The organism is Corynebacterium sp. MSK006, assembly GCF_030232385.1.
In the GTDB taxonomy this organism is placed as follows: domain Bacteria; phylum Actinomycetota; class Actinomycetes; order Mycobacteriales; family Mycobacteriaceae; genus Corynebacterium; species Corynebacterium frankenforstense_A.
Genome location: NZ_JASPJZ010000007.1, coordinates 1 through 57,671, shown reverse-complemented (window position 1 = coordinate 57,671; position 57,671 = coordinate 1). Strand labels below are relative to the sequence as shown.

Here is a 57,671-nt window from a genome sequence, read left to right as displayed (position 1 = left end):
TTCACACCGATGAGTGCCAGACAGTGGGTGAGGTTGGCCAACACTCGACCGACCGTGCCGTCGCGGGCGCCTGCTGGCCGATGAACAGACGTGAGTGTCGTCCCCGACAAATCTTTAAAGGAGTAGCAACCACATGGCAAAGATCATCTCCTTCAACGAGGAAGCGCGCCGCGGCCTGGAGAAGGGCCTGAACACGCTCGCCGACGCCGTGAAGGTCACCCTGGGGCCCAAGGGCCGCAACGTCGTGCTCGAGAAGTCCTGGGGTGCGCCGACCATTACCAACGACGGCGTCTCCATCGCCCGTGAGATCGACCTTGAGGACCCCTACGAGAAGATCGGAGCCGAGCTGGTCAAGGAGGTCGCCAAGAAGACCGACGACGTCGCCGGCGACGGCACCACCACCGCCACCGTGCTTGCCCAGGCGCTCGTGCGCGAGGGCCTGCGCAACGTCGCGGCCGGTTCCTCCCCGATGGGCATCAAGCGCGGCATCGAGGCCGCCGTCGAGGCCGTGACCAAGAAGCTCTTCGAGCAGGCCAAGGAGGTCGAGACCGAGGAGCAGATCGCCGCGACCGCCGGCATCTCCGCCGCCGACCCCGAGATCGGCAAGCAGATCGCCCGTGCCATGTACGCCGTGGGCAACGGCGAGGTCAACAAGGACTCCGTCATCACCGTCGAGGAGTCCAACACCTTCGGTGTGGACCTCGAGGTCACCGAGGGCATGCGCTTCGACAAGGGCTTCATCTCCGGTTACTTCGCCACCGACATGGAGCGTCAGGAGGCCGTGCTCGAGGACCCCTACATCCTCCTGGTCTCCGCGAAGGTCTCCAATGTCAAGGACCTGCTGCCGCTGCTCGAGAAGGTCATGCAGTCCGGCAAGCCGCTGCTGATCATCGCCGAGGACGTCGAGGGCGAGGCCCTGTCCACCCTAGTGGTCAACAAGATCCGCGGCACCTTCAAGTCCGTCGCCGTCAAGGCCCCGGGCTTCGGTGACCGCCGCAAGGCTCAGCTGCAGGACATGGCCATCCTCACCGGCGGCCAGGTCATCTCCGAGGAGGTCGGCCTTTCGCTCGAGACCGCCGACCTGCCGATGCTGGGCACCGCCCGCAAGGTCGTCGTCAACAAGGACGAGACCACCATCGTCCAGGGCGCCGGCTCCCTGGAGCAGATCGAGGGCCGCATCAAGCAGATCCGCGCCGAGATCGAGAACTCCGACTCCGACTACGACCGCGAGAAGCTGCAGGAGCGCCTGGCCAAGCTGGCCGGCGGCGTGGCCGTGCTCAAGGTCGGCGCCGCCACCGAGGTGGAGCTCAAGGAGCGCAAGCACCGCATCGAGGACGCCGTGCGCAACGCCAAGGCCGCGGTCGAGGAGGGCCTGGTCGCCGGTGGCGGCGTCGCCCTGTTGCAGGCCTCCCACGTCCTGGAGGACGACCTGGGCCTGAAGGGCGACGAGGCCACGGGCGTGAAGATCGTCCGCGAGTCCCTGTCCGCCCCGCTGAAGCAGATCGCGCACAACGCGGGCCTGGAGCCCGGCGTGGTCACCGCCAAGGTCGAGTCCCTGCCTGCCGGTGAGGGCCTGAACGCCGCCACGGGCGAGTACATCGACCTGATGGCCGCCGGTGTCTCCGACCCGGTCAAGGTCACCCGTTCCGCGCTGCAGAACGCGGCCTCCATCGCCGCGCTCTTCCTGACCACCGAGGCCGTCGTCGCCGACAAGCCGGAGCCCGCGGGCGCCGGTGCCGACGCCGACGCCGCGGCCGCGATGGGCGGCATGGGCGGCTTCTGATCCGCCCCTAGGCCACGTGGCCGCCGCCGCTGAGCGGTTCTGAACGGGCCGCTGACGGCGAGAGCCGCCCCCGAATGAGGGGGCGGCTCTCTTTCTGTGAGGGGGCTGAAAAGTTTAATTCCAGGTGAATCACATGCCGGTAAAGTGAGGAATATTCCCCACTTATGTGGGCAGGTCCGAGTGTTACAAATTCATTCATAATCCATTTCCCCAGGTCAGAGCCATCTTTCTATTCCATAGGGGAAATAATGTGGCGTGTCGGACTTCCTTACCGGAACCTGGGAGGGGTAGAGCTCACATTTTTTCAGTTGACGTGAGGATCCTGTGTGGCATCATAGAGGGCTGTAAGCACGGCGCCTGCGCGTGTGTAGGGGTAACCTACGGGCATCGCAGCGGCCGAGCTTCGCGTCATGTACATACACGGTCGCAGATTGCGGTCCGCACGACAAGGAGCAGAGCATGGACTTCTCCGTCCTTTCCCAGATCTGGTCGCAGCAGTTCGACGAGCTGGCCACCTTCGCTGAGAACATCAAGGTCTTCTTCCAGGGCGTCCCGGAGTTCTTCTTCAACCTTGGTAAGGCCTTCTCCCCCGAGAATCGCGGCAACACCGACGACTTCTTCGAGGGTCTTCGCCCCGAGGGCGAGTAGTCCCTACCGCCGGGAACTAATCCTCAACCTGAACTAACCGGTGGATGACAGCATCCACTGGCCATCATTCTTCGAGAAAGGGATCTCATGGATCAGATCGAATACGACAAGTCCTACGACACCGACGCCTGGACCAACCTGCAGAACTGGGGCTTCCTGTCCTCCGGTTGGGAGACCGGCAAGGGCGACGACGCTGTGCACCACGACACCGTCATCTCCGCTCTGCTGAACACCTTCGGTGGCGTCTTCGCTGACGTTGCCGAGGCCCTCTCCAAGCTGTTCGGTCTGTACCGCTAAGGTACGCCCGGCATTGAGTCTCTGAGAGACTCCGGAGCCTCGAGCGCCCCGCACCTTCGGGTGACGGGGCGCTTTCGCATGCCGGGGTTCTCTTGGCTTCAGAGGGTCGTTGCAGCTTTCCCCTATGGAAGGCTGCCAACGACCATGCCGACAACCAGGGCCGTCGCTAACTGGGGGCTGGTTGCCGCGATCTCCGGGCGCGCCACGCACGCCTCGGGAATGTGGCCTCCGGGGGTGTGATGCAACGCCTGATAACCCCTGACGGGAGTCGCCGACGTCACCTCTCGGGTTTGCTGTCAGGCAGCACCACCGCATGCGGGTAGAATGATTCACATGGCTGAGCACAGTGACGACGATCTGCCGATCATCGACCTCACGAAGACCGAAGGTTACGTGGTCGATGACTCGGACGAGGACGATCCGGCCCTCATCCGCCCGGACGGCACCCCGGTGCAGACCTGGCGCGAGAACTACCCGTACGACGAGCGCATGTCCCGTGACGAGTACGAGCACGTCAAGCGCGCCCTGCAGATCGAGCTGCTGAAGTGGCAGAACTGGACCAAGGACACCGGCCAGAAGCACATCATCCTCTTCGAGGGGCGCGACGCCGCCGGCAAGGGCGGCACCATCAAGCGCTTCAACGAGCACCTCAACCCCCGAGGCGCCCGCACCGTCGCCCTGGAGAAGCCCAGCCCGCGCGAGTCGACCTCCTGGTACTTCCAGCGCTACATCGAGCACTTCCCCTCGGCCGGCGAGATCGTCTTCTTCGACCGCTCCTGGTACAACCGCTCCGGCGTCGAGCGAGTGATGGGCTTCTGCACCGAGTCCCAGCACGCCGAGTTCCTCCGCGAGGTCCCGATGCTGGAGAACATGATCCTCGGCTCGGGTATTTCGCTGACCAAGTTCTGGTTCTCCGTGACCCAGAAGGAGCAGCGCACCCGCTTCGCCATCCGTCAGGTCGACCCGGTGCGCCAGTGGAAGCTCTCGCCGATGGACCTCGCCAGCCTGGACAAGTGGGACGACTACACCCGGGCCAAGGAGGAGCAGTTTCGCTACACGGACACCGACGAGTCGCCCTGGATCACGATCAAGTCCAACGACAAGAAGCGTGCCCGCATCAACGCGATGCGCTACATCCTCAGCAAGTTCGAGTACTCGGACAAGGACCACGAGCTCGTCGGCGAGCCCGACCCGAAGATCGTGATGCGCGGCCGCGACCAGATCGGCGACTGATCCGGTAGTACCGGACGGCACCGGGCACCCGCGCCGCGGGTGCGACGCGCACCGTCGCTAAGCAGCCGAAAGCCGGGCGCGGACCTCGAGAGGTCCGCGCCCGACTTCTTCTCTGCCTCTGCTGCCGCCTACGCCTGCTGTGCGGGGGTGTCCTCGACGATGATCGCGCGGGCCAGCTTGCGCAGGTGCTTGAGCTGCTTGGAGGTCGACTCGTCGAGCGCAGCGTCCTCGCCCTCGGCGATCAGCTCGGCGAGCCGGCCGTGGGCCTTGCGGCCCTTCTTCGTGGCCGTGACCAGCTGACGGCGCCGGTCCTGCGGGTCGCGGGTGCGGCCGGCCCAGCTCTTCTCCTCGAGCCGGTCGATGATGCGCACCACGTCCGAGGGGTCGATGAGCAGCGTGGCGGCCAGCCGCGACTGGTTCTCGCCGTCGCCGCCGACCTCGACCAGGCAGGCGAGCACCCAGAACTCGCGCAGCGTGGTGTCCTCCGCGGCCAGGCGGGACTCCACCTCGTCGCGGGTGCGGCGTCGCAGGCGTTCGAGCTGGAAGGACGGGGAGCTCAGGAGCTCCGCGGGCGGGGGCAGCGGATCGGCGGCGCGCTTTTCGGACATACCCCGAATCTACCGTGTTTTCGTCGCTGACATGGGAGAACCCGCCGTCGGCGACGAGATTGTGGTCACGTCACCCACGGCGGGTCGGGTCAGAGGCCCCGTTCCGGGCCGGAGTGCCTTACTTCTTGGCGCGCTCCACGGCCTCGGCCAGGATCTTCTCGGCCTCGGCCTTGTCGCCCCAGCCGGAACCCTGGACCTCCTTGTTGGGCTCCAGGTCCTTGTAGTGGACGAAGAAGTGCTCGATCTCGTCCTTGACGTTCTGCGCGACGTCGTCGATGTCCTGGTAGCCCTCGTAGCGGACGTCGTCGATGACGCAGAGCAGCTTGTCGTCGCCGCCGGCCTCGTCGGTCATCTTGAACACGCCGACCGGGCGGGCCTCGACCACGACGCCGGGAAAGACGGGCTCGGGCAGGATCACGAGGGCGTCCAGCGGATCGCCGTCCTCGCCGAGGGTGCCGTCGATGAAGCCGTAGTCGGCCGGGTACGCCATCGGGGTGAACAGGTAGCGGTCCAGGTAGACCTTGCCGCTCTCGTGGTCGACCTCGTACTTGTTGCGCGAACCCTTCGGGATCTCGACGGTGACTTCGACGCTCATGCCAGTTGGTCCTTTCTCGGTTGACTTTCCCGTCATCCTACCCGCCCGCCGCGCCACGTCGGGCGCGCGCCGGGCGGGCCCGGGAAGCCACACCCGGGGCCGCCGCCGGAGCCACGCCCGGGGTCGCGGGCGGTGGCGGACACATGCGGGCGGTACGGTGAACCGCGTGAAGTCACAGAAGGCATGGTGGATCACGGCGGCCGCGGTCACCGCCGTCCTCGTCGGTGGCGTGGCCGCGGCGGGCGTGGCCTACGACCGCTCCTACGGCGACCTCGAGCACGGACCGGCCTTCGAGCTGGCCGATCCGGCAGACCTCATGGAGCCCGTCGACCCGGTCGCCCTCGACCAGGCGGCCCGCGACCGGCTCGCCGCTGGCCTGCAGGGCGTGGCCGACGGCGCCGAGCTCGGCCACTTCGGCGCGATCGTCACCGACGCCGCCAGCGGCGAGACCGTGTGGCAGGTCGATCCGGACACCGCGCTGCGCCCGGCCTCCTCGACGAAGGTGCTCACCGCCGCGGCGGCCGTCGCCGAGCTCGGCGCCGAGGACCGCATCACCACCGCCGTCTACCGCGGCGAGAACCCCGGACAGATCGTGCTGAAGGCCACCGGCGACGTCTGGCTGAACTCTGACTCGCTTGACGAGCTGGCCGCCGCCGTGCGCGCGTCCGGCACCCCGGTCGAGGAGGTCGCCGTGGACGTCAGTGCCTGGTCCGGCGAGCGCATCCTGGCCGGCTGGGACCCCGTCGACGTCGACGCCGGCTTCGTGGCGCCCCTGGACCCGGTGATGATCAACGGCGCGCGCATCGACGCCACCGAGGGCGACGTGCCGCGCAGCCACACCCCGGCCGCCGACGTCGCCGCCGCCCTGGCTGGCCGCCTGGACGCCGATCCCACCGCCGAGCCGACCGCCGCGGAGGTCCCCGAGGGCGCCGAGAAGATCGCCGAGGTCGACTCGCCGACGCTCACCGAGCGCATCGACGCGATGATGCTCGACTCCGACAACGTCATGGCCGAGGCCATCGGCCGCGAGGTCGCGCTAGCCCGCGGCGAGACCGGCGACGCCGCCGGCGCGACCAAGGCGACCCTCGACGTGCTCACCGAGCGCGGCTTCGACACCACAGGCACCGAGATCCACGACAACTCCGGGCTCTCGGTGGACAACCGCATCACCCCGCGGCTTCTCGACCAGGTCCTGCACTACGCCGCCACCGACAGCGAGCTGCGCCCCCTGCTGACGGCCCTGCCCGTCGGCGGCGCCTCCGGCACGCTGGCCGAGCGCTACGGCGACCTGCCCGGGCGCGGCTGGGTGCGCGCCAAGACCGGCACCCTGGATAAGACCTCGGCCCTGGCCGGCGTGGTGACCAGCGAGAACGGCCACCAGTTCACCTTCGCCTTCATCTCCAACGACGCCGACGTGCTCGCCGCCCGCGCGGGCGCGGACCGCCTGGCGTCCCTGTTGCGCGAGGCCTGAGCCCGTGCCCCGCGCCCTCGGCGAGGTGCCCCTGCCGCACGACCCGCCCGCCTTCGGCCGCCTGCGCGTGGCCGTGCGCAGGCATCTGCGCGCCCACCCGATTGACGACGTCGCGCGTGAGACGTCCCGGTCCCGTTCCGGGTCGCGGGCTGAGCCTGCGAAGCCCGCGGCGCCGGCGAAGCCCGCGACGTGCGGCGTTTCGGGCGGCCCCGACTCCACCGCGCTGCTCGCCGCCCTGCTGGCCGAGGGGCTGGCCGTGGAGGCCATCGTCGTCGACCACGGCCTGCAGGCCGGCTCCGCCGAGGTCGCCGAGCGCGCCGCCGCCACCGCCCGCCGCCTGGGCGCGAGCGCCCGCGTGGTACGCGTCGACGCGCGTGCTGGCGCCGGGCCCGGGGGAGCGGGCACCGAGGCCGCCGCCCGCGACGCCCGCTACCGGGCGCTGGCCGAGGCCTCGGCCGGGCGGGTCTGCTTCATCGCCCACACCCGCGAGGACCAGGCCGAGACCTACCTGCTCGGCGCCCTGCGCGGAAACCCCGCCGGCATGCCCGAGTGCGGGCCCGACCCCGCCGACCCGGCCCACGAGCTGCGCCGCCCGCTCCTGGGCGTCGCGCGCGCCGACACCGCCGCCGCCTGCGCGGAGCTCGGCCTGGAACCCTGGACCGACCCGCAGAACAGCGACCCCGCCTTCCGCCGGGTGCGCGTGCGCACCGAGGTCCTGCCGCTGCTCGACGGCCTGGTCGGCGGGACGGCCGCCGGCCCCCTGGCCGTCGCGGCCGCGCGCGTGGCCGCGGACTCCGCCGCTCTCGAGGACTGGGCGCGCGGCATTGACGCCACGGACGTCGCCGCCCTGGCGGCGGTGCCGGCGGCCGTGCGCACACGCGCACTCGCACACCTGGTACGGAACCGGGGAGGGCGGGTCACCGCGGCGTCGTTAAGCGACCTGGCCCGCCTGGTCACCGACTGGCACGGTCAGGGCCCCGTCGACTGCGGCGGCGGGTTGCGCCTGGCACGGCGCGCCGGGCGCATCACGGAGGTCTGAGCCCCGGGGGTGGCACCACCCGGTCATTGTGGCCGCCCGCGCGGGCATGGCAGACTGTGCGGTGCACGGACCCGGGAAGCGCCGGTGCCGGCCCGCCGCAGGCGGGAGACCAGGGCGCGGCGCCCCGGGCCACCCGCACACCGCGAACCCCCAGGCCGAAAGCGAGCGACATGCACGACAAGAAAGACTACGACGTCCCCGAGAACCCCTACGGAGACGACGTCGAGGCCGTCCTCGTCCACGAGGACGAGCTCGCCGCGCGCGTCCAGGAGATGGCCGACGCCGTCTCCGAGCGCTACCGCGACAGCGAGCAGGACCTCCTGCTGGTCGGCGTGCTCAAGGGCGCGGTGTTCTTCATGACCGACTTCGCCCGCGCGCTGAGCATCCCCTGCGAGATGGAGTTCATGGCCGTCAGCTCCTACGGCTCCTCGACCACCTCCTCGGGCGTGGTGCGCATCCTCAAGGACCTCGACCGCGACATCGCCGGGCGCGACGTCCTCATCGTCGAGGACATCATCGACTCCGGCCTGACGCTGTCCTGGCTGATCCGCAACCTGCGCCACCGCAACCCCAACTCCCTGAACGTCATCAGCCTCTTCCGCAAGCCCGAGGCCCAGACCGCCGAGGTCGACCTGCTCGACGTCGGCTTCGACCTGCCCAACGAGTTCGTCGTCGGCTACGGCCTCGACTACGCCGAGCACTACCGCGACCTGCCCTGGCTGGGCACCCTGAGCCGCAGCGTCTACGAGGACTGACGCCACCGCAGACGCGTCCGGTGCGCGAGCGGGTATCGTTGCTCTGTCCGAGGCCGTGGACGCGACAACCGCGGCCTTCCACCCCGTCGCCGGCCCGCGGGCGGACTCCGCACGGCCGCGACCCCCTGCGACCCCGCGAAGAATGACCACATGAAAAACAAGCGCATCCTGCAGATCGGCGTCATCGCTGCCGTCGTCCTCGTGCTCTTCTACGTCTTCTCCCTGCTCACAGACGACACCAGGGGATTCCAGAAGGTCGAGACCTCGGTCGCGATGAAGCAGCTCGCCGACAACAACGTCGCCGAGGCCCAGATCGACGACCGCGAACAGCGCCTGCGGCTCAAGCTCAAGGAGCCGGTCAACGTCGAGGAACGCGAGGGCGTCGAGGAGATGCTCACGCAGTACCCCGCGCGCACCAGCCCCGAGATCTTCAAGGCCGTCGAGGCCTCCGAGACCGAGAAGTTCGACACCGAGGTCAGCCAGGACAGCTTCCTGGTCAGCATGCTGCAGTTCCTGCTGCCGATGCTGCTGCTCTTCGGCCTGCTCATGTTCTTCCTGGTGCGCATGCAGTCCGGCGGCATGTTCGGCTTCGGCTCCAACAAGGCCAAGCAGCTGACCAAGGACATGCCGACCAACACCTTCGCCGACGTCGCCGGCGCCGACGACGCCCTCGACGAGCTGCAGGAGATCAAGGACTTCCTGCAGGACCCGACGGTCTACGAGAACCTCGGCGCGAAGATCCCCCGCGGCGTGCTGCTCTACGGCCCGCCCGGCACCGGCAAGACGCTCATGGCGCGTGCCGTCGCCGGCGAGGCCGGGGTGCCCTTCTACTCCATCTCCGGCTCCGACTTCGTCGAGATGTTCGTCGGCGTGGGCGCCTCGCGCGTGCGCGACCTGTTCAAGCAGGCCCGCGAGAACAGCCCCTGCATCATCTTCATCGACGAGATCGACGCGGTGGGCCGCCAACGTGGCGCCGGCATGGGCGGCGGCCACGACGAGCGCGAGCAGACCCTCAACCAGCTGCTCGTCGAGATGGACGGCTTCGGCGACCGCGAGGGTGTCATCCTCATGGCCGCCACCAACCGCCCCGACATCCTCGACCCGGCGTTGTTGCGCCCGGGCCGCTTTGACCGCCAGATCCCGGTGACCAACCCGGACCTGGCCGGTCGCGCCCAGATTCTCAAGGTCCACGCCGAGGGCAAGCCCTTCGCCCCCGACGCCGACCTCGACGCGCTGGCCAAGCGCACCGCCGGCATGTCCGGCGCCGACCTGGCCAACGTGCTCAACGAGGCCGCGCTTCTGACCGCCCGCATCGGCGGCAACGTCATCACCGCCGACGCCCTGGAGGAGGCCACCGACCGAGTGATCGGCGGGCCCCGGCGCAGCTCCAAGGTCATCTCCGAGAAGGAGAAGAAGGTCACCGCCTACCACGAGGGCGGCCACACCCTGTCCGCCTGGGCGCTCAAGGACATCGAGCGCGTCTACAAGGTGACCATCCTCGCCCGCGGCAACACCGGCGGCCACGCCATGACCGCCGCCGAGGACGACAAGGGCATGTACAACCGCGACGAGCTCTTCGCCCGCCTCGTCTTCGCCATGGGCGGCCGCTCCGCCGAGGAGCTCGTCTTCGGCGAGCCGACCACCGGTGCCTCGGCCGACATCGAGCAGGCCACCAAGATCGCGCGTGCGATGGTCACCGAGTACGGCATGTCGCCTTCGCTCGGCACGGTCAAGTACGGCGAGGAGCAGGGCGACCCGTTCGTCGGCCGCGGCGGCGGCAGCCAGCTCGACTACTCGCCGGAGGTGGCCGCCCGCATCGACGAGGAGGTCCACGGGCTGATCGACCGCGCCCACGAGGCCAGCTACGCCATCCTCGCCGAGCACCGCGACTACCTCGACCGCCTGGCGGAGAAGCTCCTGGAGAAGGAGACCCTGCGCCGGCCCGACCTGGAGAACATCTTCGCCGGCATCGAGCCGCGCGCCGCCGAGGACGTCTTCCCCGGCGAGGACCTGCGCTTCCCGCGCCAGGCCGGCCGCGAGCCCGTCAAGACCCCGGTGGAGCTGGCCCACGAGCGCGGCGAGGAGCCGCCGAAGCGCTTCAGCATCCTCGAGGCCTCCCGTGCCGCGCGTGCCCGCCGCGAGGCCGAGCGCGCCCGCCGCGAGCAGCAGCCCGCCCCGCACGGCGGCCACGGCCCGCAGCCCGGCCAGCCCGGCCGGCCCGGCGACCAGGCCCCGGCCCCGCTGCCCGGTCAGCCAGGTCAGGGTGGCGGCTGGAGCTCCGACGCCGCCGGTGAGGGCCCGCGCTACGCGGGCACCCCGCCGCCAGCCGACTGGCACGCCCCGGGCTGGCCCCCGCGCGGCCAGGGCAACCAGGGCGCACCGGGCAACCGGCCCGCGCCCGCACCGCGGGGCGGCGACGCCTGGGGCGCCCCGGCTGGCACCGACGGTGCCGGAACCGACGGCGGCGATCGGCGGGACGTCGTCAAGCACGACGAGCAGAACAGCGCGGGTGCGCACCCGGTCGCGCACCCCGGCTCCCCGGAGGAGCACCCCGGTGTGAAGTACTACGGCGACGGCGACGACGCCCTGATCGGCTTCCGCCTGCCCGAGCGCGAGCGCCCGGACACCCCCTCCGAGAAGCTCACCGACGACTGGGGCCCCCGCTCCGCGCGCCCGGACGGCGACGCGGGCGGCCGACACGCCAAACCTGAGGCCCCCGGAGACCCCGAGGGCACCGCCGACAGCAGCGCCGGCACCGACGGGAAGGACCAGTAAGTGACAGACATCGACGGCACCGCGAACGGCGGGCGCCACTTCGACCAGGAGCGCGCCGAGGCCGCGGTGCGCGAGCTGCTCATCGCGGTGGGCGAGGACCCCGACCGCGAGGGGCTGCGCGAGACGCCCGCCCGCGTGGCGCGCGCCTACAAGGAGACCCTCGCCGGGCTCTTCTGCGACCCGGCCGACGTGCTCGAGAAGGTCTTCAACGAGGGCCACCAGGAGCTCGTGCTCGTGCGCGACATCCCCGTCTACTCCACCTGCGAGCACCACCTGCTGCCCTTTCTGGGCAAGGCGCACGTGGGCTACATCCCCTCGGTCGACGGCAAGGTCACGGGCCTGAGCAAACTGGCCCGCCTGGTCGACATGTACGCCAAGCGCCCGCAGGTCCAGGAGCGGCTGACCTCCCAGGTCGCCGACGCCCTGGTCGAGCGGCTGCACGCGCAGTCGGTCATCGTGGTCATCGAGTGCGAGCACCTGTGCATGGCCATGCGCGGCATCCGCAAGCCGGGGGCGGTGACCACCACCTCCGCCGTGCGCGGCGGCTTCCAGCGCAACCCCGCCTCGCGCGCCGAGGCGCTCAGCCTCATCCGCGGCTAGGCCCGAGACGCCTGGCCCGCGCGGGGTCGGGGCGAAGCCCCGGCCCGGCCCCGCCGCCCGGACCGGCGCGCCCGGCGGCCTAGGCTCGGGGGCGAAGACGTCCGGCCCTCTGCGAAAGGAACCCCCAGCCCCCATGGTCCGTGTCTCCGACCTCACCGTCCCCGACCGCTGCGTCGTGATGGGCATCGTCAACGTCACCGAGGACTCGTTCTCCGACGGCGGGCGCTACCTCGACCCGCAGGCCGCCCTCGACCAGGCCCACCGCCTGGTCGCCGAGGGCGCCGACATGATCGACGTCGGCGGCGAGTCCACCCGCCCCGGCGCCCACCGTGTGCCCGCCGAGGTCGAGCGCGACCGCGTGGCCCCGGTGATCAAGGCGCTCTCGGAGGAGGGCATCCGCACCTCCGTGGACACCATGCGCGCCTCGACCGCGCGGGCCGCGGCCGAGGCCGGCGTTGACATGATCAACGACGTCTCCGGCGGCCTGGCCGACCCGGAGATGTTTAAGGTCATGGCCGAGACCGACCTGCCGGTGTGCCTGATGCACTGGAAGACCGTGCAGTTCGGCGACGCCGCCGGCCAGGCCGACCACGGCGGCGACGTGGTCGCCGACGTGCACGCCACGCTGGAGCGCCTGGTGGACAAGGCGCTGGCCGCCGGAGTGGACCACGACAACATCGTGCTCGACCCGGGCCTCGGCTTCGCCAAGTCCGCCGAGGACAACTGGGCGCTGCTCGGCGCGCTGCCTGAGTTCATCGGCGGCGAGTTCCCGGTGCTCGTCGGCGCCAGCCGCAAGCGCTTCCTCACCGGTGTGCGCGCCGACCGCGGCCTGGCCCACACCCCGCTCGACGCCGACCCGGCCACCGCCGCCGTCACCGCGATCTCCGCGCAGCTGGGTGCGTGGGGCGTGCGCGTCCACGACGTCGTCGTCTCGCGCGACGCCGTCGACGTCGCCGCCAACTGGCACGCCCGCCGCCCCGTCGCCGGTGGCCTGACGCTTCCCGACGCCCGCGCCTGAAAGGACCCCGCAATGGCCGACCGCATCGAACTGACCGGGCTGCGCGTGCGCGGCCGCCACGGCGTGCTGCCCGAGGAGCGCCGCCTGGGCCAGGACTTCATCGTCGACCTCGTCTGCTGGCTGGACCTCACGGCCGCCGCCGACAGCGATGACCTGAACGACACGGTCAACTACGCCGAGCTCGCCCAGATCGCCCACGACGTCGTCGCCGGCGAGCCGCTCAACCTCATCGAGGCCGTCGCCGGGCGCATCGCCTCGGCGGCCATGGAGCACTTCGCCGAGCTGCACGCCGTCGAGGTGACCATTCACAAGCCCGCCGCGCCCATTCCACTGACGTTTGACGACGTTGCGGTGGTCGCCCGCCGCTCCCGCAAGGCCCACGACGCCGCGCTGCGCGCGGCGCCGGCGCACGGGACGCAGGAAAGCGCGACGTCGGAAAGCAACACCTCGGAGGGGGCGGGCCGATGATCCGCGCGGTGCTCTCCATCGGCTCGAACATGGACGACCGCCTGGCGCTGCTGCGCACGGTGCCCGCCGCGATCCGCGCGCGCGGGGACATCGGGCTGCTCGCGGCCTCCTCGATCTACTCCACCGCGCCGTGGGGCGTGGAGGACCAGGACGAGTTCCTCAACGCCACGCTGATCGTCGAGACCACGCGCAGCCCTAAGGAGCTGCTCGCCTTCGGCCAGGGCCTCGAGGCCGACGCCGAGCGGGTGCGGGTGTGCCGCTGGGGCCCACGCACCCTGGACGTCGACGTCGTGCAGGTCATCCGCGACGGCGCCGAGGTCCGCTCCGACGACCCGGTGCTCACCCTGCCGCACCCGCACGCCTACCACCGCGCCTTCGTGCTGGTGCCCTGGCTCGAGATCGAGCCCGACGCGCAGCTGGCCGGCCGCGCGGTGCGCGAGTGGGTCGGCGAGCTGGAGGCCGCCGAGATCGACGGGGTGCACCGGCGCGGGGCGCTGGAGGAGAACGGGGCCGCCGGCCCGGACGGCGGTGGGCGCCCGTGAAACGCACCTCGATCCCCGCGTTGATCGCCGTCGGCGGCTTCATCGCCGCGCTGACCTTGATCGCCACCTGGCGCTTCTACGGCTCGATGGCCTCGGTCCCCTTGGCCGTCTCCGTCACGCTGTGGGTGATGGCCGTGGTCTGCCTGGTCATCGCGGCCAAGGTGCGCGCCCGGCGCAAGGACGGGCGTATCGGTCAGGACCGCTCGCAGCTCAACCCGATCACCGCGGCGCAGTTCCTGGTCATCGGCAAGGCCTCGGCGTGGACCGGCGCGGTCATCGGCGGGCTCTACACCGGTATGGCCGCCTGGGTCATCCCGCGCGCCGGGGACCTGGTGGCCGCCGCCTCCGACATCCCGGGCGTGGTCGCCAGCGCGCTGGGCGGGGTGGTGCTCTGCGGTACCGGGGTCTTCCTCGAGCGCTCCTGCGCGGTACCCCCGCCCGCCGACGGCGAGCCCGCCTAGCGCCGCCGCGGGGCGCGTCGCCCCGGGAAGCCACCGGGGCATTCGGTAGGTTGGGATGCATGACCCGCCCGAACGCCCACGAAGACACGGAGTACGCGCCCGCCGGATCGGCCGAGCGATGGGGCACCCCGGGGCCGGACACCGGCTCCGCTGCCACCCACGGACCCGCCGCCGCGGACACCGCGCGCATCAACCGGGTGCCTGACGACGCCGTGTCCGACGCCGCCCGCGGTCCCCGCCGGCGTGGCGCGGCGGACCCCGCAGGCGAGCGCGCGTATCAGGCGGGCGCGCAGGCGCCCGCCGACACCGGTGCGGGCTCCGGCGAGGGGGCCGACTCCGGCGAGGGCTCGGCGGAGGGTCGTGCGGGCAACTGGCTGCTCATCGCCCTGGTCGCCCTGGCGCTCATCGCCAGCGTCGTGATGCTGTTGACCGACAGCAGCGTCGCGCTGCGCCTGGCGCTGCTGGCCGCCCTGTGGGCCGCCGTGATCGGCTTCTTCCTGGTGGTGCGCTACCGCCGTGCGGCCGAGACCGCCCGCAAGGAGCTCGAGTACACCCAGAACCTGCGCGAGGCCGAGAAGGCCCGCAGCGCCGCCGAGGCCGACGCCGTGCGCGCCCGCGGCGGGGCGCCCGCGCCGGCCAAGGAGGTCAACCTCCGCGAGGAGGACATGCAGCTGCTCGCGGAGATCCGCGACAGCCTCGCCGAGCTGCGCTACCAGATCGAGGACCTGCGCGGCCAGGCCTTCGAGTACGAGCCCGCCGCCCTGCGCGCCCAGGCGTGGCGCCTGCAGGAGCTGGAGACCCGCGCCCAGGACTCCGGCCTGGGCCCCTGGGGCTCGGCCGCCTCGGCCCAGTCCGCCGAGACCCAGCACCGCGAGAAGGCCGGGCACGTCTCCGGCGCCCCGTCGGTCGACGCCGTGGCCGGGCACCTCGGCACCGAGGACGGCCAGTCGTCCGGCGCGCCGACGATCTCCCCGGAGCTCGCCGAGCTGCTGCGCGAGGAGAACGACTCTCTCGCCGCCAACCGCGCGACCGTGCGCCAGGCGCAGATGGGGCCGGCCGCCGCGCAGCAGAGCGCCGCGCAGCAGGCACAGGCCAAGTCGGAGCGGAAGCAGGCGCCGAAGCCCGCGCAGAAGCCGGAGCCGCAGCAGACTGACGCCGCCACCTCGACCACGTCGACCTCGACCCGCGCCGCGAAGCCGGCGCAGGCCGCGCAGCAGCCCAAGCCGGATCAGGCCGCGACGCAGCAGTCCAAGCCCGCCCAGTCCGCCCAGCCGACGCAGCAGCCGACGCAGCAGGCCGACAAGCCCGCCGCCACGGCCACCACCGCGCCGACGGTGCACACCGAGCCTGCCGCCGAGGCCCCGAAGACCCGCCGCGGCCAGCACCGCGCCCCCGAGGCCGACACCGCCGCGACCGAGGCCACGACCCAGGCCCAGTCCCAGTCCGCCCGGAAGGACGGCAAGGACGTCGCCGACGCCTGGCGCACCGAGACCCAGTCCGAGGAGACCGCCCGCGGCCACCACGAGGCGCCCGCCGAGCCGCGCGGCCGCCGCCGCGCCGACGAGCGCTCCGGGGCCCTGACCGTCGCCGAGCTGCTGGCCCGGAGGAACAAGTAGTGCCCGGACCCCGCATCCGCATCGGGGTCTACCTCGGGCGCCCGCACCGCGCCTACCACGGCACCTTCGACCGCCTGGCGCGCGCCGGGCACGCCGTGGTCGAGTACACCGACCCCGCGGAGACCGAGGGTTTCGCCGCCGTGATCATCGTCGCCGGCGACCACCACCTCGCCGACGCCGTCAACGACCTCGCCCTGCACGTCCACCGCGGCCAGATCGTGCTGCACACCGCCCTGGCCCACGACGCCACCGCCCTCGACGCCCTGGAGATCGAGGGTGCCGTCGTCGGCGCCCTGCACCCCTTCGGAATCTCCGAGTGGGTGGTCGACTACGTCGACGAGGCCGGCGAGGCCGTCGTCCAGCTGCTCGTCGCCGAACTCGGCGGCAACCCCGTGCGCCTGTCGCTTGCCGCACGCGCGGACCTGGCCCCGGCGCTGACCTGGGCGACCGCCACCGGGGTGGTGCGCGGGGAGGCCCGCGCCCTGCTCGACGAGGCCCTCGGCGCCAACGCCGACCGGGTCACCGAGAAGCTGTTCACCGATCCCGCCCCGGACGACTCCCTGCCGCTGCCGGACGAACTGGACGACCAGCTGGCCCGCCAGCTCGCCGACGGCGGCGGGCGGCCCCGGGCCCGCGCCTTCGTCGACCTGGTGCGCCGGGCCGCCGAGCTGCGCGGCGACCACGACGTCGAGCTGTGGGCGCTGCTGCACCCCGGCAACGCCGGCGACATCGGCGACACAGAAGACACCGACGACAAGAACGACTAGGAGGACCAGATGCCTTTCGAGTTCGGCACCGCCGCCGAGGCGGACGCCACGCTGCTCGCCCGGCTCAGCCACGCGATGCGGCGCACCGGCCGCCCCGTGGTGCTCGTGCCCCTGGGGCCCGACGTCCACGGCGGCCACCTCGCCCTGACCGAGGCCGCCCACCGCCTGCGCGGCGCCGTCACCGTCGTCGCAGTCGACGGCGAGGCGGCGCTCGACGCCGAGCCCGGGACGTCGGAAATTGAATCGCAGACGCCGGACCTGCGCGCACGCCTGGCCGCCTGCGGGGCCGACGCCGTCTTCCACCTGCCCGCCGACGACCCGGCGCTTACCGGGCGCACCCGCGTGCTGCCCGTCGACCGGGGGCTCGAGCCGGTCGGGGAGCGCGCCCGTCAGCTGACCCGCATCCTCGCGCTGCTGGGTGCCAGCCAGGCCACCGACGTCTTCCTCGGCGAGAAGGACTATGAGCTGCTCGTCGACGTCCAGCACGCCGTGACCGATCTGCACCTGCCCGTGCACGTGCACGGGTTCCCGACGGTGCGCATGCCCGACGGCCTGGCGCTCTCCCTGCGCAACGCGCAGGTCCCGCCGGAAATGCGCGAGCGCGCCATCGCCCTGTCGGCCGCGCTGACCGCCGGTGCGCACGTCGCCGAGGACGGCGCCGAGGCCGTGCTCGAGACGGCCGGGGCGGTCCTTGAGGCCGCCGGGGTGGCCCCGGAGTACCTCGAGCTGCGCTCCCACCTGCTCGGCGAGCCGCCGGCCGAGGGCGACGCGCGCCTGCTGGTCGCCGCGCGCTTCGGCGAGGTGCGCCTGACCGACAACGTCGGCGTGCCGCTCGGCGTGGGCTTCCGCGGCCTGGCCGAGCAGTCCGGCTAGCCGCCGTCGCGGGCCCCACGGCGCCGGCACCCGCGGCGTCCCACCGGCCCCCCACCGGCGCGCGCGAGAGTCCGGCTGCGAGTCCGGCGGGGCGGTCCACTACGCTGTGGAGACGTGACTGACGCAAAGGACCCCAAGAACGTCGCCGCCGAGGGCGGCTCTGACCTGCCCGAGCAGCAGCGAGTCCGCCGGGAGAAGCGCGCCCGCCTGCTGGCCGAGGGGACCGAGGCCTACCCGGTGGAGGTCGCCCGCACCGGCAGCATCCGCGAGGTGCGCGAGCGCTACCGCGTGCTGGGGGCCGACGAGGAGAAGACCGGCGCCGAGGGTGTCGTCGAACTCGCCCCCGGCGAGGAGACCGACGAGGTCGTCTCCCTGGTCGGGCGCCTGATGTTTATGCGCAACACCGGCAAGCTGTGCTTCGCCACCCTCCAGGAGGGCGACGGCACCCAGATCCAGGCCATGCTCTCGCTGGCCGAGGTGGGCAAGGACGCCCTCGACGCCTGGAAGGCCGACGCGGACCTCGGCGACTTCATCTCCGTGACCGGGCGTGTGGTCGCCTCCCGCCGCGGCGAGCTGTCCGTGATGGCCACCGCCTGGCAGATGGCCTCCAAGGCGCTGCGCCCGCTGCCGGTCTCCTTCGCCGAGATGGCCGAGGATACCCGCGTGCGCCACCGCTACACCGACCTGATCATGCGCGAGGCCGCCCGCAAGAACGCCCTGACCCGCATCAAGGTCATGCGCGCGCTGCGCGACTACCTCGAGGGCGAGGGCTTCCTCGAGGTCGAGACCCCGATGCTGCAGACCCTGCACGGCGGCGCGGCCGCCCGCCCCTTCGTCACCCACTCCAACGCGCTGGACATCGACCTCTACCTGCGCATCGCCCCGGAGCTCTACCTCAAGCGCTGCGTGGTCGGCGGCATCGAGCGCGTCTTCGAGGTCAACCGCAACTTCCGCAACGAGGGCGTGGACTCCTCGCACTCCCCGGAGTTCGCCATGCTGGAGACCTATCAGGCCTACGGCACCTACGAGACCGGGGCGAAGCTGATCAAGGGCCTGATCCAGTCCGTGGCCCGTGCCGTCTTCGGCACCGAGAAGGTCACGCTCGCCGACGGCACCGAGTACGACTTCGGCGGCGAGTGGAAGGTCCTCGAGATGTACCCCTCGCTCAACGAGGCGCTGGCCCGCAAGTTCCCCGGCCAGCCTGAGGTCACGATCGACTCCACCGTCGGGGAGCTGCGCGCGATCGCCGACGCGATCGGCCTGGAGTGGCCGGAGAACGGCGGCTGGGGCCACGGCAAGTTCGTCGAGGAGATCTGGGAGCACCTGTGCTCCGACCAGCTCTACGAGCCGACCTTCGTCAAGGACTTCCCGGTCGAGACCTCCCCGCTGACCCGCGACCACCGCTCCAAGCCGCGTGTGACCGAGAAGTGGGACCTCTACGTCCGCGGCTTCGAGCTGGCCACCGGCTACTCCGAGCTGGTCGACCCGGTCATCCAGCGCGAGCGCTTCGAGGACCAGGCCCGCCTGGCCGCCGCCGGCGACGACGAGGCGATGCGCCTCGACGAGGACTTCCTGGCCGCCATGGAGCAGGGCATGCCGCCGACCTCCGGCAACGGCATGGGCATCGACCGCCTGCTGATGGCCCTGACCGGCCTGGGCATCCGCGAGACCGTGCTCTTCCCGCTGGTCAAGCCGGAGGCTTAAGTTCCGGTCCCGCGGGCGCCGTCCGATTGACGACGTCCCGTCGGTCCCCCTCGGCGCGCCACCTCCGGGTGGCGCGCTTCTGCGTGCGCGGGGACGGGTGGCGGCGGAAATTTTTTCGCCTCGGGGGTGGCGCGGCGGGGGAACGGGCACCCGCGCCGTTGTGACTGGTGAGGCGCATGTTGCGAACGGCGGTTAGCGGGGCGGCGGCCGACGGCCAGCGTGCGGCCGGGAAAATATGTTTCCCAAACACATGACATGAGTTATTAGGTATGCGACGATGTGGCCCACGACATATAGGTGTCGTCCGGGTCGCCTCCCGGGCGCCACCGGACTTCACCTCGGCGCCGCCGCGAGGGCGGTGCCCTGAACCGGAGGACATCCATGCCGAGCTCAGAAGCGACAGCGACCCGTGGTCCGCGCCGCGGCCTCTTCTCCGCACTCGACTGGCGCCCGAAGACCATGCTGGCGCGCACCCTCATCGTCTTCCTCCTGGTGACCCCGCTGATCGGCGCGATCACCTTCATGTGGGCGATGTGGGACCCCTCCCAGTACCTGCACTCGACCAAGCTGGCCGTGGTCAACGAGGACAACGGCGCCGAGCGCGACGGCGAGTCGAACAACTACGGCGACCAGGTCGTTGAGGGGCTCTCCGCCGCGGACTACCTCGCCTTCGAGGAGGTCAGCCGCGAGGACGCCGACCAGGGCCTGGTCACCGGCGAGTACCTGTTCGTGATGAACATCCCCGAGGACTTCTCCACCAACGTCCTTTCCGTGATGGGCGAGGAACCCGTCCAGCCGACGGTGACCATCGCCTACAACGACTACAACGGCTCCAACCAGGCTCTGCTGACCTCGGGCCTGGTCCCGCAGATCCAGGCGCAGGTCGCCAGTTCCATCGCCGAGGGCTACAGCCAGGAGATCATCGGCGGCATCAACCAGCTCGGCGACGGCCTGCGCGCCGCCGCCGACGGCGCCGGCCAGCTCGACGAGGGTGCGACCCAGCTCAAGGACGGCACCACCCAGGCCAAGGACGGCGTGGGCCAGCTCGACGACGGCGCGACCCAGCTGCACGACGGCACCACGCGCCTGACCGACGGCACCGCCCGCCTCAAGGACGGCACCACCCAGCTGACCGACGGCATCGGCCAGCTGCAGGGCGGCACCAAGCAGCTCGGCGACGGCGCGGCACAGATCGACGACGGCGTGGGCCAGCTGACCGGCATGCTCATCCCGCTGTTCCAGCAGGTCCAGGCCGCGGCACCCGCCCTGCAGCCGGCCATCGACCTGCTGCACGGCGTCGGCCAGCACGAGCAGGCCGCCAAGCTCGAGGGCATCGTCGGCCGCTTCAACGCCAACAACCCCGAGAACATGGTCGCCCAGCTGACCAAGCTGAAGAACGGCACCGCCGAGATGCGCTACAACCTCAACGATCCCTCGGCGCCCTACCTCAACGGCATGAACCGCCTGGCCGACGGCATCAACCAGCTCGACTCGGGTGCGACCGAGCTCTCCGACGGCGCTACCCAGCTGCACGACGGCACCACCCGGCTCAAGGACGGCACGACCCGCCTGAAGGACGGCTCGCAGAAGCTCGACGACGGCACCACGCGGCTCAAGGACGGCACCGGCGAGCTGAGCACGAAGCTCAAGGACGGCGCCGGCCGAGCGCCGACCTTCGAGAACGTCGACGGCTCGGCCAAGCAGGCCAGCGCCCCGGTCGCCTTCGACGAGACGAACCTGCACCCGGTGACCACCAACATCGACGTCAACGACCCGACGGCCAAGGAGGTCACCAGCGGTATCTCGCTGATCCTGGTCGTGGTCATCGGCTTTTTGATCATGGCGCTGACCGCCATGCTGGTGCCGCACGTGACCGGCCGCTGGTCGCGCTCGCGCTCGGTCGGCCCGGTGCTCAAGGCCTTCGCCGCGCTGAGCCTGATCAACTTCGTCACCGTCTGCGCGATGGGCCTGATCTCCAGCTTCATGGGCTGGTCGCCGGCCAGCTGGCTGGCCGCCGGCGCGGTCTTCGCCCTGATCGCGATGGCCGGTGCCGCCAGCTACCAGTTCTTCCGTGCCCTGTTCGGCCGCGTGATCGGCGGCATCTTCTCGCTGGGCATGTACGGCTACGGCGTGCTCGTCTTCGGCGGCGTGTGGCCGCAGCCGATCATCCCGCCGCTGTTCCGTGTCTTCCACCCGACGAGCCCGATGACCTACGCCCGCTACGCCTTCATCCGCGCCACCGACGGCCGCTGGGACGCGACCTTCTGGGCCGGCATCGCCGGACTGCTCTTCTTCATCCTGGTGCCGCTGGCGCTGACGATCATCATCCGCGTCGCCCGCATCAACGGCTTCGCCCGCGAGCAGGACGAGCTGATGCTGCGCGAGGAGGACGACTTCTACGCCGAGCAGGTCGACTCCCACGAGCGCGAGCGCGTCTCCGTCGGCGCCGGGATTGACGACGCCCCGCGTGACGACGTCGCCGGTACCGTCGGCGCGAGCGCCGCAGGCTTCGGCGACGCCGCAGACACCGCAGACGCCGGGACGACGGGCCGGCTGGACCCGGTCGACGCCCCGGAGGAGGGCGGCGGCGGAAAGCGTCGCAAGCCCGAGCGCGACCGCCTCGGCAGGCTCCTGCGCCGCCGTAAGTGACAGAGATCACCGACCCTGACAAACCCGCAGGAGACTAACGCAAACGGGTTCAATCCAAAGGTTTCGATTCGCGGCCGCCGTGTCCCACGGCGGCCGCGACGCCGTTGGCGGCGACCGAAGAAAAGCTGGAGGGCCGGCGCGTCTTCGCGCTGCTGGCCGTCCTCGTCATCTCCGCGATGATGATCCTCAACGAGACGACCGTCTCGGTCGCCCTGCCCGCCGTCATGGCGGACTTCGGCGTGCCGGCCGACGTGGTCCAGTGGCTGCTCACCGGCTTCCTGCTGACCATGGCCGTGGTCATCCCCACCACCGGCTTCCTCATCCAGCGCTTCTCCGTCGCCCCGGCACTCGGGCCGGCCATCGCCGGCGCGATTCTGCAGAACTTCACCTGGCACCACATCTTCTGGATCATGGTGCCGATCCCGGTGCTCGCCGTCATCACGGCCGTCTTCGTCATGCCGGACGTCGGCGAGATCCGCACCTTCGACGTGCTCTCCGTCCTGCTCTCCGTGGTCGCCTTCGGCGGGCTGGTCTACGGGCTGTCCACCATCGGCACCTTCATCGAGGGCACCTCGCAGTGGCCCGCCCTGACCTTCCTCGTCGGCATCCTCTTCCTGGCCGGCTTCGTCATCCGCCAGCTGCGCCTGGGCCGCCGCGGCCGCGCGCTGCTCGACTTCAGCGCCTTCCGCCACCGCAACTTCACCTTCTCCGTGATCACGGTCTTCTGCGCGATGGCCATGATGCTCGGCACCGTGAGCACCATGCCGATCTACCTGCAGGTCGGCCTCGGCGTCTCCGCCATCGTCACCGGCCTGGCCATGCTGCCCGGCGGCCTGCTGCAGGGCGTGGCCTCGCCGATCATCGGGCGCGTCTACGACTCCGCCGGCCCCAAGCCGCTGGCCGTGTCGGGCGCGCTGATCATGCTGCTGTCCTCCTGGTGGCTGTCCTTCACCGTCACCGAGCACACCGCCGTCGGCCTGGTCATCGTCATCATCATGGTCTTCAACCTCGGCATGGCCCTGGTGATGACCCCGCTGATGACTGTCTCGCTGTCCTCGCTGCCGATGTCGCTGTACTCGCATGCCTCGGCGATCATGAACGCCCTCCAGCAGCTCGGCGGCGCGGCCGGCACCGCCGTGCTGGTCGCGGTCGTCTTCGTCTCCGCGATCCGCCCCGGCGTCGACACCGTTGAGGAGCAGGAGCCCTGAGGCCCGGTAGCGGACAGCGCGGGCGGCCTCCGGCCGGGGCCTGCGGAAGGGGTCCCCGACCCCTCCCGCGGGCCCTGTTCGCTAGCGGCGTACAACGCCGCGCGGGCGCTGTCACCTGCACCGACGGGACGTCGGCAAGCACGGGCTGGCAGAGGGCGCGCGAGAGTGCAAGATCCGGTCCCGCCCGCGCGTTAGAGTGGATGACACATTTACGGCAGAAGTTTAGGGGCAACATGTTCGAGCGTTTCACCGACCGCGCACGCCGCGTCATCGTCCTCGCGCAGGAAGAGGCGCGGATGCTCAACCACAACTACATCGGCACCGAGCACATCCTGCTCGGCCTGATCCACGAGGGTGAGGGCGTGGCCGCCAAGGCCCTCGAGTCGATGGGGATCTCGCTGGACGACGTCCGCCGCGAGGTCGAGGAGATCATCGGCCATGGCTCCCAGCCGCACACCGGGCACATTCCGTTTACCCCGCGCGCCAAGAAGGTCCTCGAGCTCTCGCTGCGTGAGGGCCTGCAGATGGGCCACAAGTACATCGGCACCGAGTTCCTGCTGCTCGGCCTCATCCGCGAGGGCGAGGGCGTGGCCGCCCAGGTGCTGGTCAAGCTGGGTGCCGACCTGCCGCGCGTGCGCCAGCAGGTCATCCAGCTGCTCTCCGGTTACGAGGGCGGCCAGCAGGGCGGCGGTTCCGGCCAGCAGGGCGGCGGCTCCCCGGGCCTGACCGGCGCCGGCGCGGCCAGCGGTCCCGGCGGGGGCGGCCGCGGCGGGCAGGCCGGCGAGCGCTCCAACTCGCTGGTGCTCGACCAGTTCGGCCGCAACCTTACCCAGGCCGCCAAGGACGGCAAGCTGGATCCGGTCGTGGGGCGTGAGAAGGAGATCGAGCGCGTCATGCAGGTTCTCTCGCGGCGCACCAAGAACAACCCGGTGCTCATCGGCGAGCCCGGCGTGGGCAAGACCGCCGTCGCCGAGGGCCTGGCCCTCGACATCGTCAACGGCAAGGTCCCCGAGACGCTGAAGGACAAGCAGCTCTACTCGCTGGACCTCGGCTCCCTGGTCGCCGGCTCCCGCTACCGCGGTGACTTTGAGGAGCGCCTGAAGAAGGTGCTCAAGGAGATCAACCAGCGCGGCGACATCATCCTGTTCATCGACGAGATCCACACCATCGTCGGCGCCGGCGCCGCCGAGGGCGCGATCGACGCGGCCAGCCTGCTCAAGCCGAAGCTGGCCCGCGGCGAGCTGCAGACCATCGGTGCCACCACGCTCGACGAGTACCGCAAGCACATCGAGAAGGACGCCGCCCTGGAGCGCCGCTTCCAGCCCGTCCAGGTGCCCGAGCCCAGCGTCGAGCTGAGCGTCGAGATCCTCAAGGGCCTGCGCGACCGCTACGAGGCGCACCACCGCGTCTCCATCACCGACGGCGCCCTGGAGGCCGCCGCCCGGCTCTCGGACCGCTACATCAACGACCGCTACCTGCCGGACAAGGCCGTCGACCTCATCGACGAGGCCGGCGCCCGCATGCGCATCCGCCGCATGACCGCCCCGGAGTCCATCCGCAAGGTCGACGAGCAGATCGCCGAGGTGCGCCGCGAGAAGGAGGCGGCCATCGACGCGCAGGACTTCGAGAAGGCCGCCGGCCTGCGCGACAACGAGCGCACCCTGACCGAGGAGCGCTCCGAGAAGGAGAAGCAGTGGCGCTCCGGCGACCTCGAGGAGATCGCCGAGGTCGGTGAGGAGCAGATCGCCGAGGTGCTCGGCTCCTGGACCGGCATCCCGGTGTTCAAGCTGACCGAGAAGGAGTCCTCCCGCCTGCTGCACATGGAGGACGAGCTGCACAAGCGCATCATCGGCCAGGACGAGGCGGTCAAGACCGTCTCGAGGGCGATCCGCCGCACCCGTGCCGGCCTGAAGGATCCCAAGCGGCCCTCGGGCTCGTTCATCTTCGCCGGCCCCTCCGGCGTGGGCAAGACCGAGCTGTCGAAGGCGCTCGCCGAGTTCCTCTTCGGCGAGGAGGACGCCCTGATCCAGATCGACATGGGCGAGTTCCACGACCGCTTCACCGCCTCCCGCCTCTTCGGCGCTCCCCCCGGATACGTCGGCTACGAGGAGGGCGGCCAGCTCACCGAGAAGGTCCGCCGCAAGCCGTTCTCCGTGGTCCTCTTCGACGAGATCGAGAAGGCCCACAAGGAGATCTACAACACTCTGCTGCAGGTCCTCGAGGAGGGCCGCCTGACCGACGGCCAGGGGCGTGTGGTCGACTTCAAGAACACGGTGCTCATCTTCACCTCGAACCTGGGCACCCAGGACATCTCGAAGCCGGTCGGCATGGGCTTCTCCGGCGAGACCGAGGACGACGACGCCGCCCGCTACGAGCGGATGAAGCAGAAGGTCAACGACGAGCTGAAGAAGCACTTCCGCCCCGAGTTCCTCAACCGCATCGACGACACGGTCATCTTCCACCAGCTGACCCGCGAGCAGATCGTGCAGATGGTCGAGCTGCTCATCGGCCGTGTCGAGAAGGCCCTCGAGGAGAAGGACATGGGCATCGAGCTGTCCGAGAAGGCCAAGAACCTGCTCGCCCAGCGCGGCTTCGACCCGGTCCTGGGCGCTCGCCCGCTGCGTCGCACCATCCAGCGCGAGATCGAGGACGCGATGAGCGAGAAGATCCTCTTCGGCGAGCTCGGCGCCGGCGAGATCGTGCACGTCGACGTCGAGGGCTGGGACGGCGAGTCGAAGGACACCGACAAGGCGACCTTCACCTTCACCCCGCACCCGAAGCCGCTGCCCGAGGAGCACTTCGGTGACATGGCCGTCGAGACCGCCGAGGCGGTCAAGGACGTCGAGGACGCCGCCGACGGCGACGTGCCCGAGTCCGACACCGTCAGCGACGAGGAACTGGACAAGCTGCGCGAGTCCGGCGAGCGACTGCCCGAGACCCCCGAGCCCGGCCGCCTGAACGGCGACGAGGGCGAGGAGGGCGACGGCCCCGCCGGCGGCGCCCAGCAGCAGCGCGAGCGGTAGTTCGCGCGGGCGCGCCCCCGCGCCCGTGCCTGACGACGCCCGCGGGGCGCACGGTCGCTGACCACCGTGCGCCCCGCGGGCGTCGTCAATCTCTCTTCTAGGCGTTGCAGGTCAACGCCACGTTCTCACCGCGCACGGCCTGCTCCAGCCAGGGGATGGCGGTGCCCAGCTCGAGCGCGTCCGGGCTCGAGTGGTCGACCACCGGCGCGACGGGCCCGACGTTGTGCTCGATGTAGTTCACGCGCGCGCCCTTGGCGCACCAGTCGCGGACCATTTGGCGGCCCTGCTCGATGTCGACCAGGTCGTCCTGCACGTTGTGGGTGACGTAGACGGGGATGTCCGGGGCGATGGTGCCGATGCGCTGCTTGTCCAGCACCGACTTCCACGGCTCCTGGTCCAGGTAGGTGCTCACCGGCCGGCCGGACTGGGTGGCGGCCTCGGTGTCGGTGAAGCCCCACTTGAACAGCGAGGACGTCTCGCACTCGTGGTCGGCCTGCTCGAGGAAGCTCTGGCCCTGCTCGCTGACCAGCTTGTCGCGGGCCTCGCGGGTCTCCGGGTAGGTGCGCGTGAAGCCGTTGAGCGTGTAGGCGATGCCGGCCGTCAGCGCCGAGCCGTCGATGTGCTTGGCCACCTCGCCCAGGTCCGCGGGCACCGCGCCGGCGAAGGCGCCGGCGATCTCGAGCTCCGGGGCGTACTCGGCGTGCAGCTCGGCGGCCGCGGCGACGGCCCCGCCGCCCTGGGAGAAGCCCCACATGGCCATCGGGCCGGTGAAGCCCTTGGCCCGGGCCGCCCGTCCCATGTCCAGGGTGGTGTGCGCCTGGGAGACGCGGTTCATGTACGTGTGCGAGCCGGGCGTGCCCAGGCCCTCGTAGTCGGGCATCGCGACGGCCCAGCCGCGGCCGAGCATCGCGGCCTGCACCATCGCCTCGTACTCCTTGCCCTTGGCCAGCAGCTTCGAGGGCGCGCACTGGTCGCCGGCGCCCTGGGTGCCCGGGGCGTGGACCATCACGGGCCGCTCGCCGGGGCCGTTCCACGGCACGGCCGGGGTGATCAGGGTGCCGGTGACGGGGATGGGCTCGCCGTTGGCGTCGCGCGAGGTGTAGACGATGCGCTCGGCGGTGGTGCCCCAGGTCGCGCCCTCGACCAGCAGGCTCCAGCTGGAGGGTTGGGACTTGACCACCTCGCCGGGCTCGCCGGTCGGGTGCGGGTCGATCGTGGAGTAGAAGCCGTCGGGGTCGATGTCGTCCGGGTCGGCCAGGTCCGCGATGCCGGTGCGGATGGCCATGTCCCAGGGCGCGTCGGAGGAGCCGCCGATCGCCGAGGGGATCTCGTTGCCGCTCGAGCCGGTGGGCGCCGAGGAGCCGCCGCTGGGCGTCGAGGAGCCTTCGGGCACGCTGGACTGCGCGTTGGCGGGGCCGGCGCAGACGGAGGCGGCGAGCAGACCGGCGGTGATCACCGCGGCCGCGCCCGCGCGTGACGAGGTCTTTCGCATGGGGGTCCTTTCGTCAGGGGAGGTGGGCGGCTCGCGCCCGGGCAACGCGGAACGGCCGGGCCACGGGTGTGGCTTGAGGCACAAAGTGGTCGCGTTGGGGAAAGTTTAAACGCCGAACGAATCGCTGTTCGTTATTTTCGGGGAAAAATTTCATCGCCTAAGAATTTTCGACGCCCGCGGTGCGCGGCGCGGGCGGTTCCGCCCGGCGTCGGCGCCCACGCTCCTGGTAGACCGGGGGGCGTGCGAACCCTCGACGATCTCTCCCGCGACCTGCACCGCCTCGACGGAAAGCCCTACGGCGCCTACCGCGACCTCACCGGCACCGCCTACGACCTGGGCGAAGGCTGCGTCTTCGTGCTCGACCGCGCGCAGACCGACCCCTACGCGCCGGCCTCGCTGGCCCACCTCGAGATCCCGCACTCCGTTTCCGGGCTGTCCCTTCCCGAGGACCGCCCCGGCCTCATCGGCGCCGAGGACTTCCTCACCCGGGCGCTGGTGCGCGCCGCCGCCCGCGAGCGCGACCTCTCCCTCGGCCGCCCCGGCCAGGAGATCCTCGAGCGCACCACCGTGCGCCTCGGCGCCGAGTCGACGACGGTGCGCCTGACCGTGCAACTTCCCGCGCGCGGTCGCCGCATCCTCGGCCGCGCCGCCGCCGGCACCCTGACCGGTGCGCTGCCCGAGATTGTCGACGCCGCGCTGCGCCCCGTCGCCGCCGACGAGCTCGATGCGTGGGTCACCCACTGCCGCGACGTCGCCTTCCTGCGCCGGTGGCTGGCAGACGAGGACCTGGTCGCCTTCGTCGGCGACGGCGCGGTGCTGCCGCGCCGCTCCGGCGACTCCGACGAGCCGCTGTCCGACGCCGTCCCCTTCGCCGCCCCGTCCACCCTGCGCCGCGAGGTCGCGCTGCCCTCGGGGCGCAGGCTCTCGGGGATGGGTGTACCGGCCGGGGTGACCGTGATCGTCGGCGGCGGCTACCACGGCAAGTCGACGCTCTTGCGCGCCGTCCAGCGCGGGGTCTACCCGCACATCCCCGGCGACGGGCGCGAGTGGGTGGTCACCCGCGCCGACGCGGTCTCCGTGCGTGCCGAGGACGGACGCGCCGTGACGGGCGTGGACATCTCGCCGTTCATCTCCGGGCTGCCGTCGGGCCAGGACACGGTGAGCTTCTCCACCGCCAACGCCTCCGGGTCGACCTCGCAGGCGGCCAACCTGGTCGAGGCTCTCGAGGCCGGTGCCACGGCGCTGCTGATCGACGAGGACACCTCGGCGACGAACTTCATGCTCCGCGACGCCCGGATGCGCGCGCTGATCAGCTCGGACAAGGAGCCGATCACGCCCTTCGTGGAGCGTGTGCGCGCCCTCTACGAGCGCCTCGGGGTCTCCACGGTGCTGGTCGCCGGCGGCTCGGGCGCCTTCTTCGGCGTGGCCAACCACGTCATCGCCCTGGACTCCTACCGGGTCTCGGACGTCACCGACCGCGCCCACGAGCTGGCGGGGGAGGGGGTGGTTGGTGCGGCCGGCGGTGCCGGGGCCGCGGCCGGTGAGTCTGCTGCCGCGGCCGAAGTCCCCGCCGCAACCGGCCAGACCACCGGGGCCGGTGCTGGTGCTGACCAGGTCTTCGGCGCCGACTCCGCCGCACTCGACCGCTCTCCCGTGCTCAAGGTCGCCGCCAAGCCCTCCCGCGGCAAGGGCGGCCGGGGCAAGGGCGGCCGGGGCAAGGGCGGCAGAGGCGGCCGTGGCCACGGCGGGCGCAAGCCGGCGGGCGCGAAGGGGCGCACCACCATCCGGCTCGGCAAGGACTCCGTCGACCTCGGCCCGGCCGAGCAGCTCGTCGACCCGGCGCAGACCACCGGCATCGCACACGTCATCGACAGGCTGGAGCCGCTTCTCGATGGCACCCGGACCCTGGCCGAGGCCGTCGACGAGGTCGAGTCGACCATCGACCGCGACGGCTTGGACGCCGTGGCGCCCTATCGTGGTCACCCGGGCCTTTTCGCCCGGCCGCGACGCCACGAGATCATGGCCGCGGTCAACCGCTTCCGCGGCCTGCGCTGAGCGGGCGGGACCCGGCCCGAACACTCCGGTCCCGCCCGGGCAGCCTGGCCCGCGCGCTAAAATCAGGGCATCAATCGGCCTCGACGAACAGGAGTTCCGCCATGGGCATCACCTTCCGCAAGCGCCAGAAGATGGGCAAGGACAGCTGGATCAACTACTCGGGCTCGGGCGCCTCGATGTCCAAGCGCATCGGCCCGGTCACCTTCAACTCCCGCGGCGGCGTCTACGTCAAGCTGCCCGGTGGCCTGAACTTCCGCGGCCGCTGGAAGAAATAGCGCCCTCCCGGGCCTGAGCCCGGGCAAAATGTGCACCTTTGTCGCCGCCCCCGAAAATCGATCTGGGGAAACGCCGAAGCGCCCCGACAAACCTGCACATTTTGCCCACTCTCGGTCGCCCGGCCAGCCCCGGCACCCGCTAGGAACTCACCCCGGGCACCCCGAGCACCCGCTCGGGCCCACCGGCCAACAGCGCGTCGCAGTTGCTCGCCGCCGGCACCCCGTTGAACCGGTCCTGCACCCAGTCCAGGGCCGGACCCGCGTGCGAGAACACCGGGATCGCGTGGTTGAGCCCCGTCTTGTGCGGCAGCTCCGGCAGCCCGTCACTGCGGAAGTCCACCGTGCCACCGGCCGCGCAGTAGCCGACGGCCATCCCGCGGGCCTGCGCGTGCGGGATCACGTCGTCGTGGCGCCCGCTGAGCACGAGCATCGGCGCGCTGATCGGGTGCAGCCCGAGCGCCTGCTCGCTGAGGTACTCGCGGATCGCGGGCTCCTCTTCCAGCACCTCGGAGAGCGGCCGCCCGCTCTCGATCAGCTCGGCGGAGCTACGGAAGGCCCAGCTCAGCGCGGTGTCACCGATGCAGGCGTCCGCGAGCCGGCGCAGCTTGGCAGAGGCCTGCGGGGCGGCCTGGCGGTCGAAGGCCTCGTCGACGGCCGGGGCGATGTCGCGGCCGGTGTTGACCGCGTAGCCGAGCACGCCCGCGATCGTCGAGCCGTCCACCCCGCCGAGCACGCTGGTCAGCTCGGCCGGGGGAGCGCCGACGTAGGAGCCGGCCACGTTCAGCCCGGGCGCGTAGCCCGCGGCCTCCTCGGCGGCGGCCGCCGCGGCCCCGCCGCCCTGCGAGTAGCCGTAGAAGGCCACCGGGGAGTCGGCGGGCGCGCCGGCCAGCGCCAGCCCCGCGCGCGCCGAGTCCAGCACCGCGTGCGCCTGCTTGGTGCGGTGGACGTAGTGGTGCAGCCCCTCGGTGCCCAGCCCCATGTAGTCGGTCATGACCACGCGCATCCCGCGCATCGCCGCGGCGTACATGGCGGGCAGCTCGTAGTTGATCCCGGCGGCCCCGTGTTGCGGGTCGATCGCGCCGAGCAGCCACGGCCCCTTCGACGGCGCGCACGCGTCGCCCTGCCCGCGGGTGCCGGCGGCCATGACCAGCGTCGGGGTCGGCCCGGCCCCGGTCCACGGCACGGAGGGCTCGATGACCACGCCGGTCACCGCGACCGGCCTACCGTCGCGGTCGGTCGAGGAGTACATCATCCGGTGCGCCCGCCCGGGCAGCCGCGGCTCGTCAAGCCCGAGCTGGCGCGCGGTCGGGTCGGCGAGGTTGAGCATGTGCGGGGCGAGCTGCTCGCGGATGACGGTGCCCGGCGCCTGCGGCACCTCGGCCGGCGCGGCGTAGAACGGGTCGGCCGGGTCCGAGATCAGCGCGTCCGGCGTGGAGGACTGGGCGTGGGCAGGCGCGGTCAGGCAGGCGGCCGCGATTGCCGACGCCGCGAGCGTCACCGTCGCGCGCCGAAGAGTACGTAGGCGCGTGAACATGCCGAAAAGACTAGCCGCTTCACGGCCCGCACACAGGCTTTCACCGGCCCGGATTCAGGCACGCAGGCACGCAGGCGCGCCGCCGGCTCCGCGCCGCTTAAGCCGGCAGGTGGAAGCGCCCGGAGGAGTCCTGCTCGGCCAGGCCGTCCTCGATCAGCGAGAACAGGCAGCGCGAGCGCTGCGCGGCGTCGGGCCACACGGCGTCGATCTCGGCTTTGTCCACCGGGTGCTCGGCGGCGCGCAGCACGGCCATGATCTTGCCGCGCACCTGCCGGTCGGTGCCGGCGAACTTCTGCACCCGCTTCCTCGCCCCGGCCAGCTCCTCCGCGCTCGGCTCGGGGCAGCCGGCGGCAACCCAGGCGCACCAGGGGCGCACGGGGCAGATGTCGCAGTCGGGCGACGAGGCGGTGCACACCAGGGCGCCGAGCTCCATCAGCGCCACCGAGATCTCCGGCCCCGCAGGCAGCTCGCGCTCCCCGTCCTCCCCGTCCTCCCCGTCCTCGCCGTCGGCGGGCAAAAGCGCGGCGACCTTGCGCAGGTCGGCCGCGCGCGCCGGGCCGGGCAGGAAGGCGCCCTCGACAAGGCGGCGGTGCACGCGGCGGACGTTGGTGTCGACGACCGGCACGTTGGCGCCAAAGTGGAAGCAGGCCACCGCGCGTGCGGTGTAGGTGCCGATGCCCGGAAGATCCTCGAGCTCGGCGACGTCCGCGGGGACCTCCCCGCCGTGGCGTTCGACGATCGCGGCGGCGCACTCGTGCAGGCGCAGCGCGCGGCGCGGGTAGCCGAGCCTGCCCCAGGCGCGCAGCACCTCGGCGCGTGACGCGTCGGCGAAGTCCTCCGGGGTGGGCCAGCGCCCCATCCACTCGCGCCAGATCGGGGCGACCCGGGCGACGGGGGTCTGCTGGCTCATCACCTCGGAGAGCAGCACCCCCCACGCGCTCGTACCCGACGCGCGCCACGGCAGGTCCCGCCCGTTGGCCGCGAACCAGCCGACCAGCGCGCGCAGCGCCGCCGGATCAGGGGTGGGGGAGGTGGTGTCGGGGCAGTTCATCGCGCCTCGAGTGTATCGGCGCCCACCCCCGGTGGGATCATGGAGGTATGTACATGACCAAGACCCCGCACGAACCCCAGGCCGTCTGGGAGACCCTCAAGAGGGGCAACGCCCGTTTCCGCGACCACATCTCCGAGCACCCCCACGCCGACACCGAGCGCCGCTACGCGCTGCGCTCCGGCCAGGCCCCGCGCGCCGTGGTGCTCGCGTGCTCCGACTCGCGCGTGCCCGTCGAGCTCGTCTTCGACTGCGGCCTCGGCGACCTGTTCGTCGTGCGCACCGCCGGCGAGATCCTCGACTCCGCGGTGCTCGGCTCCATCGAGTTCGCCGTCCGCGGCCTCGGCGTCGACCTGCTCGTGGTCCTCGGCCACGAGAGCTGCGGGGCCGTCGCGGCCGCCCGCGGCGCGGTCGAGGAGGGCGAGGTGCCCGGCGGCTGGCAGCGCACGCTCGTCGAGAAGGTCGCCCCGGCGCTGATGACCGCGCGCGCCCAGGGCAAGACCGAGCCCGCCGACTACGAGCGCGCGCACGTCTCCGCCGTCGTCGACCAGCTGCACCACCGCGTCGAGGGGCTCGACGAACTGATCGCCGAGAACCGCCTCGGTGTGGTCGGCCTGCGCTACCTGCTCAGCGACTCCGGCCTCGAGGTCGTCGAGGCCCACGGCGTCGAGGCTTGACCGATTGACGACGCCCCCTCCGGTGCGCGTGGCGCGCCGGGTGCAGGCGGATCAGGTCGGGGGACACGCCCGCACATGGGCTGACCGGCCCGGCGGCGGGTGGGCCATAAACTGGAGGGCGTGAGCTCCCAGAACCGTCGGCGACTGCCCCAAGAGATCTACCTCCGCCGCCGCATCGCGGCGATCGTCGCGCTGCTCGTGGTGGTGGCGCTTTTGATCTGGTTGGCCGTGTCCTGCTCCGGCGGCGGCGACGAGGAGAAGACCGACCCGGTCTTCAGCTCCGAGACCAACTCCTGGCAGGCACCGGCCCCGGAGACCACCTCCGCCAAGGAGTCCGAGAAGACCTCGGAGAAGGACAAGGACAAGGAGTCCGAGTCCGCGAGCTCCTCGAAGGAGCCCAAGGAGTCCGAGACGGTGGCCTCTAACGGCAAGCGCACCTGCGAGCCGGCCGACCTGCGCGTGACCGCCCAGACGGACCGCCCCGGCTACTCGGACGGCACCCAGCCGACCTTCTACATGACGGTGGCCAACCCGACCGAGGCCGACTGCGAGATCGACCTGACCCAGTCCCCGCTGCGCTTCGAGGTCTATGACATGGCCACCAACGCGCGCGTGTGGTCCGACATCGACTGCAACAAGCCGATGCAGGAGGGGCGCACCACCTTCAAGGCCGGCGAGGAGCGCCACTTCGAGGCCGTCTGGTCGCGCACCACCTCCGAGCCGGAGAAGTGCTCGGACCGCCAGGCCGTGCCGGCCGCCAGCTACTACCTGCACGCGGTGCTCGGCGACAACCCCTCGGCCGCCCAGCCGTTCAACCTGAGCTAGCCGGAGGAACTGACAGGCTGCGCCATCAGGCTGGCTCAGCCGCACACAGAGGGTCGGACCGTGACGGTCCGGCCCTCATTTCTTTTTCTCGCTCTTCGGGGCCAGCCCCGCGGCCGTGATCGCCTCGGCCAGGGTGGCCGCCTCGCGCACGGCGATGCCCTCGGGGCGGCGCTCCCCGTCGAGCGCGCCGGCCGGCACCACGGCGGCGCGGTAGCCGAGGCGGGCGGCCTCGGCCAGCCGGCGGGCCAGGTTGGGCACCCGGCGCAGCTCGCCGGCCAGGCCGACCTCGCCGATGGCCACGGTGCGCTCGGGCAGCGCGGTGCGCCGGATCGTCGAGACGGTCGCCAGTGCGACGGCCAGGTCGGTGGCCGGCTCGCCGATGCGCACGCCGCCGACGGTGGCGACGTAGACGTCCTTGTCCTGGGTCGGCAGCCCCACGCGGGCGGCGAGCACGGCGAGCACCATCGGCACGCGGTTGGCGTCCAGGCCGGTGACCACGCGCCGCGGGTTCTTCGCCGGGGTGGTCACGGCCAGCGACTGCACCTCGGCGAGCATCGGGCGCACCCCGTCCATGGCCACGGTGACCGCCGAGCCGTCCGGGGTGGAGGCGCGGTGGGAGAGGAAGAGCCCGGAGGGGTCGGGCACCTCACGGATGCCGTCGGAGGTCTGCTCGAAGCAGCCGACCTCGTCGGTCGCCCCGAAGCGGTTCTTCATCCCGCGCAGCATGCGCAGGCTGGAGTGCCGGTCGCCCTCGAAGCTGAGCACGACGTCGACGAGGTGCTCGAGCACGCGCGGGCCTGCGACGTTGCCGTCCTTGGTCACGTGGCCGACGAGCAGCACCGGGATGCCCGAGGTCTTGGCCAGGCTGGTCAGCGCGGCCGTGACCGCGCGCGACTGGGCCACGCCGCCGGCCACGCCGTCGACGCCGCCGGCCTGCATCGTCTGCACCGAGTCGACGATGAGCAGCGAGGGCCTGACCTGCTCGACGTGGCCGAAGATGGTGTCCAGGTCGGACTCGGCGGCCAAATAGAGGCTCTCCTCGACCGCCCCGGTGCGCTCGGCACGCAGGCGGACCTGCCCCGCGGACTCCTCGGCGGTGACGTAGAGGGCCGTGCGCGGCTTCTTCCCGTCCGCGTCGGGCTGGCGGGCCCAGCGGGCGGCGACCTCGAGCAGCAGGGTGGACTTGCCCACGCCGGGCTCGCCGGCGAGCAGCACCACCGAGCCGGGCACGATGCCGCTGCCGAGCACCCGGTCGAGCTCCCCGATGCCGGTGGCCACGCTCGAGGAGGCCGTCGGCGAGATCCGGCTCATCGGCTTGGCGGGGCTGGTCGGGGTCAGCGCCGCGCCCGCCGGACCCGCGGAGCCGTCGCTGCGGGAACCGGCGGCGGGCCGGGGCGCGCGCTCCTCGAGGGTGCCCCAGGAGCCGCAGTCCGGGCAGCGGCCCAGCCACTTCAGGGCGGTGTGACCGCACTCGGAGCAGACGTATTCGACGCGGGGTTTCTTGACCATGCACCCGATTGTGGCGCAGGGGCGCGACAGCCGCGCCCGCGGGGTTCGAACACGCGCGCGTACGCGCGGGCACCGGCGCCCCGCAGCGGCACCCGAATACACAGGAAGACCCCGGCGATAGGCCGGGGTCTTACAGGTCAGAGGGTCTGAGAGGACTACTCGTGGTTGTCGGCCGGGTCGCCGGTGCCGCGCTCGAAGTGGCCGGCCTCCGGGTGCTGCTCGGAGACGGTGGCGGTCACGGTGATGTCACCGGAGTCGAACTTGAAGGTCACGTCGACGTTGCCGGCGACGGCGTAGTCGCCGTCGAGCTCGGTCTCGGTGTACTCGATGCAGCCGGCGTCCTCGGCCTGGGCGTTGCGGTCGTGGGTCTCCTCGGTGTCGGAGACCAGCGAGCACGGGTAGTCGATGGTGGCCGCGCGGAAGCCGGACGCCTTCTGGCCGTCGACCTCGACGGACTCGAGGCGGTGGTCCTTCTGGGACGTGTCCTGGTTGACCGCGACGAACTTCAGGTTGGCGTTGCCCGCACCGTCGAGGACGACGGTGACGTCACGGACGGCCACGGAGCCGTCCTCGGCGTCGGCGGAGGCGCCGTCGACGGCGGCGACCTGGCTGGACGTCTGGGTGATCTGGCCTGCCGAGCAGGATGCCAGCGCCAGCGCGGTCAGGGCGGTCGCGCAGATGACGCCCCCGCGGCGGGCGGTCGACTTCAGGGCCTTCACGAACATGTCCTCCATTGGTGCGGTGACTACGCTTCTCAGGGGTTAACTGTAGTAAACGCGGGGGCGAGTCACAGAAACGTCAAGCTTTCGACGGACTCCCGGGGGCAGACTTTAGGGGGAACCGGGGGTGGGCACGGCGCCCCACCCGGCGCCCCACGGGTCGGCACCCCGGGCGGCGCCGCGCGCCGCCCCGCACCCCGCCACCCGCACGGGGCGCGCCCGCGGCGCGGCAGGCGGGGCGTCGTCAATCGGACCGGGCACCCCGGGAGCGCAGGTAGGCGCGGAAAACGCCCGTGGTAGAATGGGCGCTCCGTGTGTCTGCCGCAGCGCAAGGAGGAGCCCATGGATTACAAGGTCGGGTCGGTCGTCGTCTACCCGCATCACGGCGCCGCCGTGATCAAGGACATCGAGCAGCGGGAGATCGGGGGAGAGACCCTGGACTACCTGGTGCTCCAGGTCAACCAGTCCGACCTCGTGGTGCGTGTGCCCATCAAGAACGCCGAGCTCGTCGGCGTGCGCGACGTCGTCGACGACAAGGGCCTGCGCGCCCTGTTCGACGTGATGCGGCTGACCGACGTCGAGGAGGCCGGCAACTGGTCCCGCCGCTACAAGGCCAACCAGGAGCGGCTGGCCTCCGGGGACGTCAACAAGGTCGCCGAGGTCGTGCGCGACCTGTGGCGCCGCGACCAGTCCCGTGGCCTGTCCGCCGGTGAGAAGCGCATGCTCTCCAAGGCGCGCCAGGTGCTCGTCGGCGAGATCGCCCTGGCCGAGCTCGGCGACAAGAAGAAGGGCGAGAAGATCCTCGGGGAGGCCGACAAGGACCTGCGCGCCCAGCGCGAGGCGGCGGGCCTGCCCACCACCGACGCCGAGGTCAAGCCGGACGGCACCGACGTCGACCTCGACGACCTCAGCTTCGACGACGAGGATGCCTGACCGGCACGTCACGGCGCTCGTCGCCGCCGCCGGGCGCGGCACCCGGCTGGGCGCGCGGGTGCCCAAGGCCTTCGTCCCCCTGCGCGGGCGCACCCTGCTCGAGCGCTCGGTGACCGCGATGGTCACCGCCGAGGTCGTCGACGAGATTATCGTCCTGGCCAGCGCCGACATGGAGGGCTACGCCGCCGACCTGCTCGCCCGCCGCGGCGTCCTGCCCGACGCGGGCGCTTCCTCGAGCGCGCCGCGCGTGCGCATCGTGCGCGGCGGCGGCGAGCGTGCCGACAGCGTGTGGGCCGGCCTGCAGGCCATCGAGGCCACTCAGGGTGTGGTGTTGATTCACGACGCCGCGCGCGCCCTCACCCCGCCCGGCATGATCGCGCGCGTGGCGCGCGCCGTGCTCGAGGGCGCACCCGCGGTGATCCCCGTGCTGCCCGTGGTGGACACCGTCAAGCGTGTCGACGGCGCCCGCGTGCTGGGCACCCCGGACCGCTCGGCGTTGCGTGCGGTGCAGACCCCGCAGGGCTTCGACCTGGCGGCGCTGCGCGCCGCGAACGAGGCCTACTTCGCCGAGGTCGAGCCGGGCTTCACCGCCACCGACGACGCCTCGCTGATGGAGTGGCACGGCGCCGAGGTCACCTGCGTGCAAGGCGACCCGATGGCCTTCAAGATCACCACCCCGCTGGACCTGAAGCTGGCGCAGACCATCGTCGACGAGGTCGAGCCGACCGTCTTCGACGTGCCGGACTCGGCGGCGCCGGCCGACGCCGGGGCGGCAGGGGAGGCGGCGCCGGGGTCCAACTCGTCCGCCCCCGAGACCGACTGAACCAGGAGTGACCGTGACCGAAACGCCCCGCGAGAACCACGCTGAGACCGAGCCGAAGGCGGCCGGCGCCGTGCCCGTGCCCCGGGTCGGCGTGGCCACCGACGCCCACCGCATCGAGGCCGGCCGCGAGTGCTGGATCGCCGGGCTCCTCTTCGAGGACGCCGACGGCTGCGAGGGCCACTCGGACGGCGACGTCGTCTCGCACGCCGTGGTCGACGCCGTGCTCTCCGCGGCCGGCCTCGGCGACCTGGGCTCCCTGGTCGGCGTCGGCCGCCCCGAGTACACCGGCGTCTCCGGCGCGCGCCTGCTCGAGATCGCCGCGGAGAAGCTGGCGGGGGAGGGCTTCACCGTGGGCAACGCCGCGGTGCAGATGATCGGGCAGACCCCGAAGGTCGGCCCGCGCCGCGCCGAGGCCGAGCGCGTGCTCAGCGCGGCGCTGGGCGCACCGGTCAGCGTCTCGGCGACGACCACCGACCACCTGGGCTTCACCGGCCGCGAGGAGGGTCGTGCCGCCGTGGCCACGGCCGTCGTCTGGCGCACGCGCTGACGCAGGCGCGGCGTCGGCAAGTGGCGCACCACGCGCCAACCGCGCGCCGGCGGCGACCGACGCGGCGTCGGCAAGCACCCCGCGCCGCAACGCGCCACGTGCGCTATCTCACCCCCGGTTTCACCCCCGTTTATGTACTCCGGACTTCCGACAACCCACACCCTCCAGGCTATGCTTAGGTCAGATGTCTGATTTCGACCTCTGACTCCAGACGTCGCCCCGGGACACCCAGCGGGCCGGCGCCCGGGTCCACGGACGACAGGTGGAGACCTAAAGTGCCAGATTTCACCGGCCGGGGACGCCTCCGGCACCGCTCGGCCGCCCAGGCGGCGGCCCAGGGCATCAAGGACCACATCCGCAACCACGGACTCGTCGAGGGCGACCTGCTGCCCTCCGAGGCGGACATGTGCGAGGACCTCGGGTGCTCGCGCTCCTCGATCCGCGAGGCCGTGCGCACCCTGGCCACCCTCGACATCGTCGAGGTGCGCCACGGGTACGGCACGTTCGTGTCGGGGATGTCGCTGAGCCCGCTGGTGGAGGGCCTGGTCTTCCGCACGCTCGTGGACTCCGAACGCGCCGTGGAGCGCATGCGCAACATCGTCGAGGTCCGCTACGGCCTCGACACCGCCGTGACCACCGGGCTGATGGGTGCGCTGACGCCCGAGCGGGCCGAGGAGCTGCACGGGGTCGTCGCGCAGATGCGCGCCCACGCCGAGGCGGGCGAGCCCTTCCTCGAGGAGGACCACCACTTCCACACGATGCTGATGAGCCACGTCAAGAACCACCTGGTGCGCGAGCTCTCGGACGCGATGTGGCGGGTGCAGATGCAGGTCGCCCCGGCCATGGGCCTGGCCACGTCGAAGGAGTGGGCCAGCAGCGTCGACTCGCACGACGAGATGGTCGACGCCATCGTCGCCGAGGACTCCGGCGCCTACCGCGCGGCGGTGCGGCGCCACTACCGTAGCCTGCTCGACGCGCTGGCGAAGACGGACATCTAAGAGTTTCAGTCCGGAACAACCCGGGTGCAGCCATTTCCCGACGGGGCCTCCGTGACCGGTCGCCCCCGCCGGCTCTACTAAAGGAGAACGGCCGTGGACAAGATCATGGCTCCTCTTCAGAAGCTAGGCAAAGCCCTCATGGGCGCGGTGGCGGTCCTGCCCGTCGCCGCCCTCATGATGGGTGTCGGCTATTTCCTCGAGTCGAACGGCGGCGACAACCTCGCCACCGTCGCGAGTGTCTTCCAGGCGGCCGGTAACGCCGTCCTGGGCAATCTCGGTGTCCTCTTCGCCGTGGCGATCGCCTTCGGCCTGGCCAAGGACTCCAACGGCGCGGCGGCGCTGTCCGGCTTCCTCGGATTCGTCACCGTCACCCTCATCGTCGGCCCCGAGGCCGTCGCGGGCTACCGTGGCATCGAGGACCCGACCGCGCTGACCGGCCAGGAGGCTCTCGACTGGGCCTCCCAGGGCTGGGACGCGATCGGCAACGGCAACGTGCTGCTCGGCATCGTCGTCGGCATCCTGGCGGCGTGGACCTACAACCGGTTCCACCAGACCCGCCTGCCCGACGCCCTGGCGTTCTTCTCGGGCCGCCGCCTGGTGCCGATCCTGACCTCCTTCTTCTCGATCGTCCTGGCCGGGGTCTTCTACCTGCTGTGGCCGCTGCTCTACAACGGCCTGTTCCACTTCGGCCAGTGGATCCAGGGCATGGGGGCGTTCGGCGCCGGCATCTACGGCGTGGTCAACCGCCTGCTCATCCCGACCGGCCTGCACCACGCCCTGAACTCGATCTTCTGGTTCGACGTCGTCGGCATCAACGACATCGGCAAGTTCCTCGGTGGCGCGGACACCATCGCCGCCGCCGACGCGGCCACCAGTGCCGCTACCTGCCCCGGTGTCTGGGACGGCTCGTCCTGTGACGTCGTCGGCGTGATCGGCCAGTACCAGGCCGGCTTCTTCCCGGTGATGATGTTCGGTCTGCCCGGCGCCGCGCTCGCCATCACGCTGCGCGCCAAGGGCCCGCGCCGCAAGGTCGTCGGCTCCCTGATGCTCGCCGGTGCGCTCGCCGCGTTCCTGACCGGCGTCACCGAGCCCCTCGAGTTCTCCTTCATGTTCGCCGCGCCGCTGCTGTTCGTCCTGCACGCGCTGCTGACCGGCATCTCGCTGGCCATCGCCTCCTTCTTCCACTGGACCGCGGGCTTCGGCTTCTCGGCCGGCCTGGTCGACATGCTGCTGAGCTCCCAGAACCCGCTGGCCAGCAGGTGGTGGATGCTGCTGCTGCTCGGCGTGATCTACTTCTTCGTCTACTTCGGCGTGTTCTACCTGGTCATCGGCTGGATCAACCTCAAGACCCCGGGTCGCGAGGACGACGAGGAGCAGGCCGAGGCCACCGAGGAGATCGTCTCCTCCGACGACCCGCTGGTGGCCAAGTCCGCCCGTATCCTCCAGGGCCTGGGCGGTGCCGCCAACATCGACTCCATGGAGTACTGCGCCACCCGCCTGCGCACCACCGTGGTGGACCCGGACCTCGTCGACGACGCGGTGATCCGCTCCGCCAACGTGCCCGGCGTCATCCACCCCTCGCACAAGGCCGTCCAGGTCGTCATCGGCCCGAACGTCCAGTTCGTGCACGACGAGGTGCGCCGCCAGATGCAGCACCCGGTCGCCGTCTCCGCGACTTCCGCCCCGATTGCCGACGCCGCGCCGGCCGACGCGGGCGTGTCCGCGCCCGTCGCCGGCACCACCGAGCTCGCCTGCCCGGTGGCCGGTGAGGTCATCGGGCTCGACAAGGTCGAGGACCCCGCGTTCTCCGGCGGCGCGGTCGGCGAGGGCTTCGCCGTCAGGCCCGCCGAGACCGACGAGCTGGTCTATGGCTCCCCGGTCGCCGGCACCGTGGTCATGGTGCCCAAGACGCGGCACGCCGTCGCGCTGCACACGGCCGAGGGCCTGGACGTCCTCGTCCACGTCGGCCTGGACACCGTCAAGCTCGGCGGTGAGGGCCTCGAGGTGCTCGTCGCCAAGGGCGACACCGTCGAGATCGGCGCCCCGATCGTCCGTGTGGCCGCGGACGAGCTGCGCGAGAAGGGCATCGACCTGACCACCCCGGTGGTCGTGACCAGCAGGAAGAAGGTCGCCGCGGTGCGCGCCGCCCACACGGGTGCGGCCGTCGCCGGCGAGAAGGCCGTGGAGGTGGACTACCGCTGATGTCCGCACACGTCTATCGCGGAACGCTGGTCAACGGCGTCGACGAGCCGCGCGTCTGTGAGGTCGCCGTCGACGCCGACGGCACCGTCGCCCGCGTCGACCTCGCCGAGCCCGCCGCCGACCCGGCGCCGGCCCCGGCCGGTGGGCCCGGCCCGGTGATCACGCCCGGCTACGTCGACGTGCACAACCACGGCGGCGCGCGGGGAGCCTTCCCCACGGGCACGCTCGAGGAGTGCCGCCGGGCCGCGGACTACCACCGCAGCCAGGGCACGACGCGCCTTCTGGCCAGCTTCGTCTCCGGCACCGAGGAGGAACTGACCCACCAGCTCGGCGTGATCGCCCCGCTCGTGGCCGACGGCACGCTCGCCGGCGTCCACCTCGAGGGGCCCTTCGTCAACACCGAGAAGTGCGGCGCCCAGGCGCCCGACCGCATCCAGGACGGCGACCCGGAGATGTTCCGGCGCGTCCTCGACGCCGGCGAGGGCATCGTGCGCTCGATCACCTTCGCCCCGGAGACCCCGAACGCCCGCGCGCTGGTCGACCTGTGCGCCGAGCGCGGCGTGATCGTCTCGCTGGGCCACACGATGGCGGACTACGGGACGACCGCCGAGGTCGTCGACTACGCCGTCGAGCGCGGCGCCACCGTCACGGCCACCCATCTGTTCAACGCCATGCCCCCGCTGCACCACCGCAAGCCGGGTGCGGTCGCGGCACTTCTGGCCACGGCCAGCGCCGGGCGCGCGGTCGTGGAGGTCATCGGCGACGGGGTGCACCTGGCCGACGGCACCGTCGACCTGTGCGCCGCGGCCGCCGGCGACAACATGGTGCTGGTCACCGACGCCATGGAGGCCACCGGCATGCCGGACGGCAGCTACGTGCTCGGGCCGCTCGAGGTGGTCGTCGAGGGCGGGGTCGCCCGCCTGGCCACCACCGACGGCACCCCCGGCGCGATCGCCGGCGGGACGAGCACCCTGGCCCGGCAGGTCACCCGCTTCGCCGCGCGCCACGGCTACACCCGTGCGGTGCGCGCCGCGTCCCTGCGCCCGGGCCGGTTGCTCGGCCTGGACCAGAACGAGGGGCTGCACGTGGGCAACGCGGCCGAGTTCGTCGTCCTCGACGCCGCCGCCCACGTCAGCGAGGTCTTCGCCGCCGGACGGCGGCTGACCGCGTCCGAGACAGACTGAGGAGAGCATCATGGAAGTTGTCATCCGTCACACCGCCGCAGAGGTCGCCGAGGTCGCCGCGGACATCCTGGCCGGCTACATCCGGCCGGGCGGGGTCCTCGGCGTGGCCACCGGCTCGACGCCGATCGCCACCTACCACGAGCTGATCGCCCGGCACGGCCGCGGCGAGCTCTCCGCCGAGGGTGTGGAGTTCTTCGCCCTGGACGAGTACGTCGGCCTCGACCACGACCACCCGCAGAGCTACTACCGCACCCTGCGCGACGAGCTCATCGACCCGCTGGAGGTCGCCCCGGAGCACCTGCACGTGCCGGACGGCATGGCGGACCCGCACACGGCCGGCGCCGCCTACGAGGAGCAGATCCTCGCCGCCGGCGGCATCGACTGCCAGCTGCTCGGCGTGGGCGTCAACGGGCACATCGGGTTCAACGAGCCGACCAGCTCGCTGAACTCCGTGACCCGCCTGAAGATCCTGCACCCGCAGACGGTCAAGGACAACGCCCGCTTCTTCGACTCGGCCGAGGAGGTACCCCGCCGCGTGCTCACGCAGGGGCTGGGCACCATCCAGCGTGCCGGGCGGCTGCTGCTGATCGCCATCGGCACCAACAAGGCCGACGCCGTGGCCAAGCTGGTCGAGGGGCCGCTGTCGGCGGCCTGCCCGGCCTCGATCCTGCAGTGGCACCCGCACGCGACCGTCGTCGTCGACGAGGAGGCCGCCGCCGGGCTAGTCAACCGGGAGTACTACGAGTTCGCGGAGGCGAACAAGCCGGAGTGATCCCGTGGCACTGAACCACTGACGGCGCGTCCGTCGGCCCTCACACCGGGGCCCGGCGGGCGCGTCGCTTAGTATTGGGCCCGTGACTGCACAGCGAGAGACCCCCGAGACCGGCACGTTGCGGCTCTACGACACCGCGACGCGCACCACCCGCCCCTTCGAGCCGCTGCGGGAGGGCCACGCCTCGATCTACCTGTGTGGCGCCACCCCGCAGTCGCAGCCCCACATCGGGCACGTGCGCAGCGGCGTGGCTTTCGACATCCTGCGCCGCTGGCTTTCCGCCCAGGGCCTCGACGTCGCCTTCGTGCGCAACGTCACCGACATCGACGACAAGATCCTCAACAAGGCCGCCGAGCACAACCGGCCCTGGTGGGAGTGGGTGTCCACCTACGAGCGCGAGTTCACCCGCGCCTACGACACCCTCGGCGTGCTGCCGCCGAGCGTCGAGCCGCGTGCGACCGGCCACGTCACCCAGATGGTCGACTACATGCAGCGGCTGATCGACAACGGCTTCGCCTACGCCGCCGAAGGATCGGTCTACTTCGACGTCGCGGCCTGGACCGCCGCCGAGGGCTCCGACTACGGCTCTCTTTCGGGCAACCGCGTCGAGGAGATGGAGCAGGGCGAGCCGGACTCGCGCGGCAAACGCGGCCCTCACGACTTCGCGCTGTGGAAGGCCGCCAAGCCCGGTGAGCCGTCCTGGCCCACCCCCTGGGGCCCGGGGCGCCCCGGCTGGCACCTGGAGTGCTCGGCGATGTCCACCTGGTACCTCGGCTCCGAGTTCGACATCCACTGCGGCGGGCTGGACCTGCAGTTCCCGCACCACGAGAACGAGCAGGCGCAGTCCCACGCCGTCGGCGACGGCTTCGCCCGCTACTGGCTGCACAACCACTGGGTGACCATGTCCGGCGAGAAGATGTCGAAGTCGCTGGGCAACGTGCTCTCCGTGCCGCACATCCTGACCCTGGTTCGCCCCGTCGAGCTGCGCTACTACCTGGGCAGCGCCCACTACCGCAGCGTGCTGGAGTACTCCGAGTCCGCGCTGACGGAGGCGGCCGCCGGATACCGGCGCATCGAGGACTTCCTGCACCGCGCCGTCGAGGCCGCCGGTGAGATCGAGCCGGGCGAGTGGACCCCGGCCTTCGCCGAAGCGATGAACGACGACCTCGGCGTGCCCCGTGCGCTCGCCGAGATCCACCGGGCCGTGCGCGCGGGCAACACCGCCCTGGCCGCCGGCTCGGTCGACGAGGCCGCCGCCGTCGCCGCCCAGGTGCGTGCGATGACCGCCGTACTCGGCGTCGACCCGCTCTCCGAGAAGTGGCTGGACGCGGGCGGTTCGACTGACGACACCGCGCACGTCGCCCTGGACACGCTCGTGCGCGCCGAGCTGGACCGGCGCGCGCAGGCGCGCGCCGAGAAGGACTTCGCCACCGCCGACGCGGTGCGCGACCGCCTGGCGGCCGCCGGTGTCACCGTCACCGACACCCCCGACGGCTCGCAGTGGTCCCTGGGCTGATCGGCTGACTGGTGCGGCGGGCGGAGCCTGTCGCGCCCGGTTTCTACCTGACCTGCGCGGGCGGTAGGGTTGCCGGGGAGATCGGCGCCCGCGCGCGCCGCGAAAACGGCCGGTGCGGGCGCCTGAGGTTCCTCTCAGGGACTCCCGTGACCGGGGATTCACGTGAAGGGGACCTGATGGCAGGAAAGAAGCCACACGTCAAGGGCAACGGCGGCAACAAGAAGGGCTCGACGAAGGGCTCCGGCGGCCGGGGCCGTCGCAGCCTGCGGGGCAAGGGCCCGACGCCGAAGGCGGAGGACCGCGTCTACCACGCCGCGTACAAGCGCAAGCAGGAGCGCACCCGCCGCGACTCGGGGCGCCACGAGCGTGAGGTCGACCTGGTCGTCGGCCGCAACCCCGTCGTCGAGTGCCTGCACGCCAAGGTCCCGGCCGAGCGGCTGATCATCGCCGCCGGCACGGGCAACGACGACCGCCTCTCCGAGGCCGTCGCCATCGCGCACTCGCGCAACCTGCCCGTCGATGAGGTCCAGCGCCACCAGCTCGACCGCATGACCGGCAACGGCCTGCACCAGGGCATCGGCCTGCAGATCCAGCCCTACCGCTACGTCGACGTCCACGACCTGATCGGCCGGGTCGCCGACCTCGAGGAGCCGGGCATGATCGTCGTGCTCGACAACATCACCGACCCGCGTAATCTCGGTGCGGTCATCCGCTCGGTGGCGGCCTTCGGCGGCCACGGCGTGGTCATCCCGGAGCGCCGCTCCGCCTCGGTGACCGGCGTGGCCTGGCGCACCTCGGCGGGCACCGCCGCGCGCGTGCCGGTGGCCCGGGCGACCAACCTGACGCGCACGGTCGAGGAGTTCAAGAGGAACGGCTACCAGGTCGTCGGCCTGGAGGCCGGCGGCGAGCACACCCTCGACACCTACGACGGCGGCACCGACCCGGTGGTCATCGTCGTCGGCTCGGAGGGCAAGGGCATCTCGCGGCTGGTGCGTGAGCACTGCGACGTGCTGATGAGCATCCCGATGGCCGCGTGGGTCGAGTCGCTCAACGCGTCGGTGGCCGCCGGCGTGGTGCTCAGCGAGTTCGCCCGCCAGCGCCGCGTCGCCGCGCGCGACAGGTAGGCCGGGGCGGCGGGGCCGGGCCCCGCCGCCCGGGACTCAGCGAAGCCGGGCCCCGCCGCCCGGGACTCAGCGAGGCCGGGCTCAGCCCAGCCGCTCGAGGAAGTCGCCGACGACGTCGGCGGCGATGACCGCGTCGCAGTCGGGCCCCAGCATCTCGGCGGTCTCGGTGCCGGAGGGGATGACGTGGCCGGCGTCGAGCAGGGTCCACAGCTCGGTCACGGCGTGCTCCGCGTCGCCGGGCGCGCCACCCCAGCGCTCGACCTCCACGCCGGGCACCGGTTCGCTCAGCTCCGGGTCCCCGCCGACGCCGTTGAGGCCCGCGAACTTGGCGGCCGACTCCGGCGCGGACAGCGCGTGGCCGCGGTAGCTGCGCTCATCGATGCCCACGGCACCGCCCTGGTAGCCGGCCATCGGGTCGGCCGTGCCGTGCATGAACTGGCACGGGGTGGGCACCCACTCGGGCGCCTCGACCGGGCGTGCGCCCTCGGTCTCCCCGGCAGCGACGGCCTCGGAGAGCAGGTCGCCGGGCAGCTCCACGCCGGGCAGCTCGTGGCCGGGCGCGGGCCAGGTCGCCGCGAAGACGACGGCCGCGTGCAGCAGCCCCGGGGCGTCGCGCAGCAGGCGCATGACCATCTGCCCGCCGTTGGAGTAGCCCAGGCCGGTCACGTTGCCGCGGTCGATGCCGTGGCTCCCGGCCAGCTGGTCGATCAGCGCGCGGGTGAAGCCGACGTCGTCGATATTGTCGCGGCGGGCCTGCTCGGGCAGGGCGCGGCGGGCGTCGTTGAAGTGGCGGCCCACCCCGTCGGGGTAGGCGAGCACGCAGCCGAGGCGGCAGGCCAGCTCGTCGAAGGTGTTCGCGGTGAAGTTGCGCATCACGTTGCCGGACTGGCGCGAGCCGTGGAAGAAGACCAGCAGCCCCGGGTTATCACCGAGGGGCTCGGGGACGATGACGCGGGCTCGGCGGTCGAGCCCGTCGTGGGTCAGGTTCATGGTCTCGACGGAGTATTCGGCGGAACTCATGGCAAGGCAGTCTACGCCGGGCTCACACGGCCAGGGCGCACAGCGTCACGGCCACTGGCGCGAGCACGAGGCCGGGCAGGACGAACGCCCGCCAGGGCACGGGCTCGCCGCGGCGGGCCAGCTGGTCGAACCACAAGAGCGTGGCCAGCGAGGCCCACGGGGTGACCAGCGGGCCGACGTTGACCCCGACGAGCAGCGCGAGCGTCTCCGGCCCCGCCGCGGCGGCCGGCTCGAGGGCCAGGTAGGCCGGGATGTTGTTGACCAGGTTCGCCGCCACCGCGCCGGCGGCGGCCGTGCCCGGCACCCCGAGCCCGCCCGGGGCGGCGACCAGGCCGGCGCTGATCCCCGAGGCGTGCACCGCCGCGGCGGCCACCGACAGCGCGGCCGCGACGAGCAGCGCGCCCCACGGCACCAGGTTCATCCGCAGCGCGCCGGGCTCTGTGACGGCGAAGCACGCCGCGAGCACGACGGCGGCGCCCGCGGCCGTCAGCCAGTAGGGCACCGGCGTGGCCAAAAGAGGCAGCGTGCAGGCGAGCACCACGAGGCTCAGCGCGTGCAGCGGGTGCGTCCCTGAATTGCCGACGTCGCGCCCCACCCCTCCCGGTTCCGTTGCGGCCGGCGCAGGCACCGGGGAGCGCCGGTAGACGACGAGCGCCACGGCCGAGGCGGCGAGTGCGACGAAGAAGGTGACACCGGAGACCGGCCAGGCGGCCGCGGTGAAGCCGCCGGCCGTATCGAAGCGTCCGGCGGCGTCGGCGAGCAGGTTGGTCAGGTTGCTCACCGGCAGCCACATCGAGGCGATGTTGGCCGTCCAGATCACCGGCAGGGCCAGGGCGAGGACCTCGAGGCCGCGCGCCCGGGCCAGCCCGACGGCCACGGGGGTGAGCAGGATGACGGTGGTGTCCAGGGAGAAGAAGGCAGTCGAGACGGCTGCCAGCCCCGTCACCAGCGCCCAGGCGCCCAGTCGTCCGGACATCCCGGGCAGCCTGCCGAGCGCGGCGACCACCGTGTCGAAGGCCCCGGTGCGGGAAGAGAGGTTGACCACCACCGAGATGGCGGCGACGAAGCCGAGGACCGGGGCCAGTCGCGCCGCCGCTTCCCCGAGCGCGGCCGGGTCGGCGACGGCGAGCCAGCCGGCGGACGCCACGAGCACCGCCCTCAGCAGCGCGCGCACGGTGCCGCTAGTCCCCGGTGTGGTGGGCAGGGGTGGCCGAGCCACCCGGGACGGCGGGGTCGGTGCCGACGGCGCCGGGCGCGACGTGGTCAATCGGGCCCGTGCTGCGCCGGGCCACGGCGGCCTCGTCGCGCTGTACGCCGCGCGAGCGCCACCAGCCGATGAGCCGGCAGACGAGGTAGATCGCGAAGCTGATCGAGGTCACGAAGACGCTCACGGGCAGGCCCGGGGCCAGGGAGAGGACCAGGCCGCCGACGGCGGAGACCTCCGCGAAGACGACGGCGAGCACCACCGCGCGCACCGGCGAGGCGGTGACCTGCACGGCGGCCGCGCCCGGGGTGATCAACAGCGCCATGACGAGCAGGGCGCCGACGATCTGGACCGACTGCGCGGCGGTCAGGCCGACGAGCACGGCGAAGCCGACGGCGATCAGGCGCACCGGGAGGCCCGCGGCCTGGGCCATCGCCGGGTCGGCGGAGGCGAAGAGGATGGGGCGCCAGAAGACCACGAGCAGCACGAACACCACGACGGTCACCGCGGCCAGCGCGCGTACGCTCGCCCCGGACACGCCGACGATCTGGCCGGTCAGAAGGGCGAAGGCGGTGCGCGAGTTGCCGGGGTAGAGGTGGATGAACAGCACCGACAGGCCCAGGCCGAAGCTCATGACCACGCCGATGGCGCTGTCCTGCTGGCCGCGCATGCCCAGCAGCGCGAGGACGACGGCGGCCGCCACCGCGCCGGCGACCGCGCCGAAGCCGACGCCGACGCCGGCCAGCAGCGCGGCCGAGGCGCCCATCAGTGCCAGCTCGCTGGTCGCGTGCACGGAGAACGACATCTTGCGCAGCACGATCAGCGGGGTGATCGCCCCGGAGACCAGGCCCAGCAGCGCGGAGGCGAGAAGCGCCTGGCGCACGAAGTCGACCTGGAGGAGGTAGCCGGTGTCGGCGAGGAACTGGCTGAGGCCCACCTAGACCACCACCAGGCGGCCGTCGACCTCGACGACGTCGACGCGGGTGTCGTAGAGGCGGGAGAGGACCTTCGGGTCCATCACCTCGGCGACGGTGCCGGAGACGTGCCCGCCGGGGGTCAGGTAGAGCACCCGGTCGGTGGCCTCGAGGACGGGGTTGATGTCGTGGGTGACGCAGACGACCGCGCCGCCGGCGTCGCAGTGCGCGCGCAGCATCGCCACGGTGCGCTGGGCGGCGGCGGGGTCGAGGGAGAGCAGCGGCTCGTCGGCGAGCAGGAGCTCCGGATCGTCCGCGAGCGCCTGCGCCTGGCGCACCAGCTGCTGCTGGCCGCCGGAGAGCGTGCCCACCCGGTGCCCGGCCAGGCCCTCGCCGCCGACGCGGCGCAGCAGCTCGGCCACCTGGGCACGGCCGGCCCGGCGGCGGCGGAAGACGCCGTGGGCCAGGGAGAGGGAGACCAGGTCGCCGGCGCGCAGCGGCAGGCCCGCGGGGAACATGCGCTGCTGCGGGATCAGCCCGACGCGGGCGTTCACGCGCGCGGTGCCGCCGGTGAGCCGGCGGATGCCGGTGAACACCCCGAGCAGCGTCGACTTGCCCACCCCGTTGGGGCCCAGGACAGTGAGGAACTGACCGTGGTCGATCTCCAGGTCCAGGCCGGACCAGAGCGGGTCGACGGCGGCGTCGGTGAGGGTTGCGAGCATACGGCTTTCCGGTCGGGGTGAGTCCGGGTCAGACGATGACCATGACGGGGATGACGAGGATCTTGTATATCAGCGCCAGGGCGAAGGTCGCGGTGTAGCCGGACATGATGCGCGAGTCGCTCTCGTTCTCCAGGGCGTACTGGAGGACGGCCGGCTGGCCGAGCACGCCGGCCAGGCCGCCGTTGGCGCGCGTGGCCGACTGGCCCGCGGCCCAGCTGACGGCGAGGTAGACGCCGCAGCCGACGAGCGCGGTCAGGGCGGCCAGGCCGATGGTGACCAGGCCCTGGAGGGTGAAGGCGGTGTTGACGAAGGCGGGGCCGGAGGCGGTGCCCACTGCCGCGAGGAACATCATCAGGCCCAGCTGGCGCAGGGTGTAGTTCGCGGTGCGCGGCAGCTGCCAGGCGGTGCGCCCGGTGCGCTGCACGGCGCCGAGGATGATGCCGATGATCAGCGGGCCGGCCGCCGCACCCAGGGCGAAGGAGGAGCCGCCGGGCAGCGGGATCTCCAGCAGGGCCAGCAGGAAGCCGAGGGCCAGGCCGCCGGCGGCGGCGATCCAGTCGAGCTCGGAGAAGGCCTGCACGGAGTCGCCGAAGTACTGGCGGACCTGCTCGGTGCGCGTGGTCGGCATGACGACCTCGGCGATGTCGCCGTACTCGAGGTAGATCTCGTCGTGGGCGAGCATGACCTCGTCGCCGCGGCGCAGGCGGATGACCTGCGCGTTGCGGGAGGCCAGGAAGGGCAGGTCGCCGACGGACTTGCCGGCGATTTCCTGGTTGGACACGCGGAAGCTCTGGATGGTCAGGTGGTTGTCGCGGCGCATCGACAGCTGGCCGACGCGCTTGCCGAGGGTCCGGATGACTGCCGGCAGGGCCGCCTTGGTGCCCAGCACGGCGATGGTGTCGCCCTGCCGCACGTCCGTGAACTCGGTGAGCACGCTGCGGTGACCGTCGCGGATGATGGTCGCGGCCTGGAACTGGTCGCCCCACTCCTCCTCGAGGGCCTCGATGTCGGCCTCGGCGACGTTCTGGGTGACCTTGATCCGCGCCATGCGGATCTTCTTCTCGTCCGGGTCGATCTGGTCGTTGCGGGCCTTCCACTCCCGGTTGATGGTGAAGGCGACGACGAGGATGGCCAGGGCCACGCCGGTGGGGTAGCCCAACGAGTAACCCACGGCCGGCGCCTCGGAGCCGGTCTGGTCGGTGGCCAGGGCCAGCGACGGGGTCGAGGTCAGCGAACCCGAGAAGACACCGAGTGCGACCTCGCGGGTGATGCCCAGAAGCTGGGCGCCGAAGATGGACGCGGCCGCGGCGGCGGTGACCGAGAGGATCGCCGCGCCCATGGGCAGGAGCTGTTCGCGGAAGTTCTTGAAGAACGTCTCACCGGCCTCGAGGCCGACCATGTAGACGAACATGCCCAGCCCGAGGTCCTGGAAGATGGTCAGGGACTCCTCCGGCAGGTCGACGAAGGCGCCGACCGCCAGGCCGATGAACAGGGAGCCGGCCGCGCCGAAACGCAGGGGACCGAAGGGGATCGCGCCGAAGGCCGCGCCCGCGGCGATGACTATGAAAAGAGTCAGAAGTACCTGACCGTCGAGAAAAGAGAGCACCTGACGAGTCTATTACCTGGCTGCCAATTTAGCAGCTTCGGAACTGTCCGCGGCCTGTGTGAGATTGTCGACGGTCTCGGTGAAGAAGTCGAGGAAGTTCTTGTCGCTCGGCGGGGTCTCCGGGATCTCGACGATCGTGATCCCCTTCTTCTCCGCGGTGTCGCGCAGGCGGTCGGTCAGGTCCGTGGCGGTCTGCGGGTTGTAGACCAGCAGGTCGATCTGATCGTTCTCGACGGCGTCGAGGAAGGCGGCGGCGTCGGCGGCCGATGGCTCACCCTCGTTGAGCGTGGTGCGGCGGAAGCCCTCCGGGGTCACCTCCTTGACGTCCGAGTGGGCGAGCAGGTGGTCGGCGATCGGCTCGGTCTGTGCGACGCGGACGGCCGGCATGCCGTGCAGCTTCTCGTGTAGGCCGTCGAGGCGCTCCTCGACCTTCTCGGCGTGCGTCTCGACGTCCGGGTCGATCTCGTGGATCGCCTCGGCGACGTCCTCGGCGACCTCGGCGACGGACTCCGGGTCGTACCAGACGTGCTCGTTGGCCTCGGCGTCGACGTGGCCCTCGGCGTCGCGGTCGGAGGCGTCGCCCTCGGCGTCCGCGTGGCCGTGGTTGTGCTCGTGCTCGTGGTCGTGGCCCTCGGCCTCGCCCTCGCCGTGGTCGTGGTGGTGGTGACCGGCCAGGTCCAGGGCGTGGACGATCAGCGGCGCGCCCTCGCCCTTCTCGGCGAGCGGCTCGTAGAGCCAGGCGTCGTAGCCGCCACCGCCGACGACGACGATGTCGGCCTCCCCGGCGCGCGCCATGTCGGCGGCGGTCGGCTCGAAGTGGTGCGGGTCGACGTCGTCGCCGGTGATCACCGGGGTGACGGCCACGCGCTCGTCGTCGGTGACCGCACGTGCCACGTCGCCCCACACGGAGGTCGAGGCGACGATCTTGATCTCGGCGTCCGGGTTGTCGGTGTCACCGCCGGCGTTCGGGCCCCCGGCGGAGTCCGAGGAGCACGCCGCCAGCCCGGCGGTCAGGGTCACGGCCGCGCCGACGGCGGCGGCCGTGCGGATCAGGCCACCGCGGCGGGTGGCCGGCTTCGGGGAGAAAGTCTTTCGCATGACCCCCAAGCAACCACTAATGAAAACGGGTGTCAACATGAAAACGTATTGAAAAAGCGTCCCGACGCATATCTCGGGTGCGCGTAGGCTCTGGTGCCATGCCCCGCCGATCGCAGCGTCACCCCACCCTGGCCTCCCTGGCCGCCGACCTCGGGGTCTCGCGCACGACGGTCTCCAACGCCTACAACCACCCCGAGGAACTCTCCGCCGAGCTGCGCGAACGCATCCTCGCCGCCGCCGTCGCCCGCGGCTACCAGGGCCCCGACCCGGCCGCCCGCTCTCTGCGCACGAGGCGCACCGGCGCGATCGGGGTGGTGCTCACCGAGGACCTCACCTACGCCTTCGAGGACCGCGCCTCCGTGGACTTCCTCGCCGGTGTGGCCGAGGCCACCGCCGGTACGCAGACCTCGCTGACCCTCATCCCCGTCGGCCCCGACGCGACCTCGCCGACCTCCCCGGTGGCCGCCGCCGTGGTCGACGGCTTCCTCGTCTACTCCGTCGCCGAGGGCGACCCCTACCTCTCCGCCGCCCAGGGCCGCGGCCTGCCCGTGGTCGTCTGCGGCCAGCCCGGGGACGTGGCCGGCGCGGACTTCGTCGGCATCGACGACCGCGCGGCCATCGCCCCGGCCGCCCGCGCCCTGGTCGCCGCCGGGCACCGCCGCGTCGGCGTGCTGGCCATCCGCCTGCTCGCCGAGCCGACCTCGGGCGCGGTCGGGCTCGACGAGCTGGACCGGGCCGCCCTGCACATCCAGCGCGACCGCATCCGCGGCGTGCTCGACGAGCTGGCCGCCGCCGGCGTCGACCCGGCCACCGTGCCCGTGGTCACCCGGCACATCAACGACCCCCGCAACGCCTACGACGCCGCCCGCGAGCTGCTCGAGGCCCACCCCGAGATCACCGCCGTGGCCTGCACCACCGACTCGATGGCCTTCGGCGTGCTCGCCTACGCCCGCGACCACGGCATCGACGTGCCCGGCGAGCTCTCGGTCACCGGCTTCGACGGTGTCGCCCGCGCCCTGGAGACGGGCCTGACCACCGTGGTTCAGCCCAACGTGGAGAAGGGGCGGGTGGCCGCGCGCCTGCTCGCCGACGCCGTCGACGCTCGCCTGGCCGACCGCGCCCGCGAACACGAACGCGTCGTACTCGAGACGACCTTCGCCCCCGGGACGACGGTCGCCGCCCCGCGGAAGGGAACCGCCTAGCCGCGCGCCGCGCGGGCGTCGGCAAGCTCGGTGAGCCACGCGGCCACGCCGGGGATGTCCGCCACGCGGGCCCCCGCCTTCGTCTCGCCCTCGCCGACCTTGACGCCCAGGTCGTTGTCGCCGAGTACCGCGAAGCCGCGCTCGTCGGTGGTGTCGTCGCCGAGGAAGACGGTCGCATCGGGGTTGAGGCGCTCGCGCTCGGCGGCGATCCAGGTGCCCTTCGTCGCATCCGAGACGGAGAACTCGACGATCATGCGGCCGTCGGTGATGTGCGCGCCGTGGGGGTCGATGGCCAGCGCCGCCTGGCGCATCTGCTCGGCCATCGGGGTGCCGGCGACCGGGCGGTAGTGCAGGCCGCGCTGGAAGGGCTTGAACTCCACGAAGCAGGGGTTGCCCTCGCACAGCGCCTCGAGCTGCTCGGTGATCGCGTCGAGGGCGGCCTGCTGCTCGTCGCTCAGCAGGTTCTCCGAGCCCTCCGGCTCGGCGCCGTGGGAGCCGACCTTGCGCACCGGGGGATCCAGCGGCACGATCTTCGACAGCTCGGCCATCATGCGCCCGGAGAGGATCACCACGTCGGTGTCCGGCATCAGCGACAGGCGACGCAGCGCCTCGATGGCGTCCTCGTCGACCGGGACGTTGAGGCGGTCCGAGCTGTGCCAGGCCAGCGTGCCGTCGAAGTCGCAGACCACCAGCAGGCGGTCGACGGCCGCGAGCTCGGCGACGGTGGGGGCGGGCTTTGACGAGGTGGGCGTGGAAGCCTGGTCGTGGTTCATGGCGCTCATGCTATCGGCAGCGCACCCCGCGGACCCAGCGGTCGGCCCCGCCTGTGGCGCACCCCGCGCCGCGCGCGGAAGTGGAGCCCGGTCTCAGGCGGGCCGTCAGCCGGCGACGAGCCGGATCGCCGGCGCGTCGATCGCGTCGGAGACCTGGGTGAGCACCATCTCGGAGTCGCCGGGGTGGGAGACCTCGAAGGGGCCGTCGAGCAGGGCGACCAGCTCGTCGTGGACGTGGCGCGCCCCGCCCACGCAGTCCTCGGGGGCGTCGTCGACGGTCACGCGCGAGAACGTGATGCGCTCGGCGTCCTCCGGGTCGCGCCGCTCGCCGGTGGCGTCGGTGTAGGCGGTCTCGGCCTGCAGCGGCACGCAGCCCGTGGAGCCGCTGACCGTCGAGGTGCCGAAGGCCAGCTGGGCCAGGCCCGCGGCCGGCCCCGGCACGGCGGCGGTGGCACCGGGCTCGGTGTAGATCGCGGTGACCTGCCAGGTCGTCTCGCCTATCAGGGGTTCCTGCGCGCAGGCGGTCAGCAGGCCCACGGCGAGCGCGGCGCCCAGCGCGCCGGCGGCGCGGGCTCCACCCGTAACCGTGCGGGAACCGCCCCGCGCACCCGGGCGCGACGTCGGAAAGCGGAAGGTCATCGCCTCTCCTCCAGACAGTGCAGGAAGGACCGCGCCCACAGGTCGACGTCGTGCTCGCTGACCTGGCGGTGCATGGCGAGCATCCGCGCGCGGGCCTCCCCGGGACGGTACGCCAGGTCCGCGGCGGCCTGGTGGATGGCGCGCTTGATCGAGTCCAGGTCGAAGGGGTTGCACACGTTCGCCTCGGCGAGCTCCTCGGCCGCGCCGGCGAACTCGCTGAGCACCAGCGCGCCCGAGCCGTCCGGGTGCGCGGCGACGTACTCTTTGGCCACCAGGTTCATCCCGTCCTTGAACGGGGTGACCAGCATGATGTCCGCGGCGGCGTAGAAGACCGCGAGCCTGGCCTTGGGCACCGAGCGGTGCAGGTACTCCACCACGGGGCGCCCGGGCTCGCCGAAGCGGCCGTTGATGCGGCCGACGGCCTCCTCGACCTCGGAGCGCGCCTGGCGGTAGTGCTCGATGCGCTCGCGCGAGGGCGTGGCCACCTGCAGCACGGTGAAGCGGGTCTGCGGCATCGCGCCGGACTCGAGGAGCTCCTCGACGGCGCGCAGGCGCTGCAGGATGCCCTTGGTGTAGTCGAGGCGGTCCACGCCCAGCATCAGCAGGTCCGGATGCCCCAGGTCGGCGCGCAGGGCCGCGACCTCGGCCGGGTCCGGGTGCGCGATGGAGTCCAGGTCGATCGAGATGGGGAAGGCGCCCACCCCGACGCGGCGCCCGTCCGGCGCGGTGACGTGGGCGGTGACCTCGCGCACCGAGGGGGTGCCCGAGACCTCGAGGGTGTCCGGCAGGCCGGTGTGGGAGCCCGCGCGCCCGGCGACTTGGCGGGTCAGCTCGAGGAAGTTGCGCGCGCAGCCGGCCAGGTGGAAGCCGATCAGGTCGGCGCCGAGCAGCCCGCGCACGATCTCCTCGCGCCAGGGCAGCTGGCGGAAGAGGTCCGGCGAGGGGAAGGGGATGTGCAGGAAGAAGCCGACGGTGACGTCGGGGCGCAGCTGGCGCAGGATACCCGGCACGAGCTGGAGCTGGTAGTCCTGCACCCACACCGTCGCGCCCTCGGCGGTGACCTCCGCGGCGGCCTCGGCGAAGCGCAGGTTGACCTCGCGGTAGGCCGCCCACCAGGAGCGGTCGTAGGTCGGGGCGGCGATCAGGTCATGGTAGAGCGGCCACAGCGTGGCGTTGGAGAAGCCCTCGTAGAAGTCGTGGTAGTCGTCCTCGCTCAGCGCCACCGGGTGCAGCAGCACGCCGGTCTCCGTGCGGAAGGGCTCGGGCACCTCGCCGACCACGCCGGGCCAGCCGACCCAGCAGCCGCGGTGCTGCTCGAGCACCGGGGACAGGGCGGCGACCAGCCCGCCGGGGGAGGGCTTGACCTCGAGGGTGCCGTCGGCGGCGCGCCCCAGGTCGACGGGCAGGCGGTTGGCCACGACGACGAAGGAGCCGGCCTCCTGCCCGGAGCCGGCGTGGGCGTCGTTGGCGGCGCTGTCCATGCTGGGCGGACCGCCTAGGACTTCTTGGTGGACTTCTTCGTCATCTTCTTCGTCATCTTCTTCGTCGACTTCTTGGTCGTCTTCTTCGTGGACTTCTTCGACGACTTCTTGGTGGACTTCTTGGTCGACTTCTTCGACGACTTCTTGGTGGACTTCTTGCCCTTGTCCTCCTCGGCCGGGTCGGGCAGGCCGTGGGCCTCGGCGAACTTGTGGTAGTCCAGGCCCTCGGGCTCGACGCCGAGCATGCACATCAGGGTCACCCCGTCGACGACGTCCTCGGCGTAGCTGGCGACGACGCCGCGGGCGGAGGCGGCGGTCTCCTCCTCGACCTTGTGCAGCGACTCGGGGCTGGGACGGTTCTCGGTGACCTTGGGCGGCACGGATCCTCCTGGAACTGGCGCGGGCATGTGAGAGGCCGGGACGGGCCCGGCCGACAGGGCCACCATTCTACGCCACCGGCCCCGCGCCGGGCCGACGGCCCTGGTTAGAGCGCTCAATTGACGACGCCGCGCACCCCGCCCGCGGCGGTCCCGCGCGGCGTCGGCGCGTGGACGTCGGCGCGGGCGCGCCGACGGTGCGGGACGCGCCGACGGGGTGGGGCGGGGCGTCGGCAATCTCTTCTAGGGCTGGCCGGGCCCCTCGGGGC

49 protein-coding genes and 2 pseudogenes are annotated in these 57,671 nt (G+C 72.0%); 34 read left to right on the top strand and 17 right to left on the bottom strand.

The features are described 5' to 3' along the window. The first annotated feature begins 133 nt into the window (after positions 1 to 133). The 4 genes from groL to ppk2 all read left to right on the top strand — a co-directional run bounded on the left by groL (position 134) and on the right by ppk2 (position 3,961). On the top strand, positions 134 to 1,783 hold the full coding sequence (gene groL, locus QQA02_RS05845) for a chaperonin GroEL (RefSeq protein WP_284863579.1): 1,650 nt from the start codon (positions 134 to 136) through the stop codon (positions 1,781 to 1,783). A gap of 459 nt (positions 1,784 to 2,242) precedes the next feature. Beyond that, positions 2,243 to 2,431, top strand: coding sequence for a hypothetical protein (locus QQA02_RS05840; protein WP_284774484.1), 189 nt, complete (start codon positions 2,243 to 2,245; stop codon positions 2,429 to 2,431). An 87-nt stretch (positions 2,432 to 2,518) separates the two neighbouring features. Continuing rightward, the gene (locus tag QQA02_RS05835) at positions 2,519 to 2,728 is read left to right on the top strand and encodes a hypothetical protein (protein WP_284774485.1); all 210 of its coding nucleotides are present in this window, start codon (positions 2,519 to 2,521) and stop codon (positions 2,726 to 2,728) included. A 333-nt stretch (positions 2,729 to 3,061) separates the two neighbouring features. Then, positions 3,062 to 3,961, top strand: coding sequence for a polyphosphate kinase 2 (ppk2, locus tag QQA02_RS05830; RefSeq protein ID WP_284774487.1), 900 nt, complete (start codon positions 3,062 to 3,064; stop codon positions 3,959 to 3,961). 128 nt (positions 3,962 to 4,089) lie between these two features. Here ppk2 and QQA02_RS05825 read toward each other — a convergent pair whose 3' ends face one another. Continuing rightward, positions 4,090 to 4,569, bottom strand: coding sequence for a MarR family winged helix-turn-helix transcriptional regulator (locus QQA02_RS05825; protein WP_284863576.1), 480 nt, complete (start codon positions 4,567 to 4,569; stop codon positions 4,090 to 4,092). Positions 4,570 to 4,687: 118 nt separating this feature from the next. After that, a complete protein-coding gene (locus tag QQA02_RS05820; protein WP_075664559.1) occupies positions 4,688 to 5,164 on the bottom strand; it encodes an inorganic diphosphatase in 477 nt (158 codons plus the stop codon). Between the two features lie 166 nt (positions 5,165 to 5,330). On the opposite strand from QQA02_RS05820, the gene dacB reads away from it, so the two are divergent. From dacB to QQA02_RS05740, 16 genes and pseudogenes are all read left to right on the top strand, one after another. Beyond that, complete coding sequence (gene dacB, locus QQA02_RS05815; protein WP_284863574.1) at positions 5,331 to 6,635, top strand: D-alanyl-D-alanine carboxypeptidase/D-alanyl-D-alanine endopeptidase; 1,305 nt, start codon at positions 5,331 to 5,333, stop codon at positions 6,633 to 6,635. A 4-nt stretch (positions 6,636 to 6,639) separates the two neighbouring features. Next, on the top strand, positions 6,640 to 7,674 hold the full coding sequence (tilS, locus tag QQA02_RS05810; RefSeq protein WP_284863573.1) for a tRNA lysidine(34) synthetase TilS: 1,035 nt from the start codon (positions 6,640 to 6,642) through the stop codon (positions 7,672 to 7,674). Positions 7,675 to 7,844: 170 nt separating this feature from the next. After that, on the top strand, positions 7,845 to 8,429 hold the full coding sequence (gene hpt / locus QQA02_RS05805) for a hypoxanthine phosphoribosyltransferase (RefSeq protein ID WP_284863572.1): 585 nt from the start codon (positions 7,845 to 7,847) through the stop codon (positions 8,427 to 8,429). A gap of 150 nt (positions 8,430 to 8,579) precedes the next feature. After that, the gene (gene ftsH, locus QQA02_RS05800) at positions 8,580 to 11,204 is read left to right on the top strand and encodes an ATP-dependent zinc metalloprotease FtsH (protein ID WP_284863570.1); all 2,625 of its coding nucleotides are present in this window, start codon (positions 8,580 to 8,582) and stop codon (positions 11,202 to 11,204) included. Between the two features lie 9 nt (positions 11,205 to 11,213). Beyond that, a complete protein-coding gene (folE, locus tag QQA02_RS05795; protein WP_284774587.1) occupies positions 11,214 to 11,804 on the top strand; it encodes a GTP cyclohydrolase I FolE in 591 nt (196 codons plus the stop codon). A gap of 133 nt (positions 11,805 to 11,937) precedes the next feature. Continuing rightward, positions 11,938 to 12,822, top strand: a complete 885-nt coding sequence (gene folP / locus QQA02_RS05790) for a dihydropteroate synthase (protein WP_284863568.1) — start codon at positions 11,938 to 11,940, stop codon at positions 12,820 to 12,822. A 12-nt stretch (positions 12,823 to 12,834) separates the two neighbouring features. Further along, positions 12,835 to 13,197: pseudogene (gene folB, locus QQA02_RS05785) on the top strand (dihydroneopterin aldolase); the annotation flags it as partial. 92 nt (positions 13,198 to 13,289) lie between these two features. After that, positions 13,290 to 13,832 carry a 2-amino-4-hydroxy-6-hydroxymethyldihydropteridine diphosphokinase gene (gene folK / locus QQA02_RS05780; protein ID WP_284863654.1) on the top strand — a complete coding sequence of 181 codons (543 nt, stop codon included), beginning with the start codon at positions 13,290 to 13,292 and terminating at the stop codon, positions 13,830 to 13,832. Then, positions 13,829 to 14,293: a DUF3180 domain-containing protein gene (locus QQA02_RS05775; RefSeq protein ID WP_284863567.1), complete on the top strand. Its 465-nt coding sequence runs from the start codon at positions 13,829 to 13,831 to the stop codon at positions 14,291 to 14,293. The genes folK and QQA02_RS05775 overlap by 4 nt, the downstream gene beginning before the upstream one ends. 59 nt (positions 14,294 to 14,352) lie before the next feature. Continuing rightward, positions 14,353 to 15,909, top strand: a complete 1,557-nt coding sequence (locus QQA02_RS05770; protein WP_284863565.1) for a DUF6779 domain-containing protein — start codon at positions 14,353 to 14,355, stop codon at positions 15,907 to 15,909. Further along, positions 15,909 to 16,676 (top strand): 6PGD fold domain-containing protein, encoded by a 768-nt coding sequence (locus tag QQA02_RS05765; protein ID WP_284863563.1) that lies wholly within the window; start codon positions 15,909 to 15,911, stop codon positions 16,674 to 16,676. Before QQA02_RS05770 ends, QQA02_RS05765 begins: the two co-directional genes overlap by 1 nt. Before the next feature lie 9 nt (positions 16,677 to 16,685). Further along, positions 16,686 to 17,549 (top strand): pantoate--beta-alanine ligase, encoded by an 864-nt coding sequence (locus QQA02_RS05760; RefSeq protein ID WP_284774507.1) that lies wholly within the window; start codon positions 16,686 to 16,688, stop codon positions 17,547 to 17,549. 114 nt (positions 17,550 to 17,663) lie between these two features. Beyond that, positions 17,664 to 19,253: a lysine--tRNA ligase gene (lysS, locus tag QQA02_RS05755; protein WP_284774508.1), complete on the top strand. Its 1,590-nt coding sequence runs from the start codon at positions 17,664 to 17,666 to the stop codon at positions 19,251 to 19,253. A gap of 381 nt (positions 19,254 to 19,634) precedes the next feature. Continuing rightward, positions 19,635 to 21,902 carry a YhgE/Pip family protein gene (locus QQA02_RS05750; RefSeq protein WP_284863561.1) on the top strand — a complete coding sequence of 756 codons (2,268 nt, stop codon included), beginning with the start codon at positions 19,635 to 19,637 and terminating at the stop codon, positions 21,900 to 21,902. A 104-nt stretch (positions 21,903 to 22,006) separates the two neighbouring features. After that, entirely contained in the window at positions 22,007 to 23,110 is a 1,104-nt protein-coding gene (locus QQA02_RS05745; protein ID WP_284863559.1) for an MFS transporter, read from the top strand. Between the two features lie 233 nt (positions 23,111 to 23,343). Beyond that, positions 23,344 to 26,133, top strand: coding sequence for an ATP-dependent Clp protease ATP-binding subunit (locus tag QQA02_RS05740; protein ID WP_284774512.1), 2,790 nt, complete (start codon positions 23,344 to 23,346; stop codon positions 26,131 to 26,133). Positions 26,134 to 26,230: 97 nt separating this feature from the next. Here QQA02_RS05740 and QQA02_RS05735 read toward each other — a convergent pair whose 3' ends face one another. Further along, positions 26,231 to 27,625 carry a lipase family protein gene (locus QQA02_RS05735; protein ID WP_284863557.1) on the bottom strand — a complete coding sequence of 465 codons (1,395 nt, stop codon included), beginning with the start codon at positions 27,623 to 27,625 and terminating at the stop codon, positions 26,231 to 26,233. Between the two features lie 240 nt (positions 27,626 to 27,865). Between QQA02_RS05735 and QQA02_RS05730 the strand changes: the two genes are divergently transcribed. Both QQA02_RS05730 and QQA02_RS05725 read left to right on the top strand, forming a co-directional pair. After that, entirely contained in the window at positions 27,866 to 29,680 is a 1,815-nt protein-coding gene (locus QQA02_RS05730) for an ABC-ATPase domain-containing protein (protein ID WP_284863556.1), read from the top strand. Positions 29,681 to 29,781: 101 nt separating this feature from the next. After that, the gene (locus QQA02_RS05725; protein WP_284774518.1) at positions 29,782 to 29,955 is read left to right on the top strand and encodes a DUF4236 domain-containing protein; all 174 of its coding nucleotides are present in this window, start codon (positions 29,782 to 29,784) and stop codon (positions 29,953 to 29,955) included. Positions 29,956 to 30,094: 139 nt separating this feature from the next. On the opposite strand, the gene QQA02_RS05720 is transcribed toward QQA02_RS05725, so the two are convergent. Both QQA02_RS05720 and QQA02_RS05715 read right to left on the bottom strand, forming a co-directional pair. Beyond that, positions 30,095 to 31,489 carry a lipase family protein gene (locus QQA02_RS05720; protein WP_284863554.1) on the bottom strand — a complete coding sequence of 465 codons (1,395 nt, stop codon included), beginning with the start codon at positions 31,487 to 31,489 and terminating at the stop codon, positions 30,095 to 30,097. A gap of 97 nt (positions 31,490 to 31,586) precedes the next feature. Next, positions 31,587 to 32,540, bottom strand: a complete 954-nt coding sequence (locus tag QQA02_RS05715) for an iron-sulfur binding domain-containing protein (RefSeq protein ID WP_284863552.1) — start codon at positions 32,538 to 32,540, stop codon at positions 31,587 to 31,589. A gap of 53 nt (positions 32,541 to 32,593) precedes the next feature. Here QQA02_RS05715 and QQA02_RS05710 point away from each other — a divergent pair, with 53 nt between their 5' ends. Further along, positions 32,594 to 33,214: a carbonic anhydrase gene (locus tag QQA02_RS05710; protein ID WP_284863550.1), complete on the top strand. Its 621-nt coding sequence runs from the start codon at positions 32,594 to 32,596 to the stop codon at positions 33,212 to 33,214. A gap of 111 nt (positions 33,215 to 33,325) precedes the next feature. After that, on the top strand, positions 33,326 to 34,039 hold the full coding sequence (locus tag QQA02_RS05705; protein ID WP_284774590.1) for a hypothetical protein: 714 nt from the start codon (positions 33,326 to 33,328) through the stop codon (positions 34,037 to 34,039). Positions 34,040 to 34,114: 75 nt separating this feature from the next. Here the strand turns inward: QQA02_RS05705 and radA are convergent, their stop codons facing one another. Then, positions 34,115 to 35,548: a DNA repair protein RadA gene (gene radA / locus QQA02_RS05700; RefSeq protein ID WP_284863548.1), complete on the bottom strand. Its 1,434-nt coding sequence runs from the start codon at positions 35,546 to 35,548 to the stop codon at positions 34,115 to 34,117. 155 nt (positions 35,549 to 35,703) lie between these two features. Continuing rightward, positions 35,704 to 36,282, bottom strand: coding sequence for a hypothetical protein (locus tag QQA02_RS05695; protein WP_284863546.1), 579 nt, complete (start codon positions 36,280 to 36,282; stop codon positions 35,704 to 35,706). Positions 36,283 to 36,609: 327 nt separating this feature from the next. Here QQA02_RS05695 and QQA02_RS05690 point away from each other — a divergent pair, with 327 nt between their 5' ends. The 9 genes and pseudogenes from QQA02_RS05690 (at position 36,610) to rlmB (ending at position 46,366) form a co-directional block, all read left to right on the top strand. Next, a complete protein-coding gene (locus QQA02_RS05690; protein WP_284774530.1) occupies positions 36,610 to 37,200 on the top strand; it encodes a CarD family transcriptional regulator in 591 nt (196 codons plus the stop codon). Beyond that, a pseudogene (gene ispD, locus QQA02_RS05685) lies at positions 37,193 to 37,942 on the top strand (2-C-methyl-D-erythritol 4-phosphate cytidylyltransferase); the annotation flags it as partial. The gene QQA02_RS05690 and the pseudogene ispD, both read left to right, overlap by 8 nt. A gap of 151 nt (positions 37,943 to 38,093) precedes the next feature. Continuing rightward, on the top strand, positions 38,094 to 38,570 hold the full coding sequence (gene ispF / locus QQA02_RS05680) for a 2-C-methyl-D-erythritol 2,4-cyclodiphosphate synthase (protein WP_284863652.1): 477 nt from the start codon (positions 38,094 to 38,096) through the stop codon (positions 38,568 to 38,570). Between the two features lie 275 nt (positions 38,571 to 38,845). Further along, positions 38,846 to 39,568 carry a FadR/GntR family transcriptional regulator gene (locus QQA02_RS05675; RefSeq protein ID WP_284774533.1) on the top strand — a complete coding sequence of 241 codons (723 nt, stop codon included), beginning with the start codon at positions 38,846 to 38,848 and terminating at the stop codon, positions 39,566 to 39,568. 93 nt (positions 39,569 to 39,661) lie between these two features. After that, entirely contained in the window at positions 39,662 to 41,770 is a 2,109-nt protein-coding gene (nagE, locus tag QQA02_RS05670; protein ID WP_284863544.1) for an N-acetylglucosamine-specific PTS transporter subunit IIBC, read from the top strand. Then, positions 41,770 to 42,954 (top strand): N-acetylglucosamine-6-phosphate deacetylase, encoded by a 1,185-nt coding sequence (locus QQA02_RS05665; RefSeq protein WP_284774537.1) that lies wholly within the window; start codon positions 41,770 to 41,772, stop codon positions 42,952 to 42,954. Before nagE ends, QQA02_RS05665 begins: the two co-directional genes overlap by 1 nt. A 10-nt stretch (positions 42,955 to 42,964) precedes the next feature. After that, complete coding sequence (locus QQA02_RS05660) at positions 42,965 to 43,726, top strand: glucosamine-6-phosphate deaminase (protein ID WP_284774539.1); 762 nt, start codon at positions 42,965 to 42,967, stop codon at positions 43,724 to 43,726. Positions 43,727 to 43,808: 82 nt separating this feature from the next. Continuing rightward, positions 43,809 to 45,242, top strand: a complete 1,434-nt coding sequence (cysS, locus tag QQA02_RS05655) for a cysteine--tRNA ligase (protein WP_284863541.1) — start codon at positions 43,809 to 43,811, stop codon at positions 45,240 to 45,242. A 176-nt stretch (positions 45,243 to 45,418) separates the two neighbouring features. Next, positions 45,419 to 46,366, top strand: coding sequence for a 23S rRNA (guanosine(2251)-2'-O)-methyltransferase RlmB (gene rlmB / locus QQA02_RS05650; protein ID WP_284774543.1), 948 nt, complete (start codon positions 45,419 to 45,421; stop codon positions 46,364 to 46,366). A gap of 81 nt (positions 46,367 to 46,447) precedes the next feature. Here the strand turns inward: rlmB and QQA02_RS05645 are convergent, their stop codons facing one another. From QQA02_RS05645 to QQA02_RS05620, 6 genes are read right to left on the bottom strand one after another with little or no spacing between them, the layout of a single operon-like run. Continuing rightward, a complete protein-coding gene (locus tag QQA02_RS05645) occupies positions 46,448 to 47,386 on the bottom strand; it encodes a CE1 family esterase (RefSeq protein WP_284774545.1) in 939 nt (312 codons plus the stop codon). A gap of 22 nt (positions 47,387 to 47,408) precedes the next feature. Further along, complete coding sequence (locus QQA02_RS05640; protein ID WP_284774547.1) at positions 47,409 to 48,560, bottom strand: SLC13 family permease; 1,152 nt, start codon at positions 48,558 to 48,560, stop codon at positions 47,409 to 47,411. Between the two features lie 7 nt (positions 48,561 to 48,567). Further along, positions 48,568 to 49,527, bottom strand: coding sequence for a metal ABC transporter permease (locus QQA02_RS05635; RefSeq protein ID WP_284774549.1), 960 nt, complete (start codon positions 49,525 to 49,527; stop codon positions 48,568 to 48,570). Next, a complete protein-coding gene (locus QQA02_RS05630) occupies positions 49,528 to 50,226 on the bottom strand; it encodes a metal ABC transporter ATP-binding protein (protein ID WP_284774551.1) in 699 nt (232 codons plus the stop codon). A gap of 28 nt (positions 50,227 to 50,254) precedes the next feature. Beyond that, positions 50,255 to 51,832: an aspartate-alanine antiporter-like transporter gene (locus QQA02_RS05625; protein WP_284774553.1), complete on the bottom strand. Its 1,578-nt coding sequence runs from the start codon at positions 51,830 to 51,832 to the stop codon at positions 50,255 to 50,257. Positions 51,833 to 51,844: 12 nt separating this feature from the next. Beyond that, on the bottom strand, positions 51,845 to 52,930 hold the full coding sequence (locus QQA02_RS05620; RefSeq protein WP_284774555.1) for a metal ABC transporter solute-binding protein, Zn/Mn family: 1,086 nt from the start codon (positions 52,928 to 52,930) through the stop codon (positions 51,845 to 51,847). Between the two features lie 98 nt (positions 52,931 to 53,028). On the opposite strand from QQA02_RS05620, the gene QQA02_RS05615 reads away from it, so the two are divergent. Further along, complete coding sequence (locus tag QQA02_RS05615) at positions 53,029 to 54,132, top strand: LacI family DNA-binding transcriptional regulator (RefSeq protein WP_284774558.1); 1,104 nt, start codon at positions 53,029 to 53,031, stop codon at positions 54,130 to 54,132. Here QQA02_RS05615 and otsB read toward each other — a convergent pair. The 4 genes from otsB to QQA02_RS05595 form a co-directional block, all read right to left on the bottom strand. Continuing rightward, entirely contained in the window at positions 54,129 to 54,905 is a 777-nt protein-coding gene (gene otsB / locus QQA02_RS05610; protein ID WP_284774560.1) for a trehalose-phosphatase, read from the bottom strand. The two genes, QQA02_RS05615 and otsB, sit on opposite strands and share 4 nt — an antisense overlap. 105 nt (positions 54,906 to 55,010) lie before the next feature. Further along, the gene (locus QQA02_RS05605; protein WP_284774562.1) at positions 55,011 to 55,544 is read right to left on the bottom strand and encodes a hypothetical protein; all 534 of its coding nucleotides are present in this window, start codon (positions 55,542 to 55,544) and stop codon (positions 55,011 to 55,013) included. Continuing rightward, positions 55,541 to 57,025: an alpha,alpha-trehalose-phosphate synthase (UDP-forming) gene (locus QQA02_RS05600; protein ID WP_284774563.1), complete on the bottom strand. Its 1,485-nt coding sequence runs from the start codon at positions 57,023 to 57,025 to the stop codon at positions 55,541 to 55,543. The genes QQA02_RS05605 and QQA02_RS05600 overlap by 4 nt, the downstream gene beginning before the upstream one ends. Positions 57,026 to 57,039: 14 nt before the next feature. Further along, on the bottom strand, positions 57,040 to 57,405 hold the full coding sequence (locus QQA02_RS05595; RefSeq protein WP_284774565.1) for a hypothetical protein: 366 nt from the start codon (positions 57,403 to 57,405) through the stop codon (positions 57,040 to 57,042). Positions 57,406 to 57,671: the final 266 nt, after the last annotated feature.

Excerpts from the sequence above, each read along its gene's own strand:
- QQA02_RS05600 (WP_284774563.1), bottom strand. The coding sequence starts at position 57,025 with ATGGACAGCGCCGCCAACGACGCCCACGCCGGCTCCGGGCAGGAGGCC.
- QQA02_RS05740 (WP_284774512.1), top strand. The coding sequence starts at position 23,344 with ATGTTCGAGCGTTTCACCGACCGCGCACGCCGCGTCATCGTCCTCGCG.
- ftsH (WP_284863570.1), top strand. The coding sequence starts at position 8,580 with ATGAAAAACAAGCGCATCCTGCAGATCGGCGTCATCGCTGCCGTCGTC.
- QQA02_RS05695 (WP_284863546.1), bottom strand. The coding sequence starts at position 36,282 with ATGGAGGACATGTTCGTGAAGGCCCTGAAGTCGACCGCCCGCCGCGGG.
- QQA02_RS05690 (WP_284774530.1), top strand. The coding sequence starts at position 36,610 with ATGGATTACAAGGTCGGGTCGGTCGTCGTCTACCCGCATCACGGCGCC.
- QQA02_RS05605 (WP_284774562.1), bottom strand. The coding sequence starts at position 55,544 with ATGACCTTCCGCTTTCCGACGTCGCGCCCGGGTGCGCGGGGCGGTTCC.
- ppk2 (WP_284774487.1), top strand. The coding sequence starts at position 3,062 with ATGGCTGAGCACAGTGACGACGATCTGCCGATCATCGACCTCACGAAG.
- radA (WP_284863548.1), bottom strand. The coding sequence starts at position 35,548 with ATGGTCAAGAAACCCCGCGTCGAATACGTCTGCTCCGAGTGCGGTCAC.
- QQA02_RS05630 (WP_284774551.1), bottom strand. The coding sequence starts at position 50,226 with ATGCTCGCAACCCTCACCGACGCCGCCGTCGACCCGCTCTGGTCCGGC.
- QQA02_RS05665 (WP_284774537.1), top strand. The coding sequence starts at position 41,770 with ATGTCCGCACACGTCTATCGCGGAACGCTGGTCAACGGCGTCGACGAG.
- QQA02_RS05715 (WP_284863552.1), bottom strand. The coding sequence starts at position 32,540 with ATGAACTGCCCCGACACCACCTCCCCCACCCCTGATCCGGCGGCGCTG.
- rlmB (WP_284774543.1), top strand. The coding sequence starts at position 45,419 with ATGGCAGGAAAGAAGCCACACGTCAAGGGCAACGGCGGCAACAAGAAG.
- QQA02_RS05645 (WP_284774545.1), bottom strand. The coding sequence starts at position 47,386 with ATGAGTTCCGCCGAATACTCCGTCGAGACCATGAACCTGACCCACGAC.
- QQA02_RS05840 (WP_284774484.1), top strand. The coding sequence starts at position 2,243 with ATGGACTTCTCCGTCCTTTCCCAGATCTGGTCGCAGCAGTTCGACGAG.
- QQA02_RS05770 (WP_284863565.1), top strand. The coding sequence starts at position 14,353 with ATGACCCGCCCGAACGCCCACGAAGACACGGAGTACGCGCCCGCCGGA.
- QQA02_RS05660 (WP_284774539.1), top strand. The coding sequence starts at position 42,965 with ATGGAAGTTGTCATCCGTCACACCGCCGCAGAGGTCGCCGAGGTCGCC.
- QQA02_RS05620 (WP_284774555.1), bottom strand. The coding sequence starts at position 52,930 with ATGCGAAAGACTTTCTCCCCGAAGCCGGCCACCCGCCGCGGTGGCCTG.
- otsB (WP_284774560.1), bottom strand. The coding sequence starts at position 54,905 with ATGAACCACGACCAGGCTTCCACGCCCACCTCGTCAAAGCCCGCCCCC.
- QQA02_RS05825 (WP_284863576.1), bottom strand. The coding sequence starts at position 4,569 with ATGTCCGAAAAGCGCGCCGCCGATCCGCTGCCCCCGCCCGCGGAGCTC.
- QQA02_RS05720 (WP_284863554.1), bottom strand. The coding sequence starts at position 31,489 with ATGTTCACGCGCCTACGTACTCTTCGGCGCGCGACGGTGACGCTCGCG.
- QQA02_RS05710 (WP_284863550.1), top strand. The coding sequence starts at position 32,594 with ATGACCAAGACCCCGCACGAACCCCAGGCCGTCTGGGAGACCCTCAAG.
- QQA02_RS05820 (WP_075664559.1), bottom strand. The coding sequence starts at position 5,164 with ATGAGCGTCGAAGTCACCGTCGAGATCCCGAAGGGTTCGCGCAACAAG.
- QQA02_RS05725 (WP_284774518.1), top strand. The coding sequence starts at position 29,782 with ATGGGCATCACCTTCCGCAAGCGCCAGAAGATGGGCAAGGACAGCTGG.
- QQA02_RS05735 (WP_284863557.1), bottom strand. The coding sequence starts at position 27,625 with ATGCGAAAGACCTCGTCACGCGCGGGCGCGGCCGCGGTGATCACCGCC.
- folP (WP_284863568.1), top strand. The coding sequence starts at position 11,938 with ATGGTCCGTGTCTCCGACCTCACCGTCCCCGACCGCTGCGTCGTGATG.
- QQA02_RS05760 (WP_284774507.1), top strand. The coding sequence starts at position 16,686 with ATGCCTTTCGAGTTCGGCACCGCCGCCGAGGCGGACGCCACGCTGCTC.
- groL (WP_284863579.1), top strand. The coding sequence starts at position 134 with ATGGCAAAGATCATCTCCTTCAACGAGGAAGCGCGCCGCGGCCTGGAG.
- hpt (WP_284863572.1), top strand. The coding sequence starts at position 7,845 with ATGCACGACAAGAAAGACTACGACGTCCCCGAGAACCCCTACGGAGAC.
- QQA02_RS05615 (WP_284774558.1), top strand. The coding sequence starts at position 53,029 with ATGCCCCGCCGATCGCAGCGTCACCCCACCCTGGCCTCCCTGGCCGCC.
- QQA02_RS05835 (WP_284774485.1), top strand. The coding sequence starts at position 2,519 with ATGGATCAGATCGAATACGACAAGTCCTACGACACCGACGCCTGGACC.
- QQA02_RS05750 (WP_284863561.1), top strand. The coding sequence starts at position 19,635 with ATGCCGAGCTCAGAAGCGACAGCGACCCGTGGTCCGCGCCGCGGCCTC.